At 45.0% G+C, this 57,671-nt stretch carries 47 protein-coding genes and 1 riboswitch (1 of these 48 running past the window's edge); of the genes, 20 read left to right on the forward strand and 27 right to left on the reverse strand.

Annotation, left to right across the window (positions count from 1 at the left end):
- Positions 1-387: 387 nt before the first annotated feature.
- The gene (locus AAEU32_RS14580; protein WP_421971263.1) at positions 388-711 is read right to left on the reverse strand and encodes a hypothetical protein; all 324 of its coding nucleotides are present in this window, start codon (positions 709-711) and stop codon (positions 388-390) included.
- A 794-nt stretch (positions 712-1,505) separates the two neighbouring features.
- Between AAEU32_RS14580 and AAEU32_RS14585 the strand changes: the two genes are divergently transcribed.
- The 4 genes from AAEU32_RS14585 (at position 1,506) to AAEU32_RS14600 (ending at position 6,026) form a co-directional block, all read left to right on the forward strand.
- Complete coding sequence (locus tag AAEU32_RS14585; RefSeq protein ID WP_421971264.1) at positions 1,506-2,699, forward strand: multidrug effflux MFS transporter; 1,194 nt, start codon at positions 1,506-1,508, stop codon at positions 2,697-2,699.
- Positions 2,700-2,934: 235 nt separating this feature from the next.
- Positions 2,935-4,764: a S8 family serine peptidase gene (locus AAEU32_RS14590; protein ID WP_421971265.1), complete on the forward strand. Its 1,830-nt coding sequence runs from the start codon at positions 2,935-2,937 to the stop codon at positions 4,762-4,764.
- 130 nt (positions 4,765-4,894) lie between these two features.
- Entirely contained in the window at positions 4,895-5,530 is a 636-nt protein-coding gene (locus AAEU32_RS14595; protein WP_421971266.1) for a LysE family translocator, read from the forward strand.
- 31 nt (positions 5,531-5,561) lie between these two features.
- On the forward strand, positions 5,562-6,026 hold the full coding sequence (locus tag AAEU32_RS14600) for a methylglyoxal synthase (protein ID WP_421971267.1): 465 nt from the start codon (positions 5,562-5,564) through the stop codon (positions 6,024-6,026).
- On the opposite strand, the gene AAEU32_RS14605 is transcribed toward AAEU32_RS14600, so the two are convergent.
- The 5 genes from AAEU32_RS14605 to AAEU32_RS14625 form a co-directional block, all read right to left on the reverse strand.
- The gene (locus tag AAEU32_RS14605; protein ID WP_421971268.1) at positions 6,016-6,858 is read right to left on the reverse strand and encodes a DNA ligase; all 843 of its coding nucleotides are present in this window, start codon (positions 6,856-6,858) and stop codon (positions 6,016-6,018) included. The two genes, AAEU32_RS14600 and AAEU32_RS14605, sit on opposite strands and share 11 nt — an antisense overlap.
- 75 nt (positions 6,859-6,933) lie before the next feature.
- Positions 6,934-7,584, reverse strand: coding sequence for an HAD family hydrolase (locus tag AAEU32_RS14610; protein WP_421971269.1), 651 nt, complete (start codon positions 7,582-7,584; stop codon positions 6,934-6,936).
- A 53-nt stretch (positions 7,585-7,637) separates the two neighbouring features.
- Complete coding sequence (locus AAEU32_RS14615; protein ID WP_421971270.1) at positions 7,638-7,928, reverse strand: hypothetical protein; 291 nt, start codon at positions 7,926-7,928, stop codon at positions 7,638-7,640.
- A gap of 105 nt (positions 7,929-8,033) precedes the next feature.
- Positions 8,034-10,316 (reverse strand): TonB-dependent receptor, encoded by a 2,283-nt coding sequence (locus AAEU32_RS14620; protein WP_421971271.1) that lies wholly within the window; start codon positions 10,314-10,316, stop codon positions 8,034-8,036.
- Between the two features lie 460 nt (positions 10,317-10,776).
- Positions 10,777-12,378 carry a mechanosensitive ion channel family protein gene (locus AAEU32_RS14625; protein ID WP_421971272.1) on the reverse strand — a complete coding sequence of 534 codons (1,602 nt, stop codon included), beginning with the start codon at positions 12,376-12,378 and terminating at the stop codon, positions 10,777-10,779.
- Between the two features lie 142 nt (positions 12,379-12,520).
- Here AAEU32_RS14625 and AAEU32_RS14630 point away from each other — a divergent pair, with 142 nt between their 5' ends.
- Both AAEU32_RS14630 and AAEU32_RS14635 read left to right on the forward strand, forming a co-directional pair.
- Positions 12,521-13,798: a Xaa-Pro dipeptidase gene (locus AAEU32_RS14630; protein WP_421971273.1), complete on the forward strand. Its 1,278-nt coding sequence runs from the start codon at positions 12,521-12,523 to the stop codon at positions 13,796-13,798.
- Positions 13,799-13,809: 11 nt separating this feature from the next.
- Positions 13,810-14,367, forward strand: coding sequence for an HdeD family acid-resistance protein (locus tag AAEU32_RS14635; RefSeq protein ID WP_421971274.1), 558 nt, complete (start codon positions 13,810-13,812; stop codon positions 14,365-14,367).
- Between the two features lie 59 nt (positions 14,368-14,426).
- On the opposite strand, the gene AAEU32_RS14640 is transcribed toward AAEU32_RS14635, so the two are convergent.
- From AAEU32_RS14640 to AAEU32_RS14650, 3 genes are all read right to left on the reverse strand, one after another.
- A complete protein-coding gene (locus AAEU32_RS14640; protein WP_421971275.1) occupies positions 14,427-14,999 on the reverse strand; it encodes a MiaE family protein in 573 nt (190 codons plus the stop codon).
- Positions 15,000-15,054: 55 nt separating this feature from the next.
- Complete coding sequence (locus AAEU32_RS14645; protein ID WP_421971276.1) at positions 15,055-15,696, reverse strand: sulfotransferase family protein; 642 nt, start codon at positions 15,694-15,696, stop codon at positions 15,055-15,057.
- Between the two features lie 186 nt (positions 15,697-15,882).
- Positions 15,883-16,578, reverse strand: coding sequence for a LiaF domain-containing protein (locus AAEU32_RS14650; RefSeq protein WP_421971277.1), 696 nt, complete (start codon positions 16,576-16,578; stop codon positions 15,883-15,885).
- Between the two features lie 380 nt (positions 16,579-16,958).
- On the opposite strand from AAEU32_RS14650, the gene AAEU32_RS14655 reads away from it, so the two are divergent.
- Both AAEU32_RS14655 and AAEU32_RS14660 read left to right on the forward strand, forming a co-directional pair.
- Entirely contained in the window at positions 16,959-17,969 is a 1,011-nt protein-coding gene (locus tag AAEU32_RS14655) for a GGDEF domain-containing protein (protein ID WP_421971278.1), read from the forward strand.
- Positions 17,970-18,155: 186 nt separating this feature from the next.
- A complete protein-coding gene (locus AAEU32_RS14660; protein WP_421971279.1) occupies positions 18,156-18,587 on the forward strand; it encodes a CBS domain-containing protein in 432 nt (143 codons plus the stop codon).
- On the opposite strand, the gene AAEU32_RS14665 is transcribed toward AAEU32_RS14660, so the two are convergent.
- Positions 18,577-19,161: a dienelactone hydrolase family protein gene (locus AAEU32_RS14665; RefSeq protein WP_421971280.1), complete on the reverse strand. Its 585-nt coding sequence runs from the start codon at positions 19,159-19,161 to the stop codon at positions 18,577-18,579. The genes AAEU32_RS14660 and AAEU32_RS14665 overlap by 11 nt on opposite strands.
- Before the next feature lie 162 nt (positions 19,162-19,323).
- Between AAEU32_RS14665 and AAEU32_RS14670 the strand changes: the two genes are divergently transcribed.
- The gene (locus AAEU32_RS14670; protein WP_421971281.1) at positions 19,324-21,360 is read left to right on the forward strand and encodes a S9 family peptidase; all 2,037 of its coding nucleotides are present in this window, start codon (positions 19,324-19,326) and stop codon (positions 21,358-21,360) included.
- Between the two features lie 129 nt (positions 21,361-21,489).
- Positions 21,490-23,364, forward strand: a complete 1,875-nt coding sequence (locus tag AAEU32_RS14675) for a propionyl-CoA synthetase (RefSeq protein WP_421971282.1) — start codon at positions 21,490-21,492, stop codon at positions 23,362-23,364.
- A gap of 55 nt (positions 23,365-23,419) precedes the next feature.
- Here AAEU32_RS14675 and AAEU32_RS14680 read toward each other — a convergent pair whose 3' ends face one another.
- The 3 genes from AAEU32_RS14680 to AAEU32_RS14690 all read right to left on the reverse strand — a co-directional run bounded on the left by AAEU32_RS14680 (position 23,420) and on the right by AAEU32_RS14690 (position 26,658).
- Positions 23,420-24,490, reverse strand: a complete 1,071-nt coding sequence (locus AAEU32_RS14680) for a GGDEF domain-containing protein (protein WP_421971283.1) — start codon at positions 24,488-24,490, stop codon at positions 23,420-23,422.
- A 210-nt stretch (positions 24,491-24,700) separates the two neighbouring features.
- Positions 24,701-25,567, reverse strand: coding sequence for an N-acetylmuramidase domain-containing protein (locus AAEU32_RS14685; RefSeq protein WP_421971284.1), 867 nt, complete (start codon positions 25,565-25,567; stop codon positions 24,701-24,703).
- A 146-nt stretch (positions 25,568-25,713) separates the two neighbouring features.
- A complete protein-coding gene (locus tag AAEU32_RS14690; RefSeq protein WP_421971285.1) occupies positions 25,714-26,658 on the reverse strand; it encodes a LysR family transcriptional regulator in 945 nt (314 codons plus the stop codon).
- A 112-nt stretch (positions 26,659-26,770) separates the two neighbouring features.
- On the opposite strand from AAEU32_RS14690, the gene AAEU32_RS14695 reads away from it, so the two are divergent.
- Positions 26,771-26,989 carry a hypothetical protein gene (locus AAEU32_RS14695; RefSeq protein ID WP_421971286.1) on the forward strand — a complete coding sequence of 73 codons (219 nt, stop codon included), beginning with the start codon at positions 26,771-26,773 and terminating at the stop codon, positions 26,987-26,989.
- A 2-nt stretch (positions 26,990-26,991) separates the two neighbouring features.
- Entirely contained in the window at positions 26,992-27,924 is a 933-nt protein-coding gene (locus tag AAEU32_RS14700; RefSeq protein WP_421971287.1) for a sodium-dependent bicarbonate transport family permease, read from the forward strand.
- Between the two features lie 46 nt (positions 27,925-27,970).
- On the opposite strand, the gene AAEU32_RS14705 is transcribed toward AAEU32_RS14700, so the two are convergent.
- From AAEU32_RS14705 to AAEU32_RS14720, 4 genes are read right to left on the reverse strand one after another with little or no spacing between them, the layout of a single operon-like run.
- Positions 27,971-28,402 carry a group I truncated hemoglobin gene (locus AAEU32_RS14705; protein WP_421971288.1) on the reverse strand — a complete coding sequence of 144 codons (432 nt, stop codon included), beginning with the start codon at positions 28,400-28,402 and terminating at the stop codon, positions 27,971-27,973.
- On the reverse strand, positions 28,403-29,227 hold the full coding sequence (locus tag AAEU32_RS14710) for a DUF3034 family protein (protein ID WP_421971289.1): 825 nt from the start codon (positions 29,225-29,227) through the stop codon (positions 28,403-28,405).
- On the reverse strand, positions 29,211-31,472 hold the full coding sequence (locus AAEU32_RS14715; RefSeq protein ID WP_421971290.1) for a putative bifunctional diguanylate cyclase/phosphodiesterase: 2,262 nt from the start codon (positions 31,470-31,472) through the stop codon (positions 29,211-29,213). The genes AAEU32_RS14710 and AAEU32_RS14715 overlap by 17 nt, the downstream gene beginning before the upstream one ends.
- Positions 31,473-31,521: 49 nt before the next feature.
- Positions 31,522-32,172 (reverse strand): methylamine utilization protein, encoded by a 651-nt coding sequence (locus tag AAEU32_RS14720; protein ID WP_421971291.1) that lies wholly within the window; start codon positions 32,170-32,172, stop codon positions 31,522-31,524.
- A 321-nt stretch (positions 32,173-32,493) separates the two neighbouring features.
- On the opposite strand from AAEU32_RS14720, the gene dbpA reads away from it, so the two are divergent.
- Positions 32,494-33,894, forward strand: coding sequence for an ATP-dependent RNA helicase DbpA (dbpA, locus tag AAEU32_RS14725; RefSeq protein WP_421971292.1), 1,401 nt, complete (start codon positions 32,494-32,496; stop codon positions 33,892-33,894).
- Between the two features lie 53 nt (positions 33,895-33,947).
- Here the strand turns inward: dbpA and AAEU32_RS14730 are convergent, their stop codons facing one another.
- A complete protein-coding gene (locus AAEU32_RS14730; protein ID WP_421971293.1) occupies positions 33,948-35,159 on the reverse strand; it encodes an EAL domain-containing response regulator in 1,212 nt (403 codons plus the stop codon).
- 385 nt (positions 35,160-35,544) lie between these two features.
- Between AAEU32_RS14730 and AAEU32_RS14735 the strand changes: the two genes are divergently transcribed.
- From AAEU32_RS14735 to AAEU32_RS14750, 4 genes are all read left to right on the forward strand, one after another.
- A complete protein-coding gene (locus AAEU32_RS14735; RefSeq protein ID WP_421971294.1) occupies positions 35,545-37,872 on the forward strand; it encodes a hybrid sensor histidine kinase/response regulator in 2,328 nt (775 codons plus the stop codon).
- A 133-nt stretch (positions 37,873-38,005) separates the two neighbouring features.
- On the forward strand, positions 38,006-38,917 hold the full coding sequence (locus tag AAEU32_RS14740) for a pirin family protein (protein ID WP_421971295.1): 912 nt from the start codon (positions 38,006-38,008) through the stop codon (positions 38,915-38,917).
- Positions 38,918-39,272: 355 nt separating this feature from the next.
- A complete protein-coding gene (locus AAEU32_RS14745; protein WP_421971296.1) occupies positions 39,273-40,037 on the forward strand; it encodes an EAL domain-containing protein in 765 nt (254 codons plus the stop codon).
- Between the two features lie 240 nt (positions 40,038-40,277).
- A complete protein-coding gene (locus tag AAEU32_RS14750; RefSeq protein ID WP_498049598.1) occupies positions 40,278-41,693 on the forward strand; it encodes an alanine/glycine:cation symporter family protein in 1,416 nt (471 codons plus the stop codon).
- 220 nt (positions 41,694-41,913) lie between these two features.
- Here the strand turns inward: AAEU32_RS14750 and AAEU32_RS14755 are convergent, their stop codons facing one another.
- From AAEU32_RS14755 to AAEU32_RS14770, 4 genes are all read right to left on the reverse strand, one after another.
- A complete protein-coding gene (locus tag AAEU32_RS14755) occupies positions 41,914-42,408 on the reverse strand; it encodes an arsinothricin resistance N-acetyltransferase ArsN1 family B (protein ID WP_421971297.1) in 495 nt (164 codons plus the stop codon).
- A 211-nt stretch (positions 42,409-42,619) separates the two neighbouring features.
- The gene (locus AAEU32_RS14760) at positions 42,620-43,801 is read right to left on the reverse strand and encodes a S8 family peptidase (protein WP_421971298.1); all 1,182 of its coding nucleotides are present in this window, start codon (positions 43,799-43,801) and stop codon (positions 42,620-42,622) included.
- Positions 43,802-43,812: 11 nt separating this feature from the next.
- Positions 43,813-44,358 carry a hypothetical protein gene (locus AAEU32_RS14765; protein WP_421971299.1) on the reverse strand — a complete coding sequence of 182 codons (546 nt, stop codon included), beginning with the start codon at positions 44,356-44,358 and terminating at the stop codon, positions 43,813-43,815.
- Positions 44,359-44,617: 259 nt separating this feature from the next.
- Complete coding sequence (locus AAEU32_RS14770; protein WP_421971300.1) at positions 44,618-45,241, reverse strand: response regulator; 624 nt, start codon at positions 45,239-45,241, stop codon at positions 44,618-44,620.
- A 393-nt stretch (positions 45,242-45,634) separates the two neighbouring features.
- Positions 45,635-45,720, forward strand: a riboswitch (cyclic di-GMP riboswitch).
- Positions 45,721-45,796: 76 nt separating this feature from the next.
- On the opposite strand from AAEU32_RS14770, the gene AAEU32_RS14775 reads away from it, so the two are divergent.
- On the forward strand, positions 45,797-47,890 hold the full coding sequence (locus AAEU32_RS14775; RefSeq protein WP_421971301.1) for a M12 family metallo-peptidase: 2,094 nt from the start codon (positions 45,797-45,799) through the stop codon (positions 47,888-47,890).
- Positions 47,891-48,040: 150 nt separating this feature from the next.
- Here the strand turns inward: AAEU32_RS14775 and AAEU32_RS14780 are convergent, their stop codons facing one another.
- Both AAEU32_RS14780 and AAEU32_RS14785 read right to left on the reverse strand, forming a co-directional pair.
- Complete coding sequence (locus AAEU32_RS14780) at positions 48,041-48,772, reverse strand: oxygen-binding di-iron domain-containing protein (protein WP_421971302.1); 732 nt, start codon at positions 48,770-48,772, stop codon at positions 48,041-48,043.
- The gene (locus AAEU32_RS14785) at positions 48,769-49,377 is read right to left on the reverse strand and encodes a chemotaxis protein (RefSeq protein ID WP_421971303.1); all 609 of its coding nucleotides are present in this window, start codon (positions 49,375-49,377) and stop codon (positions 48,769-48,771) included. The genes AAEU32_RS14780 and AAEU32_RS14785 overlap by 4 nt, the downstream gene beginning before the upstream one ends.
- Before the next feature lie 487 nt (positions 49,378-49,864).
- On the opposite strand from AAEU32_RS14785, the gene AAEU32_RS14790 reads away from it, so the two are divergent.
- Entirely contained in the window at positions 49,865-52,540 is a 2,676-nt protein-coding gene (locus AAEU32_RS14790) for a TonB-dependent receptor (protein WP_421971304.1), read from the forward strand.
- Between the two features lie 101 nt (positions 52,541-52,641).
- Positions 52,642-53,346, forward strand: coding sequence for a histidine utilization transcriptional repressor HutC (hutC, locus tag AAEU32_RS14795; RefSeq protein ID WP_421971305.1), 705 nt, complete (start codon positions 52,642-52,644; stop codon positions 53,344-53,346).
- Positions 53,347-53,370: 24 nt separating this feature from the next.
- Here the strand turns inward: hutC and AAEU32_RS14800 are convergent, their stop codons facing one another.
- The 3 genes from AAEU32_RS14800 to AAEU32_RS14810 all read right to left on the reverse strand — a co-directional run.
- On the reverse strand, positions 53,371-54,462 hold the full coding sequence (locus tag AAEU32_RS14800) for a hypothetical protein (RefSeq protein ID WP_421971306.1): 1,092 nt from the start codon (positions 54,460-54,462) through the stop codon (positions 53,371-53,373).
- Positions 54,463-54,638: 176 nt separating this feature from the next.
- Positions 54,639-56,462, reverse strand: coding sequence for a 2Fe-2S iron-sulfur cluster-binding protein (locus AAEU32_RS14805; protein ID WP_421971307.1), 1,824 nt, complete (start codon positions 56,460-56,462; stop codon positions 54,639-54,641).
- On the reverse strand, positions 56,462-57,671 hold the final stretch of the coding sequence (locus AAEU32_RS14810; RefSeq protein WP_421971308.1) for a CusA/CzcA family heavy metal efflux RND transporter. It continues 2,684 nt past the right edge of the window; 1,210 of the gene's 3,894 nt are visible here — the last part of the coding sequence; its start codon lies off the right edge, out of view — the gene reads right to left on this strand; it ends in the stop codon at positions 56,462-56,464. Before AAEU32_RS14810 ends, AAEU32_RS14805 begins: the two co-directional genes overlap by 1 nt.

A 57,671-nucleotide genomic window follows, 5' to 3' on the forward strand; every position in this document is an offset into this window, starting at 1 on the left:
TGATATTGCAGGTAAATATAGTCGCTGTATAAGCTACTTGCGCTTGATTAGACACCCCATTGGTGCGCATTAAGAATGAGCAAAATTGTTTACACCTTAGTTGAGCCTGAAACTAACTGGAGCCACGAGCCAACTGACTTGAATAGCGCCTTCTTAAGGTTAACCGATAAATGTCTAGTGCCCCTAACCACCATAAGGAATGGCAGAGTTAGGCAGTGATGAGATCACAATAAGAGAGCCTCTATATGTGTTTGCCGTAAGCAATTTATTTAACGGCCACAATGACAGAGCGAAGTAGATTATTTTGCTGATTGAAAAACAGTTAGCTGCCTATCGGCAGCTAAAAAAGATTCTATTGTTTATTTGACGGAAGAAGGTTCATATGTGTTAGGGGTACTGTGACACTTGATAACCCATTAATTTTATCGTTTGTATTGTGTTATAAACCACTTTGTTTTTAGCTGATTTGTCAGCTTGAATGATAACAGTAACAGAATCACAAGATTGTTTAACCAATTGATACTTTGAACGAAGCAAACTCTCTGAAAATTGTGAACTGCCAATTGTTACTTGATTATCGTTTGAGATAGAAACCCAAATACTTCCCTCGGAAACAGCACCAGAACAAGTGATAATATCAGTTGGCTTTTCACTGCAACCAAGAGTTACAAAAATTAGTAAAGATAAAAAAATGAATTGGAGTTTTTGCACTTACTTTCCCTGTAACCCTAACATGTTTATAGCGAGCGAATCGCGCGTTTTTCTACTACGCTACCGCTCACTTTTCTGAATGATATATTTTTAACAGACTAGTTAACTTATTGCCAATATTATTAAAAATAGCTATTGCTCGTTTTTATCTTGCGACAAAAGCACGCGATTGGGTCGTTTTCCTGACTATGTGAGCGATTACGCTAAAACTGTCTTAATATACAGTGTTTGCATATTTTCAAAGGAATGAAAATGAAAACTCGCTCGCCTTATTTAAATTACATCGCAGACTACATGTTGTTCGCCTCACAGGAGCAATAATGGCAAACAGTCTTTGTGTCTCAGTTGAATTTGAGATACACCCTATGCTGTGAACGGATTACCAGTCAAAATTGCCGCCATCAAAGCCATATTTTTTGGCCGCTTCATCTATTTATGTGCGCTACAAACCACTTGCCCATAACCGGCGACATAAGTAGCATACAAGTTCAATAATCGAGTACAACACCGACACTCAGCTCCGTAACGGCAGTTGATTAGTGTTTTATAAGTCTCATTTTGAACGCCAATTTTATAAGGGATCTCAAATTGAGTGGCAATTTCTTATTTTCTCGAATCTTCAACTTTTTGAATCAATACAATAGTGGCTGCCTGAGATTCTCAAATTAAGTGGCACTCGCTATTGATTCCAAGGCACAAGTGACGAGCACGCATTTAAAAGCGTTGCTTTTGCTGGCATCTAACCCGTTAGCTCCTTACAATACGCCTTTGCATTCCACCTTGTAGTAATAGCCGTGACACACACACCCGCACCTCAAACAAGTCAAAGTAAAACCCTTCTCGCCATGCTGATGCTGTTAGTGGTGTTTTGCCCACTTGCCATTGATATATATTTACCCGCTTTTGTAGTCATGGCCCAAGAGTTCAACGTGTCACAGCAGCATCTACAACAAACGGTGGCGGTGTTTATGCTAAGCGTTGGCTTAGGGCAACTGATAGCAGGCCCCCTTGCTGATAAAATTGGCCGCAAACCTGTGGCACTGTTTGGTATCAGCATCTACGCCCTCGCGGCTATCGCCTGTGCATTTGCAACCAGCCTCCCTTGGCTTTTAGCAGCACGTGCACTGCAAGGGTTAGGCGCATGTGCCACATTTGTTGCAGCGTTTGCCATAGTGCGAGATGTATTCGGCCCTAAGCGCAGTGGTCAAATGCTCACTTATTTAAATGGCATAGTCTGCTTTATACCTGCATTAGCGCCTATTTTAGGGGCGTGGTTAACGCTCACATTCAACTGGCAAAGCAACTTTGTATTCATGGTTCTATGGGCTGTAATAGGGGCTATTGTAACTTTTTTCTTCTACCGTGAAACACGCCCGCAAGACAGTCATTATCAAGGGCACTTATTCGATTTACGACGCTTCGTACCCATACTGCGCAATCCGACTTTCGTCTTCAATGCCAGCATTGCTATGCTCACCATGAGTTCAATTTTAATGTTCGTTACCACCGCGCCGGGATGGATTATTGAACACCTAAACCGAGGAATTGAATCCTTTACCGTGTGGTTTGCAATTAATGGGGCTATTAGCGTGATTGCATGCTTTGTAGCTCCTCAGCTGATCAAACGCTCGTCACGCGTTGCTCTGTTATTTGGTCTGACATTACTTATTGGTAGCGCAGTCGCTTTAGTCTTGGGTAAAGACAGCCAAGATCCAGGGGCACTAATGTACCCGATGTTTGTCTGCGCCCTTGGCTACGCACTTATCTTAGGCAGTGCAGCAGGCGCTGCACTTGCTCCGTTTGCGAAACAAGCAGGAACAGCATCAGCATTGATTGGCGTAATGCAAATGAGTGGTGCGGGTGCGTTAGTACTGATCACTCAAAACTTACCATTTGCTACACCTGTGTTAATTGCGTTACATATAGCCATGCTCATTCCATTATGGTTATTGCTATTAACACCCAAAGGCCAAACCCTGCATAACTAACCCGGAAAAATGCACACAAAGTCGATATTTGTGCATTTTTTATGCACATCAAGAGCAACACCTTAGATAGATAGACACCCGCTTATAACTAAAGTACAGGACGCATAGACTTAATATTCTAAGTTTTTAAATAAAAAACCCAAAATAGGGATTGCGCTTTGTCACAAAAGTGGTAAGAATGTTAATCAATGTTAAACATGAGTTAACAATTTCCACTGTTACATCTGAGGTTTCTATGAAAAAAACAATAATTCGCAGCGCTGTTGCACTCGCTCTTTTAGGTGGCGCAACGCAGTCATTTGCTGCAGATGACCGCTATATCATCCAAGTTGACAACGATAAAAAAGGCGTAGTGAAAGCACTCGCTAAAAAACTTGGCGGTGATGTAAACATGGACGGTAACGGTTTCTTCGCTGCGACTTTCGCGGGTAAAGACCTAGCTACAGTAAAAGGATTACTGAACAACCCTCACGTTAAACTTGTCGAAGCTGATGAGCGTCGTTACGCAATGGGCGTATACAATGACGATCTAGGCGATCCAATGACACAGCAACTTACACCTTATGCTGTATACCAATCGCAAGCGGACCAAGTTGTTTTCAACGCGAACGCGGGCATGAAGGTATGTGTGATCGACTCAGGTCTTGACGCATCTAACCCTGACTTTAACTGGGGCGCTATCACAGGTGATAATGACTCAGGTACGGGTAACTGGTTCGACAATGGTGGCCCTCACGGTACACACGTAGCCGGTACCATTGGTGCAGCTGACAACAACATTGGTGTAATTGGTATGGCACCGGGTGTTGATATGCACATCATCAAAGTATTTAACGCAGAAGGCTGGGGCTACTCTTCAGACCTAGCTCACGCTGCAAATCTATGTTCACAAGCTGGCGCGAACATCATCAACATGAGTCTTGGTGGCGGTGGTTCGAACAGCACTGAATCAAACGCATTCGCTAACTTTAATGCAGCAGGCGGTCTTGTCGTAGCAGCAGCAGGTAACGATGGCAACAGCGTTCGTTCTTACCCTGCAGGTTACCCTTCAGTAATGATGATTGGTGCAAACGATGCTGACAACAACATCGCGAGCTTCTCACAGTTCCCAAGCTGTACATCAGGCCGTGGTAAAAACGTTACAGAAGACGAAACTATCTGTGTTGAAGTTACAGCAGGTGGTGTTGATACACTTTCTACTTACCCGGCGGGTATGGCAGCATTCGCTTCAGCATCAGCTGATGGCGTAGGCATCGAAGTATCGGCTATGGAGAACACAGGTTCTGCGTCTGGCGACCTTTACTTCATGGGTACAGCTGAAGCGACAGATGGCGGTGCAGCTGGCAAAGTATGTTTAATCGACCGTGGTGTTATCTCTTTCCACGACAAAGTTGCAAATTGTGAAGCCTCTGGTGGTGTTGGTGCTATCATCGTAAACAACGAACCAGGCATGCTTTACGGTACACTAGGTGACACTAACTCAACGTCTATCCCAGCAGTAGGTACTGCACAAGAAGACCGTGCAGCGCTTATGGCTTCGACAAGTGCTACTATCACTATCTCTGGTAGCGACTACGGCTACATGAGCGGTACATCAATGGCAACTCCAGCGGTAGCAGGTCTTGCGGCTCTAGTATGGTCAAATCACCCAGAGTGTACAGGTCAAGAAATTCGTGCAGCACTTAAAGCGACTGCATCAGATGCAGGTGCAGCGGGTAAAGACGTGTACTTCGGTTACGGTATCGTTAAAGCTGCTGACGCTGACGCTTACCTAACAGCAAATGGCTGTGGTGGTGACGGCGGTAACGGTGGCGGCACAGGTGGTGCTGACGTATCACTTGACGCAACAGGTTATAAGTCACGCGGCAATGCATTCGTAGACTTAAACTGGTCTGGTGCTTCAACATCAAACGTTGATATTTTCCGTAACGGTGCAAAAGTCGCAACGGTTGCTAACAACAATGCATACACTGACAGCCTAGGTAAAACATCTGGCAGCTTCGGGTACCAAGTATGTGAAGAGAACGGCACAGTATGCTCTGCAACTGTTACTGTTAACTTCTAATATACGGTGAGTTGACTAATAAAGCGGGCATTTGCCCGCTTTATTGCTTTTACTAACCGTTGCAGCTCTTTATTGTTCTATACCAAGGTGCTACCCTGTGCCCCTTTAGCCACAGCAACACACAACCTTCATGCTCAACCCTGAATTATTGCTTTCCTTCCTTGGTGCTAGCTTTCTCATTGCCGTCGGTCCTGGTCCGTCAAATGCCTTTTTAATGGCGCAAACATTTGCTAATGGCCGCAAAGCGGGTATGCACTGTGCTATTGGATTTGCATTGGGTGGCGTCGTGCACACATTGTTTGCAGTTGTTGGTCTTTCCGCACTGTTAAAAACGTCGCAAACGGCCTACACCATAGTGCAATACTTGGGCGCTTGTTACCTTGGCTATTTGGGTGTTATAACGCTTTGGCAAACATGGCAAAATAGTTCAAGCCAAGAGTGTGAAGACAAACCACATGTGCAAGTAAATAAGCAAAGCCCATTATTTCAAGCGCTAATGACCGAGGTACTCAACCCTAAAGTCGCGCTGTTTTTCATTGCCTTCATCCCCCAGTTTGTAGACCCCACATTATCGACTTCAACAACAATGCAATTGGCAATATTTGGCTTGCTCTACCCTATTCTTGCCTTTCCCATTGATTGCACATACATCTACTTTGGCGACAAAATCGCACAATACTTCAAACGGCATCCTAGCGCACAATTGTGGATTGACCGCCTCACAGGCGCTATTTTTATTGCGCTGGCTATCAACCTATTGTTATAAATGTTCAAAATCGCCAACTAGAAACGTATTTATGGATCACAAAGCCCAACCTTTACCAGCACAAAAAACCATTGCGCTGGTTGCTCATGATGGCAAGAAGAACGCCTTAATAAAATGGTGTCAACGTCATAAACAAGAACTCAGTTCACACACTCTTTACGGTACAGGCACTACTGGGCTACTGATAGAAAAAGAAGCGGGATTAGTGGTGAATAAACTACTCAGTGGTCCTATGGGTGGCGACCAGCAGCTGGGTGCAAAAATAGCCGAGCACGATATTCATATGCTGGTATTTTTCTGGGATCCGTTGTCATCACAACCTCACGACCCGGATGTAAAAGCGTTGCTGCGCCTAGCAGCAGTTTGGAACATCCCCGTTGCCTGTAATGAGGCGACCGCTGATATGCTGCTCGCTTCTCGTTTTATGCAAACACCATTACCGCGAGATTTACCCGATTACGAAAAATACCTCGCCGAGCGCACTCTTACTCTTTAGGCGCCAGCGTGCTGAGATCACGAATACGCTCAAAAGCTGCAAAACGGGGCAATCCATTTTTGGTAAGCCCCTGATAGGTGTAAGTGATAGTTGCTCCCACTGGCGGAGGTGTCGCACGCTGTGCATCGCTAAAGCCAGTGCCAATTTTAAAACGCTGGCCTGAGCTATTTTGAACGATTAGCGCGCCCATCATCCCTTGGTACTTGCCTTTACCCTCTTGATAACCGACTACCACGGCTTCTGCATCATGTTTTACTTTGATTTTAATAAGATGCTCACGACTTCCTGCGCTAAACGGTGCGTCAGCACGATGTAGCATTAATCCTTCGCCCCCTTTTGCAATAATGTCACTGAGCCACGCATCTAACTCGCCCTGGCTGCTGAGTTGGCGCTGCTCAATTGCTTCTAGGTATTCTGAATCACAATCGTCAATCTGTGCTAGATAATGTTGATAACGCTCACGAAACGGCTCAGAGGAAGGGGCATCAAATACCATAAAGCGGATTTTGCGCCATTGTGCATCATTGGCAACATCATCCAACACCGTATTAGCAACAAGATTGAACTGTCCACGCCCTGCAAACAATTCACCATCTAGGCGTTGATGTGGCCAATGCAGTGTAAACCAATTGGGTACTGTTAGTATTTTCCCGCCGCGGGTAACGAGCTTACCCTGCATCCATGTCGCTCGAATACCATCTAGCTTCTCTGATGCTAGATAGGCACTAAGCTCGACATCCCCATCCAATGGCTTTGCTGATTCTATGTCAGGTGCGGTGGCAATCACCGAAGTGCATTGCAACCATAACCATAGCAATAATAGTAAGCGCATAAACACATCCTTATGTTTTCGGCAAGTGCGACTGCACGCTCGCCGAGGGCCCTTACTGGTAGTTTAGTTCCTTTTTTAGGGTTTTGTCAGTGTTGCATACATTTTCTTTAAATCTGAAAACACCCCATCAACATGAGTAAAGTCTTGCTCCTGGGTGTACTTGTTAGGGACCACATAAACACTCAAAGCTGCATCTTTTGCAGAGCGCGAGCCTGTATATGTGTCTTCAATTGCCAGCGCATTATAAGGTTGCACTCCTAAACGCGATAGCGCTAAGCGGTAGGGCTCGGGGTGTGGTTTAGGATTGTGGACATCATCTTTGGTCACAATCGTCTTAAATAGATGGGTAAAACCATAGCCTTCCAATATAGGCGTTACTTCGTCACGGGTGCTACCTGTGACTAAAGCAAGCGTGAAACCATCGTTATGTGCTTGCGAAAGTACCTGCTCAACATGGGGTAACAGTGGCGGTAAAACGTGTACCGCAATCTGGGTAAACAACGCATTTTTTTGAGCCGCGAGATCCTTCCCGTCAGCATCTAAGGCATATTTTTGCACCATGTCAAAAGCGCTAGCCAGTGTAGGTCGGCCCGAATATTGGCGGCAAAAGCTCTCTTCTTCTAGTTCAATAGCAAATGGCGCGAGTACCTGAGCCCAACATTGGAAATGCAACACTTCTGAATCAACGAGCGTGCCGTCAAAATCAAATAACAAGGTATTTATCATGTTCTTCCCCGCATTATGAAGACACAAAAAAAGCGCTCAAAAGCGCTTTTAAATTAACTTGCTGTTGGCGGCTCTGCCGTTGCCGGCTCACCGCTTTCAATCTCAACTAGTTCATAGCCTCGCGCTTGACGCTCAACTTTAAGAATAGGTTTGTCGAATGCACTTTTTAAACGCTCTGCATCGGCTTGTAACTCTTCTAGAGTACGACCAAAAGGTGCTGCACCTGTTTCTGACCAGTTGCTTACGCGGCCGTTTGCTGTGTATTCAACTTCATGAATTTGATAAAGCGGCTCTTTGCCCTGCTCTTCCGCTAAAATTACGCGGTAATTCCAAAATCCTGACATGCTTGTGCTCTCGCAAAATAACAAAGTGGTACTTTATCAGCTCGACACGCTGATATAAATGAAAAAACCCGCCATCAAGGCGGGTTTTTAGTATCATCGTTCGACTTAGAAGAAGTTCACTTTGAACTCTGCGCCGAAGAAACGAGGTTCGTTTACGATTGCAGTATTGTTACTGAAATCTACACCACCGATGAATACACGCTCATCCGTGATGTTACGAGCGAAAGCAGCAACTTCGAACTCATTGCCGTCTTGGTACCATTTATAACCAGTACGTAGACCGCCTTCGAATAACGCTTCACCTTCAAACTCAACTGACTCGTACAAGAAGAAGTCAATTTCGCTACGGTATGACCAATCAGTGTAAGCGTAGAACTCACCGTCACCTAGCTCTGCTGTGTAACGTAGTGTGAAGTTAGCAATCCACTCTGGTGCGTGTGGAAGGCTGTTACCGTCTAGGCTGTAACCTTGGTCAGTAAGAGGATCTGTCACTGTACATGCGAAACAACCTGGTGAGAACAAGTCATTGTCTTGTAGCTCTGTGTTGTTGTAGCTGAAGTTGAACATCGCATCGATGTTATCAGTTAGTACCCACTCAGTATCTACTTCTAAACCGTAACCTACTGTTTTGTCAGCATTAAGAAGACGTGCGAAGTTACCTGAGTCACCACCTACAGCAGTAAGCTGTTGATCGTCCATTTGATAGTAGAATACGGTTGCGTTAATACGACCACGGCCATCAAGAACGTCTGATTTAATACCCGCTTCGATTGAGTTGATAGTTTCTGAATCAGCAACTGTTACCTCATCACCGAATAGAATACGACCTTGAACACTTGGAGCACGGAAACCGTTTGCTGCACGAGCAAACAAGTTAATGTCGTCGCTGTATTTATACGCAAGCGCTAAGTCCCAAGAAACGTGGCTATCATCTGGAGATACAGACTTAGTCAAGTTAGCTACCGTGTCGCCTTTGTTGGCAAAACGAGATGCTGTGAAATCACGCTCATCGTTTGAGTAACGAAGACCAGCAGAAAGCTCAAGCTTATCAGTTACTTGATATTCACCTGATGCGAACACAGCCCATGCTGTTGTATCTTGATCTTGGCGAACATAACCGATAGGGAATTCAAAACCTAGACCATCCCAACCGTATGTTTCAATTACTTGCTCTTCGCTGTAATAGAAAGCACCAACTTGGTAGTTGAAGTCGCTAGCAAAGTTACTTGCTAAACGGATTTCTTGAGTGATTTGGTCATGCTCTGGCAGTGCATCTGCAGTTTCAGACGCCAAGAAGATAAAGCCAGGGCCCATTTCTTCAGTAGGGCAACCAGGAACAAAGTTGTTACCACAACCGAAACCACCGTCTACGTCTGCACGAGAGAAGATCTCAGCGCTTTCCCAGCCTGTGATTGAAGTCAAAGTGTGGTTCTCAAGGTCAAACTCAAGTGTCAAGCTTGCACCTTGGCTCTCTACATTTTGAGTAGAGAATTGAATTGTGTCGTGGTAAGTCACTTCAGGATCAAAACCCGGACGAGGGTTGTTAGTGCCTGACTCAATCGCATTTGCATGGAATACGATTGGCTTACCATTTAGGTCACGTGTGTGGTAGTTGAATAATGCGCTGAATGCGTCTTGCTCATATAAGAACTGAACACGTGCTGCAGTTTCTTGATAACCACCTGTGGCGTCATCGATGAAGTTGTTTGGTGCGCGGTTATCAATGTAGTTATCGCGTTGTTGGCGAAGTACAGAAACACGTGCAGATAGGTTGTCCGTAAGACCTGTGCTTAGTGCACCTTCAAAATCGATTGAGTTAAATGAACCGTATGAAGCAGCTGCGTAGCCCTCTAGCTCTTGAGTAGGACGAGCTGAGTCAATTTTTACCAAACCAGCTGGTGTGTTACGACCGAATAACGTGCCTTGTGGGCCACGTAATACTTCGATGCGAGCAACGTCAAATACAGGGAAGCCTTTAAGAATCGGGCTCTCTTGTACAACGTCGTCTACTACTAATGAAACAGGCTGTGACGCGTTCAAATCGAAATCGGCGTTACCTAGGCCACGTACATAAAAACGTGGGAAAGTACGACCAAATGAAGACTCAACAGTCAAGCTTGGAATTTTCGCGTTTAAGAAACGGATGTCCATACCAGCTGAGCTGTATGCTTCTAGGTTGTCGCCCTGTACAGCAGAAGCAGCAACAGGAACTTCCTGTGCGTTTTCAACACGTTTACGAGCAGTGATTTGAATTACTTCAAGAGAGTTGTCTTTCGCGGCTGGACCTTGTTGTTCAGCAGCGGTAGATGTGAATGCAGTACCTGCAGCAGCAGAGAACAGCGTTGCTTTAATTAAGTTAGCAATCGCAGTACGTTTCATCGCTTTCATGTCGGATTTAACCCTTAAATTGTACTCTTTTGTTCAACGGTAGATATGTAGCGCCCTATCACCTGGCAGAATGCTCAATTTTTCGCGTATCCACGCGGACCTTAAATTTGAGAGTACAAGCACAAATAAAAGGCTGAGCATTACGGTGGCGAAGTATAGCATTTAAAACGGCATTTTCTTCATTTTTATGTCATTTTTTTGCAACATTTCACTTCATTTAACAGCATGATTGAGAAATATTATGCATTTTAAGCGCAACTAAGGACATTTGTCCTTTGGTATAAAAACAACCACTTTTTTTTCTATACCATTTTGAAATATAGACCTAACTAAAGAAAATAACACTCTCAATTTTAGGAACTTTAAATATTTTTTGCTTGTTTTTTAAACATTAGATGAGAACGTGTTGACCTTTTAGATATGAATTTTGTTCAAATCAAACCATAAATAACAACATGCCCTAATAATGTTCTGGGGCAGCTAACTTTATCCCTAGTTTTTCTATCAGTGCCAACATCGCCAAATTGAGTTCATCGTTGCGAGCCACATAAGTGTTAAAGTCCGTCGTTTCGAGATAGCCAAGTACATCAATATGTAAGCCTCGAGGCACAAAACCAACAAAGCGCACACGACAAGGCGAGTCACTAAAGTCATCTTGGCTTTGCAACAAAGATTTGAACTGGGTTTGGAACTGTGCAACTTGCTGTGATGTGGTATTGGAGTCAAATACACATTCAGGTCGATAGGCAATACGTTCTCTCTCAGAAATATTTTCCAACTCCATATCAACGAAACGCGCATTAGGAACATGAATCACAGAGCGATTAAGTGTACGAATACGCGTTGCCCGCAAACCAATCTCTTCTACCGTACCAAGCTGGTCGCCAAAACGGCATAACTGCCCTATTTTCACCGGTGCTGACGAGTACAAAGTAATAGCACCAATAATGTTTTCAACTGACTTTTGCGCTGCCAGAGCAACCGCTAAACCACCAATACCTAGGCCCGCAAGTAGGGTTGTAACGCTAAAGCCAAGATTTTCCAGCCACATGAACGAAGCAAAAATAACCACACTGATTTTTACTACATTTGCCAAGGGGCGAAGGAGATAAACAGCTTGATCATTACCGCGCTTTTGCAGCGCAATACCATAACGATAACGCACCACATCAACAAAGCGTACGGCAAACCATGTCCAGGCAATAATCAAGAGTGTTGCGCCCTCAAACAAGGCTTTGCTTGCCAGTGTCGAGTTGGCGTCCGAGGCAAAATAACGCGCTAAAATCACCCCTAGCAGCAAACATGCGGGGCCGCCTATCAAGGTTTTGAATTCTTGACTTAGGTCCGGTTTAAATTGTGAAAAGATACGTACAGCCAGTTGTGTAATGATAAAGGCGACAAACACAAACAACACAAAATTGGCGCTGTAATATACCCATTGCCACAGCTTAACACCAAGCAAGCTGCCATCAGGTAGGTGTTTATACAACCATTTCCCTGCCTGAGAGTATTCGTATTCATCGCGCAGCAACAGCAGATTATTAACAGTGGCGTTGGATATCTTCCAGATATAATTGTTGGCTTTATCACCGGGCACACGTTGCAATAAAATTTGCACCGGCCCTTGGGATGTTTTTATTTCCCCAACCAAATCACGATAGCTAGGCAAAAACTCCTCATTTTTACCTTTGGGGTGCGCACTTAATTGCTCTAAGTCCACCCATAGAGTGCGGTTGAGCACTAAAAACAGAATCTCAGCAAGCTGCTCTTCGCCGACCTCTCGCACTGCGTCGTTTACGTTGCGATAATCAAGGTAGTTACTGGCCAATGCAAAATCTTGCACCCTTGCTGCGTTGAGATAAGACTGCATGGTGCTGCGCGGCGTGCCTCGATTAAATTCATCGATGGGCATAGCATCATCTATTGTACTACTATCGGCAACTTGCTTGGTTTGAGTCTGTTGCTCTTCCTCACTATTGAGCAGATCCTTAACGGTTACTTGAGCTGTAGCGAAAGCAGAACCTGCAAAGATAAGGCATAAGATCCACACGGTGACGCGCATGTTTGGTTTCCATTTGTTGTTTTTAGGGACACTACCTAGCATAGCTAGTTAGCTTAAAAAGAGCACTCTTTATCGCGTAAAATTGCCACTAAAGCAGACACTTGCTAGATTGAATGCTCAACTTATTTAATCAAGGAACGTTATGTTCAAGCCTGCCTATTCTGTTATTAGTTGCGCACTGCTCGCGCTCTGTACACCGGCAATGAGTGCCACCTATGTCAAAGCCCAACAGATGCTCGATGTGAAAACGGGAAACATCGTCAAGGATGTTGTTGTTACTGTCGATAATGGCGTGATCACCGCATTAGATAAGCAATTGCCTACCAGTATCTCAGCACAAGATGTAGTCATTGATTTAGGGAGCAAAACATTACTACCAGGGCTGATGGATATGCACGTGCATCTCACTTCTGACCCCACAGTGCCACGCTCGGAGCGCTTCACACACTCAGCGCCACGCAAAGCGATTAAAGCAGCCTATTTTGCCCATAAAACCTTGTTAGCAGGCTTCACGACATTACGTAATGTTGGCGCAACAGGCTACAGCGTTATCGCACTTAGAGATGGTATTAATGCGGGGGATGTGCCTGGCCCACGTATTTGGGCTGCTGGCCCATCGCTGGGTGTTACTGGCGGGCACTGCGATAATAACCGCGTACCACCAGAGCTTAATTATCGCGCAGAGGGCGTAGCCGATGGTCCATGGGCTGTGCGTGCGAAGGTGCGTGAAAATATCAAATATGGTGCCAATGTAATCAAGTTCTGTGCAACTGGAGGGGTATTTTCCAAAGGCACTAAAGTGGGCATACAACAATATTCGCAAGAAGAGATGAATGCCCTGGTCGAAGAAGCGCATATGCGCGGCTTAACTGTGGCCGCTCATGCTCACGGCACCAGCGGCATCAAAGCGGCTATCTTAGCGGGAGTAGATAGTGTTGAGCATGTGTCATTTATTGATGATGAAGGCATCAAGATGGCAAAGAAATATGGCACTTGGCTCTCTATGGATATCTACAACACGGAGTACACCCTGACCTTTGGCGAACAAAATGGCGTGGCGCAAGAAAACCTCGATAAAGAGCGACAAGTATCAAAGCGCCAGCGCGACAGTTTTAGTCGTGCTGTAAAAGCAGGCGCGAACATGGTCTTTGGTACTGATGCTGCAATTTATCCTCATGGCGACAATGCAAAACAGTTCTCACGCATGGTTGAATTTGGCATGACGCCATTGCAAGCGCTGCAAAGCGCGACCATCAATTCAGCAAAATTATTGCGCGTTGAAGATTCATTAGGCCAGATAAAGCAAGGTTTTGCGGCTGACTTAATTGCCGTTGAAGGTAACCCACTTGAGGACATCACTGTGCTCGAAAGTGTTGACTTTGTCATGAAAGAGGGACAAGTTTATAAAAACACCCTGTAGAGATTAAAAACATGACACCCAACACCCATTTACCCCTTTATTGGCCGGTATTTATGATGCAAGGAGTTGCAGCGCTGATATTTAGCGCTGTGACATGGTTACTACCGCAAGCAACTCTTGGCGCTTTAATCGCTATTTTCGCTGCCTTTTTTATGTTCGATGGCGTATCGCGAGTCTGGTTGGCATTAAAGCAAAAGGATAGCTCACCCTATTGGTATCTGACCTTGATTGCGGGTGCTTTGGGTATCATTGCGGCCATTGTTACCGTTGCCATGCCACAACTGACTGCTATGGTAATGCTCTATTTAATTGCCTTTTGGGCAGTCGCCATTGGCGTTATGGAAATTGTTGCGGCCATCAAGCTGTCAAAGTACCTTGATGGCACCATGCTAGTGTTAATCAGCGGGATAATTTCTGTTGTCTTTGGCGGCTATTTGATGTTTAACCCCGGTCAAGGGATCCTCGCGGTACTGTGGCTAGTTGCCATTTATGCCTTTATCTTTGGCATTATCTTGTGTTGGTTAGGCTTTAAGATGCGCAGTCTACAAAAGCAAGGTGAGTCAGGTTAGATGAATATAAAAGGCTGGATATTCCAGCCTTTTTTGTGTGTGAGTTAAATCCTCAGTAATTAGTGCAACGCCGCTCTATTTGGCAACGAGGCACAAATTTGCGCCTCTCGTTTAATGACTTCTGCTAAGCGCGCATCCACTTCGGCTTTGTCGAAATATTCATATGCAAGTTCAACAAATAGATTCTTATGCTTTTCTTCTGACTTTGCGATAGCCGTGTAAAACTCTTTGTCTTTACCCGCTGGTAGCGCCTCGGCTATTAATGCAAAACGCTCATGTCCGCGTGCCTCAATCACTGCCGCAACTAACAATCTATCGAGCATGAACACTTCTTTACCGTGGCGAAACATACCGCGTAACTGGTTCACATACGCGTCTTTTTTGTCGTCGCCAAGATTCACGTCACGCTCTGTTAATAACTTAACCACTTGTTTGAAATGAATCATTTCTTCTAAGGCTAAATCAGTCATCGCCTTAACCAGTTTACGTTTATCTGGATAATGCGACAGCATAGATAACGCCATACCAGAGGCTTTTTTTTCAGCTGCGGCATGGTCTTGTAAAAAGGTATTAAAGTCAGCGAGGACTGCCTCGGTCCACTCTTTTGGAGTTTGAAATGCTAATTCGAACATAAGAATCACTTGATACTGAAATTGCCGCCATTGTACTTACACACAGTCGCAGATGCTAGTTTTGCCACCAGCTATCGAGATTATCCACTTTACCATTGCGTGTTGATTGCACCTTTAATGGGTGTTGAACGTCCTTCCACGCCATGACCTTATTCCCTTTGTTCAGATGAGCAAAGCCCTGCCCTGAGTTTTCAATACCAAGGAATTCGCAAAAGCGGTGATAATCTTCAGCACAACTTACATCAATTGCCAGCAAGCGCTGGGGCTGATCTGAAAACAAAGCCATAACCTCGTCATAATGACGCTGATAACACATCAATAAATGCGCTTCATCAGCAATGCTATGTTCATTTAAAGGAGCAAAAACCCGCTGATAACTTTGCTTTAATAAAGGGCTAAAACCACCTTGCTCACACAACAGGTTCTTGTGCATACGCGCCAACAAGCGTGTGATAGAGCCAAGCCACGCTTGTTCATCTCGACGCAGTAAAACAAATTTACTCTTAGGATAGCGCTTCGCTAAATAGTGGTAATGACTAAAACATGGGGTGTCGGCAATAAATTGTGCTTGCTCAAAGCACGCTTGAGTGTAAGCCGTATGAGCCGTTTTATATCCGCCCTCGAGCGCTGCAACACAGACACTCGTAGTGCCTGTTCGTGGTAAGCCGATAACAAAAATTTTCTCAAGGGCGCTCATTCGCAGCAACATCTTTAATTAAAAATGCCATTGTAACCTACTGTTGCCATGAAGTGAGCATATTACCCGTGGACAATAAAAAACGGCGATGAGCATAATACCACATCGCCATTTTTACCTACTGAATACTTAAAACACGTTAACCTTTGACGTATGAATTGTGTCAAAAGCAAAGATGAACACGCCCTAGTAATACTTGTTGTGGTCGTGGTCGTGTGAGCCATCGTCAAACAACGCTCGCATACTCTGCGCAAACGTTTTGAGTTTTTCTTTCATTGTGCGCTTCACACTTATCTCAAGGCTACCTAAAACCACACGACCGTGGATGATAATCTTCGGGCGTTGTGTGTCTGTTGTACGTGGACCAAGCGACACACGTTTGTTGGTTACTGAGCCTATGATATTTGTTGTCTGTGTGAGCACATCCACATTGTGTGGAACAAATATCTCATTACTGCCCAAAAGACAATTTAAGTGCACATGCACTTCCGGGTGAGTGAAGATAGCATTGCTAAAGTCCAACTCCGCGCTTCCAAGTACGTTTTTAAGATGAATGACTTGTGGCACAACCCAATCCCCACTACGATGATCTGAACTCAGTACCGTGGTAATACTCAAATCTTTGTCATCTTGCGAACTTTGCGTGTACTGCGGGCGCAATCGTGCTGCTTTTTCACTTTGGTAACGCGGGTCCGATTGCAGTGGTAAATCGGCCACCAGCGCGACTAACTGCTGCTGGTCATCACATTCATAAGCGCTGTCCAAACGGCGCTCAAATGCATCACTTGATAGCTCACCGTGACTGTAATTTAATATTAGTTGGTCTATTACTTCTTCTTTTACAACTTCTAACGGTCGGTCCTTTGCTGCCACAGCCATCATCTTTCTCCTCTATTTGGTCGATATAAACATAGCAACATCCACACCAACATTAAATACACTTTATAATCAGACAGTTAATTAAAAATAGAACGAATGCAAATTAGATAAACCACTACATTTACGCAATTATGACCACTTTTTAACAATTATCGCGATTGCCTATAAGATTGCAGTTCGTAGCCCCTCAACTACAATGAAGTCAACGTGATAAAGGCCATTACTACATGATTCATTTGCCTACCGTAATAGGGGTATCCACACTCTTAAATTGCTTTATAGGGTGTTTTTTGTTGTCGATATACTCCCAGCGACGACAACGCAGCTTTTTGTATTGGGGGTTATCTTGTTTAGTCTTTTCGCTGGCCGAGGTTACCGCCAGCATGCGCGTATTCATTGATTGGCCTCTATTGACCTATAGCTTTGCTGATCTGTTGATCATTAGCGCTCCCACGCTTGCCTTGTATGGTGTACTTTGGCACATTCGCCCAGAACAGCACGCAAGTTCACTCAAAGGTTTTGTATTGACATGTGCATTTGCCTTGGTGCTGTTGTCGCCTTACCTTGAACTCTCGCAAATTTTCACCAGTTTAGTAGTCACTTCGGTGTTTGCCGTTACTTCCTATCAGTTGCATAAAGCACGCGCTAACTCAAACATATACATTCTCATTTTAGGGGCGCTTTTTGCTCTGCACAGTGTATTAATGCTTATGCAAACTAGCTATTTAATCAGTATGTATGACCAAGGCACTACTGTTCAATCCAGTTATGTATTACACATTATTTTAACGATTCACTTGGTGCTAAGCACCTGCACTGCAATGGTTTTCCCCATGCTTTACTTTGTACGCTCAGAAGAAACCTTGATAAACCTCGCTAATTTTGATGCGCTGACCAATTTATACAATCGACGTGCCTTTTTTACTTTTGGAGAGCAGCGCATCAATGAATGTATCGAGAAGCAACACCCTATTGCAGTGATGATGATTGATGTTGATTTCTTCAAACTAGTAAATGACCAATATGGCCATGATGCTGGTGATGCTGCGCTCAAATGGGTCAGTAAAAATATTGCGCAACAAGTACGCAGTTCCGACATCGCGGCCCGTATCGGCGGTGAAGAATTTGCGGTACTGCTTGCCAATACCGACCACGAAACCGCCATACGAGTCGGACAACGTCTTCGCACGAGTATTTGTGACAATACCTTTCATTGGCGAGGCGACACAATCGCGTTGAGCATCAGCATTGGCGTGAATTGCCAGCCTTTTGCCAAAGGCGACATCAAACATATGTTGATGCAGGCTGATAAAGGCTTGTACATTGCCAAGCAAAATGGTCGTAACCGGCTGGTTGAATCGAGTGATGCGCAAACCCGCGTTGCGTTAAGCTAATTGAGAGTGTTGTTGGTACTTCACAGCCTCTCACTTGCGATTATCAAACACATACTCTTTGTGTTTCACCATTTTGATTGCGGCATGTATTTACCACTGCATTGTTGTATGAAGCTGGCAATTTCCCATATATGACTTATAACTCTATGTAGTTACTCCATATTTATTGATACACGACGAGATAACATGAAGCTGAGTGACATCATGAGCTCCCCGGTCGTTACTTGCGGCCCAGACGACACGTTACGTGTGGTTAGCGATATTTTTAAACGCACCCAGTTCCACCATATTTTAGTGACTGAGCAAAATGTACTTACCGGCGTGGTATCAGACAGAGACTTTCTCAAGGCTATAAGCCCCAACGTAGGTAAAGCATCCGCAACGCCAGCAGATAGGGCAACGCTCAATAAACGCGTCAGCCAAGTGATGAGCCACTCCCCTATCTCACTTACCACCCAAGCTAAGCTAATTGACGTGGTAACCCTATTCAATCAACACCGCATCTCCTGTGTGCCAATTATCGATGAGCAGCGCGCGCCAGTGGGTATCATCACGTGGCGTGATGTAATGCGCATCATGTTAGAAAAATACCAGCTAAAACAAAAACCTACCAGCTAAACAACGATAAGCACGCATTACTTGGTATCGCCTTTAACCCATGCATCACAGTATCATAAACCTGCTTATCAAAATTATCTGAGTGTGGATTCATAAACCCATGTAGCGCCTGTACACTGTGCACCTCGGTCTGCTTTTTTGTATCGAGTGTGGCCATCACCTCACTGACGTTAAAATGACGCTCTGTGTGAGCAAATATGATATTGGTAGTGACCTGAGGTTGCTTATCAAGTAGGTATCTGATTTGACCTGGATAAAAAAGCAAAGCTCCCGAAATCATTGGCAGGTCTGTGTGCGGCATATCACACACATACTGCCAAATTGCACTCGCCCCCGCACTGAATCCCAACAGCGAGACGGGCTGCTGAACCGCCATTAAGCTCTGTGCAATCTTTTCACTGTAACGTTGAATGCTCATGTGTTCACTGAAACACTGATAGGCACATTGCTCATTGGCAAAGTGCTGACATTTACCATCATAGGGATCAATAATGAGTTGCGCATCGAGTCCATCAGCCAATTGTTGTAATGCGTCTGTATATCCAAAAATGTCGCTGACTATTACCCGTTTCATTGTTTTACCTCACACTCCCTTAGTCGGCACAGAAGCTGTCTATTAAGCAAACAGCTCAAGTAATCGCTTTGGTCTGCGAAATCGTGCACTTGGTCGACTCTCGCTTGAAAGCGCGAACACTCCTTTCTAGGATGAGTTTTTACCCAAAAAGAAGAATAGCTTATGTCCAAACTTCGTATTTCTTTGGCACTCGCAGCACTGTGTAGTGCTACAGCCATCAATGCTAACACACAAGCCAAATTCATGTCCGAGGACATTTTTTCATTGGAATATGTCAATGACCCACAAATCAGCCCTGACGGCTCCAAGGTCATATACCTGCGCGCTAGTTACGACATTATGAGCGATAAGAGCAAACGTTCGCTGTGGTTATATGATGTAAAAAAAGATGCGCATGTTCCCTTATTTGCCGATGAACACAGCTATTCTTCTGCTCGCTGGTCTAATGATGGCAGTCGCATCGCCTTTGTCAGTGACCGCAGTGGCTCTAGCCAGCTCCATATGTTATGGCTTGAGCAAAATAAATCAGCATTGCTGACACAGTTACCCAAATCGATTAGTAACCTCACTTGGTCACCCGATGGCACGCAATTGGCTTTTACAATGAATGTCCCCGAGGGAAAATCTGATTATGTGAAGTCAGTGAAAATGCCCAGCAAGCCCAAGGGAGCAACCTGGTCTGAGCCGGTTAAAGTAATCGAAAAAGCGCGATATCAAGCAGATGGTCGAGGGTTCTTAGAGCCTAGTTTTTCTCACATCTTTGTGGTTCCAGCAGATGGCGGTGCAGCCAGAGCACTCACTCACGGTGAATATCAGCACACTGGACCATTATCATGGAGCCCAGATTCTCAAGCGGTGGTGTTCTCTAGCGATCAACATCCACAGTGGGAATACCGCACCACTGAGGCGGACTTATTTACCGTTAACCTAAAAACAGGTGAACAAACACAACTTACTCAATTACCCGGACGCGAATACAAAGCAACGTTCTCCAAAGATGGGGAGTCCTTGGCATTTATCTCTCGCGGCAATGAACCAGTGCCTTACGTCAATTCACAGTTAACGCTACTAGATTTGAACTCGGGTAACACCAAGGTGATCGGTGCTAACTTAGATCGCTCCATTAGCGATTATGCATGGACAGGAAAAGGCGATTTCGTGGTGCAATACGATGACTTCGGAAGGCGAAAGCTGGCTACCATGACCCACAAAGGCAAAGTATCTGAGCTGAGCGATGCGCTATCAGGCACCACATTGGGTCGCCCATACATCAGCGGTCAATTTACTATGGCTAAAAGTGGCGCCATTGCATACACCCACGGTTCAAGTGAACGCCCTGCTGAGCTTGCTATGCTCAACAAAGGTAAATCCCGCGTAGTCAGTGCCATTAACGAAGACATTCTTGGCCATAAAACCCTTGGTGAGGTGCATGAGTTCACAGTGAAGTCACAGTTTGACGGCCAGTCAATCCAAGGCTGGTACATCACTCCACCGGATTTTGATGACAATAAGAAGTACCCGCTTATCGTTGAAATCCATGGTGGGCCTCATTTAGCCTATGGACCTCATTTTACTGCCGAGCTGCAACGTTACGCGGCACAAGGCTATGTGGTGATGTACATGAACTACCGAGGCTCGACAAGCTATGGTACAGACTTCGCGCTACTGCTTGATGGCAAGTACTCGTCCGAGGAAGATTTTGCCGACCATAACTCAGGAGTCGATGCACTCATTGAAAAAGGCTTTATAGATAGTAACAACCTCTTTATCGCCGGTGGCTCTGCAGGCGGTATTGCTACTGCCTATGCCATTGGCCTAACCGATCGCTTTAATGCCGCGGCCATTACTAAACCTGTTATCAACTGGCTGAGTAAAGTACTCACTGCTGACAGCTACCTCGGACAAATCCGTAACCAGTTTCCGGGTAAACCGTGGGAGCATTTAGATCATTACTGGAAGCGCTCACCGTTATCGTTAGTGGGGAATGTCACCACGCCAGCCATGATCATGACCGGTGAGCAAGACCGCAGAACGCCCATTTCAGAGTCTGAGCAATTTTACCAAGCCCTTAAATTACAACAGGTTGATACGGTGCTGATCCGCGTTCCGGGTTCACCTCATGGTATAGCGGGAAGGCCTTCAAGAATGATCGCAAAAATAGAGCACACCCTCGCATGGTTCGAACGCTATAAAAAGTAGAATCAATTAATTTTTTGGGGCCATCAGGCCCCTTATTCTTTTGTCTATTATCGACCAAGGTCTCATAGTTAGCTCCCATTTATTCACTTACTTTTTATAAGATCTCTCACATTTTTCTTAGGAGCTGAAATGTCAGGCCTGTACCAACAACACTATGATGCTTTTGCTCATGACCCCGCGCAATTTTGGATGCAACAAGCCAAACGCATTGCCTGGTTTAATTCACCGCAAAATGCATATCATCAAGACCAACACGGGCTCTACCACTGGTTTGCCGATGCCGAGCTTAATACTAGCTACCTAGCGCTAGACCAGCATGTTGACAGTGGCTATGGTGAACAGCTTGCTCTTATCTATGACTCACCAGTTACACAGACTAAGCAAACCTTTACCTACCACCAGCTATTAGATGAGGTGTCAAAGTTTGCTGGCGTGTTGCAGGGGTTGGGCGTTGATAAAGGTGATCGTGTTGTTATTTATATGCCAATGATCCCACAGGCGGTGATTGGTATGCTCGCCTGCGCACGCTTAGGCGCGATACATTCAGTGGTGTTCGGTGGTTTTGCAGCCCATGAACTGGCAGTGCGAATAGATGATGCCACTCCCAAAGTGGTGCTCAGTGCTTCGTGCGGACTAGAAATAGACCGAGTAATACATTACAAGCCCTTACTTGATGAAGCGCTAGAGCAGGCTGCGCACAAGGTAGAGCACTGTGTTATTTATCAACGAGAGCAAGCCCATGCGCCAATGACGCAACAGCGTGATTTAGACTGGCAGCAAGCGCTCCAAAGCGCCCAAGCAGTCGGACCTACTGCAGTGAAGGGGGACGACCCGCTTTATATCCTTTACACATCTGGCACCACGGGCACACCCAAAGGCGTGTTACGCGAAAACGCGGGTCACGCTGTGGCCATGCATTACTCGATGGACACCGTATATGGCATGAAACCCGGCGAGGTGTTTTGGGCCGCCTCAGATATCGGCTGGGTCGTTGGCCATTCCTATATCGTGTATGCTCCGCTCATGTATCGCTGCACCACTATATTATTTGAAGGCAAACCCGTTCGAACCCCTGATGCAAGCGCATTTTGGCGTGTGGTAGAAGAATATAAAGTGACCGCCTTGTTCAGTGCCCCCACTGCTTTTCGAGCAATCAAGAAAGAAGACCCCCATGGTGCTGGGTTCAAACAGTTTGATACCAGCAGCCTCAAGCGCCTTTTCTTGGCTGGAGAGCGACTCGATCCGCCAACCTATGAGTGGTTAAAAGAGAAAACACAATTACCCGTGTTAGATCATTGGTGGCAAACAGAAACAGGCTGGGCCATTGCATGTAATCCTATAGGTATTGAGCACCTGCCGAGTAAAGCTGGAAGCGCAACCGTGCCAACGCCGGGGTTTGACGTACGTGTTTTAGATGTTCACGGCGAGCCATGTCAGGCTAATGAACAAGGCGCAGTAGTCATTAAGTTACCACTTCCGCCTGGTTGTTTACCTACTATTTGGAATAACGAACAACGCTTCAAATCGGGCTATCTAAGCCAGTACCCTGGTTATTACCTCAGCGGCGACGGTGGCTATATTGATGAAGACGGTTACCTCTTTATTATGGGCCGCACTGATGACGTGATAAATGTTGCGGGTCACCGCCTTTCCACCGGTGAAATGGAGGAAATCGTGGCTGCGCACCACGCGGTGGCTGAGTGTGCTGTATTTGCTATAAATGACGCGCTCAAAGGCCAAGTACCTATGGCTATGGTGGTCCTAAAAGACGATTATCACGGTGAGTGTGAGGCAGTGACTACTGAGCTCAAAGCCGATGTACGCGCAAAAATAGGCGCCATTGCTTGCATGAAAGAAGTTGTCTGTGTGCCAAGGCTACCAAAAACACGTTCGGGTAAAATTTTGCGTAAAAACCTACGCCAGCTCATTGATGGTGAACCTTTGCAGATCCCATCAACGATTGATGATGCAGGTATCTTTGACGAAATTAAAGAATATATTTAACGCCGATGAGTGACCAAACCCGCTTATGTCTTACATAAAAGGCATAAGCGCGGCGTTAAACACAAATTTTTGAACCCTCGTACTTCTTCGCCTCATACATTTTCTTGTCTGCTTCTTTTATGAGGTTATCAATGTCGGCCCCAGAATCTTTGTTGGCTTCAACGATACCAACACTCAATGATAAGTCTTTGTACATATTGGTGAATTTGCCGATAATACGCTCGCAGATGCGGTAGGCATTTTGAGTATCACAATCAGGTAAGATGATACAAAATTCATCCCCCCCGTAACGGCATGGAACATCAACTTCGCGCAGCGACGAGAGCATAATTTGCGATAGATGCTTCAACACCTCATCGCCTTTGATATGACCTTGACGGTCATTGACGTCTTTAAAATTATCAACATCGAAATAGATTAACGACAGCGCATTATCATGGCGTTTCAACATCGCTATTTCTCGTTTTAAGACATCACGCATAGCCCTTTGATTGTAAAGCCCAGTAATGGGGTCTTGCTTTGCAAGTTCTTCCAACTGCTTGGTACGCTCTGCAACTTTTTGTTCCAAACTCTCGGCATACGCTTCTGTTTTTCTTTTTGCCGTTTCAATTTCACCGACCAAGCTACTGATATAGGTATCAAAAACCAAGGTGGTGTCAAAATAAAACAAGTTATCTAGGGCTAGTAAGGTATCTGTAAGCACGTTTTCTTGCGCTATGTTCTCGCGCAGTACTTCGGTGACGAGTTGCTTTAGTGAGCGAACAGCAGAGAGGTAAAGTTTAGGCTCTACACCAATGCGCTTGTGCACCATACCGATACGCAAACGGTTATTTACGTACTCACTGTCGTACGTGCCCGCGAACAAATCGATAACATATTTTTTTTGTGCATTACGAAGGCGTGTGAGCGTGTCCGCATCACCGATAAGCAAAGAGATTTCATCAATTTCGGTTTGTCTAACATAGAATTCGTCAACTACATCGTCGACTTTTTCTTCTATTAAAAAACGCTGATTACCAAGCAGCTTAAAACATTCGTCAGTGAGTCCCAACAACTCCTTACGACTTGCAATATCAACATCGCTGATCTGCATTTGTTCCAATAACGTGGTGTCGGTTCTTCTCATAAATGCCCTTTGCCAAAATGCTACTACCCTGTAGGCGTAACGCCTTGATACAGCAAAAAAAGCGAGCCTGTTTATTAAATTTAGGCCAAATGCAGGTTTGTGCAATGCTAAAAGCAATAGATTTATATCTAATATCAAGGACTCTGATGGCTTTTGCTGCCACTACAATTGTGAGATGAGAAACGAGTGGTATCAAAACCCGTACATGGATTAGGTAAATTGTTTGTATGCGTTTGCTAGTTTTTCATCGTACTTATTTTGCGCATAACTGGGGCCGTTATATCCTGCGGCAAACGCGCGCCAATCCTTAGCTTGAAGCAGAGTATCGAGGTGCTGGGATTGTAAAAATGCCGCAAATGCCTGCAAGTGAGCGAGTTGAGAGGCAAACATTGCTGCTACAAATGCACGCACATGTGGATAACCACATGCCAGATAGTTAAAGCCCATTATTTGAAACATTCCCCAAGATGCAGAGCTCAGCGCGGCATCCGCATCTAACGTCATCGCCAAATTAAGACGTTGATACTCTCCCTCGCCCCCGACATACAATTGCTTATTCCACGTAGCACACGAAATACTTGGATGGCTGTGGTCAAATGCATGTTGAGTGTGCTTAGAAAAAATATGGGCCTCAAACAGAATTTTAGGGCGACCATCGGGCAAAAATGCGCCTGATGCACTCTCCACTTTTGCGACGGCTTTAATTGTTGCCACCTCACAGCCTAATAAGGTTGCGATGTGAATAAAATCAGCATCGTTTATGGGTTGTGCGTGCTGCACAGGGGGGAGCGTATACATGGGCGATGGCACGCTTTCTTGCATTTTCTCATTGATGCATTTGTGCGTGCGACCATTCACATCTATTCGCCCATCAGGAGTGCGCATTGCAACAACTGCACGTTGAAAATGCTTTATTGCAGCAACAGTGTTCGATAACTCCGGATGCGAGCCTAAAGAGCCATCCACATCCGACTGAGGACTACTACCTAATGCATTGAGCGCACGTTGCACAGACTTTACGTCTATTGGCGTGTTCACGCCATTTATACCCACAGACTGACTGATTGTAAGCATCATCTGTGACTCCTTGTTCACAGACACCTTCAACACCATATGGGTCATTTAAAATAGTGTTGATACAGTGGCGACAAAACGTAAGCATTGACCCTGATATGGAAAAAATCAACGCCTTGGGTACTACAGATGATTACACCAACACACCATCAATTGGGTTGCATCGTATGCAAAGCCTGCTTCATCATTTGCCGGCCTTCTGTTTCTACATATTCCAAAAACTCTTGCGCCAAAGGTGACAACGCTTTCCCCTGAAGCCAAGAGAATGACCATTTGGTTTGAATTGGTAGTGCGTCCACATTGATCACTTTCACACCGTAAATCTCACCAAATGCAAGGGTGTGCGCAGACAAAATAGAAACACCTAAGCGAGATAACACACAATGAATAATTGCCTCGTTACTGGCGATCGTCATTTTTACATTTGGCGTGATCCCCTTTTCTTGGAAAAATGCTTCAGTGGCAAAACGCGTGCCCGACCCCTTTTCACGAATTAAGAAATCGTGTTGGCAAAACTCCTCTAAACTGACGCTGTGTTGCTGAGTTAACGGGTGATCGGCATGAGCGATAGCAACCAAATCATTAGACAAAAACTCAATAACCTCTAAACCAAGCCCTTGTGGCAAATGACTGAACACATAGAAGTCATCCAAACCTTGTTCCATACGCTCTATCACTTGCTGGCGGTTAGCTACTGTAAACTGAATATCAATCCCCGGATAACGCTCGCAAAATGGTCCGAGTAAATGCGGAATAAAGTACTTTGCAGTCGTTGCACAAGCCAAGCGCAATGTCCCTGACTTTAACCCACGTAAGTTTGACAAATGCATGTCTAACTCCTCGCAACTATTCAATATTTGTCGCGCTGTTTTGATGGTCGCCAGACCCGCGTCGGTAAAATGCAGGCGTCGCCCCACCTGTTGATATAAGGGCAACCCAATCGCCTCACTGAGTTTTTTAAGCTGCATCGACACCGTTGGCTGGGTCAAAAACAATGCCTCTGATGCCGCTTTCACACTGCCGCCATCATACACAGCAAGCAGAATTTCTAGCTGTCTAAAGGTACCTATATGGGCGTGTAAACGTGATGCCATTATTTCACCTAAATCAATAATTAGATTTTTATCTAACTTAAAAAACAATTATATCTATTTTTATCTATAAACAAATAAATGTAAACTGGGTGAAAATCTTGAGGAGATATTCATGATCAACCGCGATTTGGTATTTTGTGCAATCACCTGCACGGCGCTACTGATAATGACTGCAATTGGTCACATGATTGGTTACCACTCATATGCCTTTGCTATGATTGCGGCGGGCCTAAGTACGGTGAGTTTCACGCAAGTAGTGAAAAACAAACTAGCCCTACGTGCCGAGCATAAGGCAACCATGACAATTAACTACTCTGTAGGAGATAAATAATCATGGTCCTAGATGCGGTTGTTGCGTTTTTTATTCTAGGTGTTGTAGCGCAATTACTCGGGGCTAAAATCTCCTTCCCCGACGGTCTGTATAAATCACTGAGCATGTTTTTGATGATAGCTATCGGCCTTAAAGGGGGAATAGCGTTGCAAAAACACATCGACCCAGCGCTATTGGGCATGTCTGTCGCTGTTATCGCATTTGGCCTTGTACTGCCACTTATCGCCTTTCCCCTCCTTCGTTTTTTTGGTCGTCTAGATAGAATTAACTCTGGCGCAATCGCTGCTCATTACGGCTCTGTGAGCGTTGCCACATACGCGGTCGCTGTGGCTTTACTTGAAGCAAGCGATATTAGTTATGAAGCCTACTTCCCATTATTCGTGGTCTTACTTGAGATGCCGGCCATCGTCGTAGGCTTAGTGCTTGCCCGTGGCAGCTTCAAACAAATTAATGGTCATTTCATCAAAAAAGAACTGATTGCCAATCAAAGCATTTTGTTGATGTTAGGCAGTTTGGTTATTGGTTACTTTGGCGGTGCAAGTGTACAAAAGCTATCACCTCTGTTCATTGAGCTATTCTCTGGCATCCTCGCGCTGTTCTTACTAAAAATGGGACTGGTTGCAGGTGAGCAACTGTCGACGCTTAAGAAAAACAGCATGTTCCTTATCAGCTTCGGCATTCTAATGCCTATGATTGGCGGATTGGCAGGTACGGGCCTCGCACTGCTACTAGGTTTAAGTGCTGGTGGCATTGCTTTGATGGCGGTATTGGGTGCAAGTTGCTCTTATATCGCAGTGCCAGCAGCGATGAAAGAAAGTTTACCCGAAGCCAACGCTGGCATGTCTATCACCGCCTCGCTGGGGATTACATTCCCCTTCAACGTATTGTTTGCGGTGCCTTTTTTCATCGCTCTAGGGCAGTATCTGGCTAAATAATCTATCCCCTATAACGATTTAGAAACGCCCCATGTTTGGGGCTTTTTTATATCTTAATCACGTCAGAGCGCATCGGCGCCAATAACTTCAGCAATCGGTTTTGGGTTGGGTAATCAATACCGTTATCTTCTAGTGCCATAATCAACAGCTCAACAACGCGGTTAAAATCTGCCTCATTGATCTTCATACCCGTGTGAATATCCTCCATGGTATCGCCGGTGTATTCGCATGGGCCGCCGCTGATGTCACATATGTGCGTTTGAAACCCTTGGCGAAAGTGACTGACACTTGATTTAGCAAAATAAGGAAAAATGGCCTCATCTTTGGCGATATGCTTTATAAAAGAGTCGGTGATACTCGCGACCCCTTGCTGAGCGCCTAAAGCATCATACAGGGTGTCGTTGGGTGCGCTCGATGCACAACCGCATAGTGTTAACATCCAAGCGCCGGTATACAGTTTTCGAAGACTCATCATCATTTAGTAATACCCCGTAATTGATAAGTACCAACCGTCTTGATCAGCCACTGTGGCAATCGAGCCAAGTTGTACGTATGCAGCTGTAACACTGATGTGTTTATTGGGAAACCACGCGACAAACACATCGCGCCAATCATCTTCCCCCAAGCCAAGGTTATCTGGCTTTTGCCGGTATTCCATCCCCACTGCAAGGTGCTGGTTGAACAGCACAGCAGCAGAGAGTTCAGCGTGCAAAGCTCCATTTCCTTGCGCCCCACCAAAACCCAACAGCCCCATTTCGTTGGCTTGGGTGTATCTCACTGTGGCATTCCACAAAAAGTTGTAACCATTGATAAGGCCCAGGTGTAACTTACTCGCTGCCAGATATACATCTGTGCCAGAGTCCTCTTTTGCACCCACAGCAAAAGCGATATCCGCACTATCTAAACGCTTATGTTGCATCCCTAAAGACACTTGTGGCCAGGCGCTGTAGACTAAATCACCATATAAACGCACTTTCGCGCCAATAATAGACTGTTCCAAGGTTAACGCTAGAGGGTCAACGTCGAAGCGTTGCTCAGCGTATGACACTTCTAAGCGGTCGAAAAAGTTTGCCTGCACACCGCAGGTATCGAGTTCAAAGTCATCAACACTGGCTCTGGTGCAATAGCCAGATAATGCCATTTCATCTTCGCTCGCATACCCTGCCAGTTGCGCCCACGGCACCAGACCACCACCAGCAGAGCCCTCAAGTTGAGAACCCCCGGGAGTTGCCAACAGTTTGCCGTTCGCAGCACTTATGCAAGGCCAACACAGCAACAGTGCAATGCTAATTATCTTTTTCATAATCTTGATACCACACAATGAGTTGATCTGCTTTTAATGGTCTTGAGAGGTAATAACCTTGTGCGTAATCGCAGCCAAATTGTTTCAGTAAAGCCATGCTTTGTTCATTCTCAACGCCTTCGGCAACCACTCTGAGGCCTAATTTATGCCCAAGCTCGATGGTTGATGAGACAATATCTTGGTCTTGTTGTGACTGGTCCAAAGATAAAATGAAGCATTTATCAATTTTTAACTCGTCAACTGGAAGTGACTTGAGCTTCGCCAATGATGACTGGCCTATACCGTAATCATCTACTGACACTTCAAAGCCCAGCGATTTAAGATGCGTCAATCGTGATACAACGAGCGCTTCGTTGTCAGCCAAATCCCGCTCTGTTAACTCCAGAATGATTTGCGTTGCAGAGACATTAAATTCACCTATGGTATCTAATAAAAAGCCCACAAAACCTTTGGCTTGGATATCTTGCGCCGACAAATTAATGGATACGTTAAACTGCATCCCCTGCTCATTCCATGTGGCAACTTGGGTGATCACTCGTCGAATAACCCATTGAGTTAACGCAACAATCAAGCTGGATTTCTCTGCTAAACCAACGAATAGTTCCGGGTTTACAAACTCACCTTCTTTGTTCACCCAGCGTATTAATGCCTCGAGCTTATCTACAGCGCCCGTTTGCAGATTCACTTTGGGCTGATAATTCATAAACAACGGGCTATCATGCGCCTCAAGTGCTTGTTTTAATTCTTCAATTAAACGTAACTTAAATAGATAAGCTTCATCTTCTCCTTGCTGATAGTGGCGGATCAACAGTTGCTCTTGCACCCCTAAAGAAGCGGCCATAGACACACGACGCACGAGTTTCTCGGCATCTTTGCCATCCTCTTTTGAATTGGCGATACCGTAATAAAAATTAAGAAGTAGGTTAAGTTCTTCCAACCAAAACGGCCGCTCTAGCTCAGCGCGTAACAAGGATATCAATGACGATAGCTCATCGAGCGAGCTAACAGGTAAAGCGATAAGAAAGTCATCTGCGGAGGTGCGCGATGTGAGTACGGCTCTTTGTGCGTCACATTTTTTGCAAAACGCACTAAGTCGCTCGGCGATTTCGATCAGTAGTTTGTCGCCATTTGCCACACCTATGGTGTCATTAAGCCTCTTAAATCCTTTTACATTGACATTGATTAACGCGATCGACGCATGACTTAGTAACTGCTCTTGTAGCTTTTCTAAAAACCGTTCTCTGTTGAACAAACCAGTGAGCAAGTCATGCTCAGCTTGATATTTAATTTTGGTCTCACGGGTGGCAATCGCGCTCCCCATTAATACGAAACCTTGATACAACTCATTAAGTTCAAGGGGCAAATCACCTTTAGCTGCTGGTACGTTAAAATTACCGCCACCGATGTCCTTTGTAAGTTGTTGTAATCGGCGCAAAGGCATTGTGATTCTGCGTGACAGCCAACCAGACAAAGCCAGCGCAATAATCAATACCATCAGTGCCCCCAATAGGGTAGCCACAACGAGCTGCTTAAAATCACGATGTATCTCATCTAAAGGCGACGACAAGATAGCCCAAATCTCATTTGAGCCAGCAAAAGGGATACGCTGGTGATAATAGTCAGAGTCAGACAGTACAAGATTAAGCGTTGTCAGCGGTGCGATTGCACCACTGCCTAAGCTGCTTTTTGGGTTTTCAAAACTCGATTGCACAATGTGCTCGTCGCGCATCAAGGTTACATCCAATGAGGACACATCTTTGAGCTGTACCAAAGCATTGCGGTCAAACAAGAAGCCGATGTAGGCATAAGCTATAATACGCGGCGCTTTCACGGGCACTACGATCACCTGATACACATCAGACTCGATATTCAATACTTGAGCGTGACCCGCACGAAGTGGAAGCGCAGATACATAAGGAGAAAGGTCTTGTGGTAGCTGACGATTATTAGTACTGATAGAGACTGATTCCCCCTCCAAGTCCATCAATACAACCAAGTCAGCATTGATTCGTTTGCCATGATTATACAAAGCGCTCTCAATCGTCTTTTTGTCCCCCGTCGCTACCGCTTGCTTGAAGCCAAAATCTGCCGCAAGCACATTGGCGGCGGTGGTTAATACTTGCTCCTGTTGCGCAATGGTTTGCTGCAGCACGTTGCGCGCCACTTGCATTTGCGTTTGCACCTGTTGCTCTATGTATTTAGCGGTCTTGAAAAAGTAATTCGCTGTGAGAACGGCAATGGTCAATATAATTAACCCTGTTGCAAGCCAGGTAATTTGAGTTTTAAAACTAAATTTATTGAGCATTAGAAAATACGTCTTCGAAACTATCTCGCGGTTGCTCTTCGGTTACCTCTAGGACTACCTTATAAGCTCCATTAACAGGTTCTAGTAGTGATAAATCTAAAGCCATGCGCTGCTCCAGTGCCAGGGTTTGGCGCGGATGCCACAGCCACATCTGAGTGTTGTCGTTAATATCTATAGGAAGCTCAACTTGGCCATCGGCATTTGTTTTATTCGCATATTGCCCCTCATATACGTAAACGTAACCGACCATCGCATCATGAATGTTACAACCAAGCACCACCACACCGGACTGTTCAAAGCGCAAGGGTTGTTTCGGCTGACCTGAATATAACTTAAGTTCAAAGGGTTTCGCTTTAGAAAAGGAGTACACATGATGACGAATATCATCACTGTTTGGAAAGCTCACATAAGACTCTTTTGGTACCACCAGTACATGCGGGGCGAATGCTTTATTCACTTGGTCCATGATTGCAGGTTGTGCCAATGTGTGCGCTGTGTGAGCCCCCGACGCCCGTATTTCAATGACGGCATCATTAACTGGCTTACCGTGTTGATCAACAACCTTAATCACTGTCGATGCAAAGGCAAAAAGAGGCGTATTAAAGACCAACGAGAACATCAATATTGTTATTCTTTTCATTACCTTAATCTAACTTGGCTCACGTAATGGGAGGACGCTTTAATCATAGTTCGACTTCAAAGCGCTGTCTAATCAACACGTTCAATCGTTAATAATGACAATGTGTAATATGAAGAGATGGCATGACACGCCACCTTGGGATGCATTGAGTATGTCCAGCTCTCGCCTAACACTGAACCATCCGCATGCACTAGGGCGCATCGTTGCAGGCACTTATTGAGCCATCAATAAATGACACAGTAACAAAAATAGTGCTGTTAACCTTGTGTGCCATGCCGCGCGGTGAGTTAGCGTGTTATAATCCCTTTTTCGCTTAACAAGATGATTGCAACTGTGACCTTACCTGCCTTTTCTACCACCCCTTTATCACCGTCATTGCTCGATAACCTTGAGTCTTTGGGTTACCACACTATGACTGAAATTCAGGCACACACCTTGCCACTTATTTTACAGGGTAAAGATGTTATCGGTCAGGGTAAAACAGGCTCTGGTAAGACGGCCGCCTTCTCTTTAGGCTTGTTGCATAATCTCAACGTTAAGCGTTTTCGCGTTCAAGCTTTAGTAGTGTGTCCAACGCGAGAATTAGCAGATCAGGTGGCCGTAGAGATTCGTAAGCTTGCCCGTGCCATTCATAACATTAAAGTTCTCACTTTATGTGGTGGTGCGCCAATGGGGCCACAAATTGGTTCTCTTGAGCACGGTGCACACATTGTCGTAGGTACGCCGGGTCGCATCGAAGAGCATTTACGCAAAGGTCGATTATCGTTAGAGGAAGTGAATACCTTCGTACTTGATGAAGCGGACCGTATGTTAGAAATGGGTTTTGAAGAACCATTGCAATACATTATCGACCACTGCCCAGCACAACGACAAAACCTATTGTTCAGTGCCACTTACCCACCCAAAATTGAACAACTGGCAACGCACGTAATGCATCAACCACATAAAGTTGTGGTCGAGTCGCAGCATGACGATAGCTCAATTGAGCAGTACTTTTATGAAGTCGATGATAACGATATGCGCTTGCACGGCACACAAAAGCTACTTTTACACTTTCGTCCAGAATCGGCGGTTATCTTCTGTAATACCAAAGCCCAATGCCAAGAAGTCTGTGATGCGCTATCGCAAAGCGGGTTTGATGCGGCGGCGCTGCACGGCGATTTAGAGCAAAAAGACCGTGACCGAACGTTAGTACGCTTTGCCAACCAGAGTCTTAGTGTACTCGTGGCCACCGACGTTGCGGCGCGAGGCATCGACGTTGATCATGTCGAAATGGTCATTAACTATCACATCGCACATGATCCTGAAGTGCATGTTCACCGCATTGGTCGTACTGGTCGCGCTGGTAAAAAAGGCATAGCGTGCTCATTGATGAGTTACAAAGAATCGCACAAGGTCAACGCGCTAGAAGATTACCTTGATATGCGCATTGAACCGACCAATTTACCCAATGACACTGTGTTTGCCAATCCGATCACTCGGGCCCCAATGGTAACCATTCATATCGATGGCGGTAAAAAAGCTAAGTTACGTCCGGGCGATATTCTTGGCGCACTAACTGCGAATAAAACACTCAAAGGTGAGCAAATTGGCAAGATCAAAGTCACGGCGATCAGCTCATACGTGGCTGTGCAAAGAAAGATTGCCAACACAGCATTAAAAATGATCACAGAAGGGAAAATGAAGGGCCGCAGTTTCCGCGCCCGAAAGTTAACTCGCTAGTGCAGATTTATGCCGTGTTCATACCTATATTGAGCACGGCAGCCCCCTGAGTTCTACTTCACTGTGCGCAAGATATTGACTGTATTATCAACAGGTAAATGCTCTTTTATCCATTCAAATAGCGCATGCTCGGGCATGGGCTTAGCAAAATAATAACCTTGACCAACATCACAGCCTAACGTCACTAACTTTTTGACTGTTTGTTCATCTTCGATCCCCTCAGCGACCACTGACATACCTAATTTGTGAGCGAGAAAAATACACGCTTCAACGATAACCTGTGATTCACTATCGAGCATTAGATTGGATACAAATGAGCGGTCTATTTTAAGCTCAGTGAAAGGAATACGATGCAATTGCTGCAACGAAGAAAAGCCTGTCCCGAAGTCATCAATGGAGAGATTGAAGCCCTTTAGCCGCATGCGCGTCAGCGTATCCAGCGCTGGCACAAGTTCAGTCATTAGCTCAGACTCCGTAACTTCTAGACAAAAGCGCGAAGGGGTAATGGCGGCATCAGAGATAAGATTTTCAAGTTTCTCAGGCAATGATAAGTTAATCACGCTGCTGGCACTGATATTAATTGATGCACAAATATCAATGCCTTCTTTGTTTAGCTTGGTTTCGGTTTTAATAGTCTCTTCAATGACGAAGTCCGTTAGTTCATCCAACAGATCATAGGACTTCATTTGCTCTAAAAATCTATCGGGTGCAAGCATTCCCAATTGAGGGTGTTGCCAACGGATTAACGCTTCCATGCCACAAATATGCAATGACTGTAAGTCAATTTGAGGCTGGTAGAACAATACAAATTCATTATTTTTTAGTGCGCTGCAAAGGTCATGCTTGGAAAAGCCTTCTGCATCGTCTTGATAATGAGTATGTTGTGGCGATTGCTTAATTTTGGCACTGGCCTGCGCCACCACTTTTAGCAACTGCTCTAGTTTGAAAGGCTTGGAAAACGTCGCTATTACATTAAAACCCAGCGCACTGGCTAACATAGAGGTCGAATTTAGAACTGCGCCCTCCATACCACTGATAAGTATGAGGTTGATATCGCGTGAGCGGGTTGATAAATTGCGGATGATTTCTACACCATCCATTTGCGGCATTTGTAAGTCAAGAATAACAATGTCGTCACTTTCAAGAGATGCGGTATCGAGAAACAACGTAGAGTCGTTAAACGCAATCAGAGATTGGAATATTGGACTGGGCAGTTCCTTGAGTAAGGATGTAAATTCTAATTCATCATCTACTACATATAGCATACACATACCCTAGGACGTTGTTACTCAAAGTATAGTTCATCTCTTACCTGTCTTTTGGAAATAACTTACGCAGATTATTTTCTTAATTCCCTTAAATACTTAGCCCTGATCTGCAAAGATGCAAACTAATAGCCACCACTAAATGAAAATGAAGGCGTGTTTATCTTAATTTGGAGTGTTTTGGCATGGCCAAACATGCATCGCAAGTGAGTCTATGGAGGTCATGTGATCACACAAAAATAATCCCCCAAAGGTTTATACGTCCTAGTAACTCCCCACTACCTCTACTATATTTCTTACAAGTACCAGTTATTCATCTCGATTATTTCAGTGGATTGCACCTCAATGCCTATGAGTAAACTAGGCGACTCACAACAGGTTCATCATGCTCAGTCATGTTAACGGTCTTGACCTTGGCAAAATATTAGCCAAGTCATCTTCGCTAATGATCTGGCTCGCTGATGTCAATGCCGATCACGTTTTCTTTAACGAGGCGTGGTTGCTCTTTAGTGGCACAAGCGCAGAACAGCAGTATGGCAAACAATGGCGCCAAGGCATTCATCCCGACGACCTTAAAAAATATGAAAACGGCATTAGCCGAGCCTATGAGAGAAAAGAGGCTTTTTCTCTTACCTATCGGTTGCGCAATGAGCACAATGAATACCGCTGGCTCAAAGACGACGGCTCACCCTATTTTGATGAGAATAACGTTTTTAAGGGCTATATTGGCTCCTGCTGTGATATCACAGACATCATTGATGCGCATCAAGAACTGAGTAAGGACCATGACATCATTAAAAGCATGGAAGCAGCAGAAACCGCAGCAACGAATGCGAAAAACAAGTACCAGCGCCTAGAACAATTACTGCGCGATGTGGGTGACATCGCAGCGATTGGCCATTGGGAACTTAACTTCAAAACAAAAGATCTGTCTTGGTCAGATGAAGTGTACGCCATTCATGGGGTAGACAGAGATACATACACACCTGCGCTTGAAACCGCCATAGAATTTTATCACCCAAAAGATCGTGCCGTGGTTACACAAGAAATTGAAAAAGCGCTCGAAAATGGCGATGGTTGGCAATTTCAGCTGCGTATTATTCGCCCTGATGGCGAAATCAGAGATGTGATCAGCAAAGCATCGTTGTTCAGAGACGGATCAGGTGATGTGATAAGCGCCATGGGGATGTTACAAGATATCACCGACATCAAAAAAGTGAGCGATGAAAAAAGCCTGCTATCAAAAGCCGTAGAATACACCTCCACAGGTATTATTATCTCTGATCAAGATAGAAACGTGGTGTGGGCCAATAAGGCTTTTACCACGTTATCGGGCTATACCCTTGATGAAGTGAAAGGACATAGAGTCAGTAAGTTTGTACAAGGCCCAGATACCGATCCAAAAACCATACAAGCGATCAGAAAAAACTTAGCTGCCGGTGCCAATGTAAATGTTGAGATCCTCAATTATCACAAAAACGGTACCAGCTATTGGAATAACCTTTTTATCACACCTGTTTATAATCACGGTGAAATAACTCACTTTATCGGCTTACAGAACGACATTACTGATTTTAAAAATCAAAAAGAGCAGCTTGCACGACTACAACGCGTGGAGGTCATTAACGAACTCGCCGCTGGCATTGCACACGACATCAATAATATTCTCGGGGTCATAGAAGGCAACAGAGAACTCATTTCCTTGCTGTTAGGCGATAGTCCAGTGACTAAATACCTTGATGCCATTAGCAGGGCTGTGGATAGAGCCCAACAAACCACATCGAAAATCCTCCGCTCATCGAAACAAATTAATAGTGTAAGAGAAACCTTTGATGTCAGTGACGTGTTTACGGAAATTAGTAAAACGCTCAAAGAGATTATTCCCAACAATATAGAGCTCAACATTAGCTGCACAGAGCAGTTTTTTGTCAACTTAAGTCGTAATGATCTTGAAGACGCACTGACTAACATCATCGCCAATGCCAGTAATGCAATATCACACCATGGCCATATTCAGGTGAGTGCCCAAGCGTGTGATCTTTTTACACCAACCAGTTCAGCCTTTGTTTTTTGCGAGCCCAAGCAAGCGTCGCATTATGTTCTTATTAGTATCAAAGATAACGGTTTGGGTATTACCAAGGATGACATTGAACGCATTTTCAATCCCTTTGTGAGTCTTAGTAGCAAAGGCTCTGGACTAGGGCTATCTGTGGTCGCAGGGTTTGCTATGCGCGAAAAAATAGGCCTGAGCATTGAATCCGAAGACCAACGTGGCACCAACATGCAATTATGGATACCACTTGTCGATGTTGCTCCCGAACCCCGCCCCGCAAGTAGCGTAAATCAAATGGCTAGCCAAAATGATACCCACTACAATCTGGTGCTAATTGATGATGAAAGCGAAATAATCTGGGCTACAGAGCAGTTACTTAGTATGCGAGGGCACACTGTCACGATTTTTGACGATGCTCAAAGCGCCTGTAATTATATCGAACAAAACCGAGATAGCATTGACGTAATTGTCAGTGATGAAGTAATGCCAGGACCAACACAGGGCCATGATATTTATGAAAAATTCAACAGTAGCATTCCTGTGATCATCACTAGCGGCTTTATTAAGAATATGCCGCACAACATCCCCTCTCATTGCCACCTAACAAAGCCTTACAAAGTGAATGAATTGGAAGCACTCATCAAGCGTTTGGCGAAATGAACAATGCACTTTGCAACATTTAAACGCGATTTGTACCCATAAACGATTTATGTTATTCACTATAACAATAACGCGTTGTCAGCAACTATAGTCATATACACCCCGCCCAATGGACTTTTACGGAGAGCAAAGAATGAGTAACACGCAACAACATGTGCACAGTGATGATTGTGACTGTCATGAAGTCTGTGATTCTATCAAGATGATCTTGGCGCCCAAAGACAAAGACCTTGGCGGCTTTACGGTACGACGTTTACTACCCACCCATAAGATGAAAACAGTTGGCCCTTGGATTTTCTTTGATCACATGGGCCCTGCGCAGTTTGCTCCCGGCGAAGGGATTAATGTAAAACCACACCCTCATATTGGTCTCGCTACGGTGACCTACCTATTTGACGGTGAGATGCTGCATCGTGACTCATTGGGCAGTGTTCAAGTGATCCGCCCAGGCGATATCAACCTTATGGTTGCTGGTAAGGGTATTGTCCACAGTGAACGAGAGCAGACGCACAGGGTGGAGCAGCACAGAAGCATTAATGGCTTGCAACTATGGATTGCCCTGCCCTCAGAGCACGAACAACGCCCTCCTGCGTTTTATCATTATCCCACCCAAGACATTCCTGCGACTGAAATTGACGGAGTCAGCATCAGAGTGATGATGGGAGATGCTTACAATCTCCATTCCCCGGTAATGACTTTTTCAAAAACCTTGTATGTAGAGGCCCATTTACAGCCTGGCCAAACATTGGCATTACCACAAGTACAAGAGCTTGGTGTGTATGTTGTACAAGGCTCACTGCAGTGCAAAGTAAGTACCTTGTCACAACACTCAATGGCTATTTTTGATGAACCTAGCGATATGTTCGTTAGCGCTAATGAACCAGCTCACATTGTTATGATCGGCGGTCATACTATGGCGAAGCGCTATATAGAATGGAATTTTGTATCGAGCACCAAGGAACTCATAGAGCACGCAAAAACAGATTGGAAATCAGGCCATTTCCCTAAAGTTCCAGGTGATGACGAATTTATCCCCTTGCCATAGTAGTCATTACAGTCTTTACACTCCCAAAGCACGGGTGGACATGAATTGATAGTACCTTTGAGCCCAGCAGCCTCGGCCATGTATTCACGGGGCCGCAACTGTTCAATGGGGAGCAATATTTCATCCGTGTGAATCTGCGAAGCGCTGCATCAGATATACATGAATATAAATTGGTCATCACGGATTAACCTGCAAAGATTCCTTAAGACAATGACATTTATGATCTTTTACCGTGAACCATAGACCCTGAGTGATTCGTACAATCTAGTAGCAAGCAAGAAACGATAACTTATTGGATTTGCTTAACATCTATACAGTAACTAAGCTCTATAGGTAACCAGCAGAGGAAAAAAACGTGAATGACGAAATCCAAGAGTGTGAAAGACTCGGATGTAAACATTGTGAAGATTTAAGCAACCTAGGTTTCGACTTTACAATGGCATTTCAGCCAATTATCAATGCCGCACACGCATCAGTATTTGGCTACGAAGCACTCGTTCGCGGCCCTAATAATGAATCCGCCTTTTCAATTATTTCTCAAGTACACGAAGGTAATCGCTATGTGTTCGACCAACTGTGTCGGGTCAAAGCAATTGCGCTCGCGGCCAAATTAGGCATAAAAGAAATGCTCAGCATCAACTTTTTGCCTAAGGCTATTTATAGCCCCGAACGCTGTATTCGCACTACGTTAGAGGCTGCAAAAAAGTATAACTTTCCAGCCGAAAACATCATGTTTGAGTTTACCGAAGTGGAAAAAATAGAAGATACAGAGCATGTTGAGCGGGTTGTTAACTACTACAAATCTTTGGGTTTTAAAACCGCAATCGATGACTTCGGCTCAGGCTATGCAGGGCTTAACCTGCTGGCCGATTTTCAAACGAATATCGTTAAATTCGATATGGAGCTAGTTCGTAACATTAACAATGATAAAGTTCGCCAAGCCATTTTTAGAAATTGTTTAATCATGATGAAAGAAATTGGCATCACACCATTGGCTGAGGGTATTGAGACCCAAGGCGAATATGAGTGGTTGCGTGAACAAGGAGTCGAACTTATGCAAGGATATTTATTTGCAAAACCCGGGTTCGAATGCCTTCCTGTTGTCAACTTTGAGCCTTAAACAAGTTAACACGATGCTCATTGACTCACTTTCACAATGGTCTCCCACAGAGACTGCTAAATGACTAGGGCATGTTGACCTTTGTCATCCGCCTTTGGACCTCAAAAACCCACAAACCCTAGACAGAGCTGACCCTTTGCTGACATTATCGAATAACGGACATAATAATTACTGGCAAAGAGGCTGGCTGTTTTGATTCAAACTATCTCGCAAACGATAAGTTCATGGTTCAATTTGCTACTGGACTTAGATTTCTACCAAGCCTTTGTGCTTCCTATCAATGCCCTATTCTGGAACTACTATTTCCTCCTGACGCTATTGAGCGTGTGTGGCATTTGGTTCACCTGGAAGCTTAACTTTATCCAATTGCGTTACTTCACTCATATGTTCTCGGTGATGCGAGGCAGCACGCACGGTAATAAATCTGGGATCAGCTCATTCGGTGCCCTGTGTACTAGCCTGTCAGCCAGAGTTGGCACAGGTAATCTTGCGGGTGTCGCCATCGCAATCACTATGGGTGGTCCAGGAGCGGTATTTTGGATGTGGGTCATCGCCTTTGTGGGTATGGCCATCGGCTTTGCCGAAAGTGCACTCGGTCAGCTTTATAAAGTACGCGATGACCATGGCGAGTTTCGCGGAGGGCCCGCATATTACATTCAACAAGGACTCAATAAACGTTGGCTAGCGATAGCCTTTTCTATGGCCTTATTCTTTGGTTATGGTTTCATCTTTAACTCAGTGCAAGCTAACTCGATTACCGATGCGCTCAATCACGCCTATGGATTTGAACCACTGTATATTGGCATTGTGATTTGTATCTTGGCCGCGATGATTGTGGTTGGTGGGCTGCGCAGCATCGCCCAATTTTCGCAAATGGTGGTGCCCTTTATGGCTTTGTCCTATGTGCTCATCGCGTTGGGCATAACCATTTGGAACATCGAGCTTGTCCCAAGCATGCTGTATCACATTATTAGCTCAGCGTTTGGCTTTGATCAGGTCGCGGGCGGGACGTTTGCAGCAGCGATACAGCATGGTATTAACCGCGGTTTGTATTCCAACGAAGCGGGGGCAGGCAGCGTACCTCATGCTGCCGCCAGTGCTGCTCCAGTTCCCAATCACCCTGCGACACAAGGCTTTGTGCAAATGCTTGGAGTCTTTGTCGATACCATCATCTTGTGTACCTGTACGGCGATTATCGTGTTACTTGCTGGAGGTGAGCAAACAGGAGAAATGGAAGGTATTCGTTTAACTCAAGATGCCATGACGTTTCACCTAGGTGCCGGCGGCGAAGATTTTGTGGCCGCAGCCATAGCGCTGTTTTCATTCACCTCAGTGGTAGCCAATTATGCCTATGGTGAATCGAACCTGCATATGTTTAAGCTTGATAATAAACTCGGTAGAACCATCTACACCTGCGGCTACTTAGCGGTCATTATTTGGGGTTCAGTCGCTGCGTTACCTAAAGTATGGGCCATGGCTGATATGGCATTGGGACTGATGACCGTTATCAACGTAATTGCGATTCTGTGGATGACTCCGACGGTTGTAAGTATCACCAAAGACTATATAGAACAACGCAAAGCCAACAAAGAGCCGCTGTACAAAACCGGGAATTGCGCCATTCAAGGCAAGTCTGAAGCGGGAATTTGGGATTAGGGCGTGTTAATGTTTGCTGTTTGTTTTTGCGCCAGTTATTGGGGTGTTTTAACTCGGCAGAGTCTACGTCGCTTAGTCATTCTATGTAAGTCAGGTGATAACGCAGAGAAAATACCCCAATGGCACTGCCCTAAGGGCTCAACCAAAGGCGTGCTCTGCGTTGTCAAAGGCCAATAGCATAGTTCACTAAACAACATGCCCTCAATGACAGAGTGTTTGGCTAATCGGTATGCAAATTAATCTGCCAATAGCCAACGTCTAACCATTGACCAAACTTATAGCCAACTTGTTTGAAGTGCGCGGCTTGGGCCATACCCAATTTCTCATGCAAGGCCACACTGGGTTCATTTGGTAAGGTGATCACCCCTAATACAGCGTTGACATCTCGAGCTTGGAGTTTGCTAAAAAGAGCCTGATACAAGCGCGTACCCAGTCCCTTAGCGTGAACTTCATTGCTGACATAAACCGTTGATTCAACTGAAAACCGATAAGCACTGCGCGCTTTCCAAGGTGTTGCATATGCATAGCCTACAACCTTAGAGTCAATTTCAGCCACTACCCAAGGTAAATCTTGCTGATGCACTTTATCGATACGCCTAACCATGTCCGATTCACTTACCGTCTGTTCTTCAAAGGTTATGGTCGTATTGCTAATGTAGTAATTATAAATATCCGCTATCGCTTTAGCATCGCTAGGATGTACATCACGGATCATGGCGCATTCCTATGTGAGTGGATTATCAAATTGCAGCAACGATACCAAATACACACCGTGCAATAAAACTAACGGCATAAAAAAGCCCCTAGAAGGGGCTAAAAAAACAGAGTATCAAGTGCTGCGGCTAACAAACCTGATACCTCTGTAACTGTTTTCCCGTGCAAGAACAGATTTATATCTGCTCACACCCAGGGCGATTACGCTAGTGTTATTTCACTCCCTTGCCATCACAACCTGTCGCCAATAAATGGTCATATGCAGCTTTCGCTTGCACCAACCCATTACCATACTTGTAATCGTAACCGGAATCGCCAAGATCCATCGCTGATGCACTCAGTGCGTTACGGATCTCATAATTATTGCACTCTGGGAAATGACTCCATACCAATGCGGCTACCCCTGCAACATGCGGACTGGCCATAGAGGTGCCTGACGCATTTGCGTAATATCCACCTGGATAGGTTGATATTACGTTAACACCTGGCCCAGCCAATTCAACTTGTGATGTACGTTGCGAGAAACTAGCATGGTCCATATTCGAGTCAATAGCAGCTACAGATACAACTGAGTCATACGATGCTGGATAGCTAAATGTGGCATTGCCATCATTACCTGCAGCGGCAACCGACAACACGCCAGCCCTTTGAATACGAGCAAATGCACGCTCTTCAACCTTGGTAGAAAAAGCGCCGCCAAGACTCATATTAATCACCTTTGAGCCCGCATCCGCACAGTCATGTACCGCTCCAGCAAGGTCAGATGCATAAACAAAACCACCCGCACTGTTAAACACACGCACGATATGTAACTCAGGCATTCCCGAACCGAGCACTCCAGTCAATCCACCGTTTCCATCTAACGCAGCAATTGTACCTGCGACATGCGTCCCATGGCCATGCCCATCTTGATACCAAGGGCCTGCACCTTCATCATCGCCAGTAACGGTCGATTGTGGTAATTCAGGGTGACCGAGATCATATCCTGTATCAACCACACACACCTTTATGCCCCCCATATAATTGAGTTGATCAGCCTGAACCATGCTTACGCCATAGGGTACAAAGTCAGTAAAGCCAACTTGAGTCATATTCGTGGGGATGTGGCTGCGCTTGGGGTCTATTTCAGTGGACTTAATTGTCTTTAGGTTCTTTAGTTGACTATATGCGTCAACATCAATCACAGCAGCGAGTGAGTTATCATGATCAAGCAGGCGCTTTACCTCGCCACCTGCCGCTTCAATTGCTGCGATTAACGCTTCTTTACCACCATTATGATATTCGAAAATAACGCGTGCGGCTTTACCGTCAACCATAGTCGCATCTTGTACCAGCTCAGCATTAGCAGAGAATGCACTGGCCACAAGAACTGGAAGAATAGCTTTATTAAACATGAGTGAGCTCCTTATTCGTCTGACGCTGGGCATGAATGCTGTTGAATGTTGCCGTTCACCGTGCCGTAGTTGATATATCCCGCGTAAGGACCATCGTTTATATAAAACGCGGTAATTGCGCCATGAAAGTTCCCTTTTCCTTCACCTGTATCAAAAAAACAAACAAAACCTGTCCCATCACCTTGAGCGCTGGGATTCTTGGACGAATAAGAAAATTGCGCTTCGTATTGGTTCTCGCAATTACACAAAGGCTCATTATTTAAAAAGCCATCAATATCTATGGTGCAGTAACCGAAGTTATCAACTTGTGCATTGAGACTCACACCACCAATATTTTCGAAATCAATAGCTGAATGGTCGATATAATTAACTCGCCCCTTCACATCTTCGCCATCACAATTTTCGACATTAAATGTAAATACAGCATTTTTGTCACCACCGGCAGAAGCCATGGTGCCACCACCTGTATATTTATGTTCACCAACTAACGTACATCCTGTTGACAATGCGCTGGCTAAAACAATAGCCGAGAGCATTTTGAGATTTGAATGGACCATTACGTCCTCCCTATTCTTAATTCAACTTACTTGCTGTAATGTTTGCCACACTCTCAAGCTCACTTCAGAGTCATGGCTTCTCTTGTCAAACAGTTGTAAGGGCCACACTGCAACACTTCATGACACATCATCCTTACTGGCTGCATAATTTGAGTGTAAGCCTTTATTTTATATTAATATATTGAACAAATTACCTATTACGGGTACTTTGTTGATGTACATCATTTGCATTACCCTATACAAACTTTCGCCGAGTGGACTAAATTACTTCAGGGGTGCGCTTTAGTTTCATCGCGGCTTCTGTGCGATTTTCAACACCCAATTGTTTAAAGATTCGACTGGCATGAACGCGAACGGTTTTTTCTGATATGCCCAACTCGCGAGCTATGGCTTTATTACGCAAACCCTTCGCGATGAGCAGTAGTACTTTTTGCTGACTTGGAGTCAGGGACTGAAGAGTATCATCAGCTGATGTTTTATTACTTTGATTTGCTCGTTTAGCGTTGTCTTTTCCAAGGTAGCGCGCTACAACATTAGTAATGACATCGGCCACTTCCGTTTTCGAAATAAACTCCTGAGCACCAGCATTTAAACATTTCGTACAACTCTCAAAATCGTCATGGCCACTTATCACCACAACGGGTATATCGGGGTAATTTGTACAGATATACTCCAAACCCTGAACGCCTTCACTTCCTGGCATAGACAAATCAAGGATCAGCAGTGCTAATTGCGACTTATGCTGCTCTATGAGGCGAAATAATTGGTGGTAACAGTGGGCTGACTCAATCTCTAAATTCTGCCAGGTGCGCATTAACGTCTGCTCTATGGCAAACACAATAAGCGGATGATCATCCGCAACAGCTATTCGTATATTGCTCATCGTTGAGTACCTCATTTAACGTCTATCCATGTTCGCCATTTCATCGCTGCTGCGCAGTATCAACATCATTGAAATGGTGAGCGTGTATTGAGCCGCTGACTGCGCAACACATGCAAGACACTCAATTAATGCGGTATTTGAATTATTATGAAATGTTGAGAGTCCTGTAGTGAACGGTGAAAGTTCACTGCTCGTTATTTAAACATATACCGTACCCTTAAAGGTTACAAGAAACAAAAGCGGTTGCAACGAACTTATTACCAATAACCCTCAATGACTGCTGCAAAAACAAACAGCAAAAGTCAACACACCCTAGCACTATGTTCCTATTTTAAATAATTCATGTTGGAATTTTTAATGACCCTTGCTAGGCTTGAGTAACGTTTTAGCAACACGCTAATTTGGCAAACTATCCGAAAGGGTAGGACGCAAAGTCACCGGTCTAAGGGGGAACACTCTATGACAGCGGGATTGCTAGCACTCAGCTTGGATTAATGTCGCTGGGTCTACCTTTGCGTTCCAAATGACTATGGATCTGTATTTGGAGCATCACACATGAAACCTAATAAACCATTGGCACTGTGCACTTTGGCGATGGCAACCAGCTTTGCATTAAGCACAAGCGCTGCGGCAAACTCTGCCAGCAACCAAGCAAACATTCCCTACCAAGCTGTGGAAAATTTGCCACACAGCCGCCTGAAAACAAGTTTGTCGAAGCTACCTGCCCCCGTTCAGCAGAAGGTATTAAACAAGCTCAGCTCCCTTGGTATCCCAGTTGTTGATACTGACTTTATCGAAGCTGATGACAACGGCGAAATCTATTATGTTGAGATGGGTTTGAGCGTAGCACCCTCTGCAACAGTGCAAGCTAGCACCCAAACCTTACCTGAAATTGATGTGTTCAATTTGCACAGCAAACCCGCGGCTGCAAACACCGTCTACCTAGATTTTGACGGCGGTGAGGTGAGTGGCCGTGCCTGGGGCGGCGGCACCAGCTATGCCACCCTTCCCTATGACTTAGATGGCGACCCTGCATCTTTTAATGATTCAGAGCGTGCTCGTATCCACGAGATTTGGACGCGTATGGCGGATGATTTTGCCGCGTTTGATATAAATGTGACGACACAAGCACCAGCGACTTTTGGCCCTAACACGGGTTGGGTATTATTTACCAAAGACACTGATGCCAATGGCATAGCGATGCCTTCGCAAGGGGCTGGAGGCGTTGCTTATGTGAATGTCTGGGGACGTAGCGATTATACCAAATATCAACCTGCGTTTGCCTATTACAACCGCCTTGCATCCGGTGCTGCGAACACCATGGCTGAAGCTGGCTCTCACGAGCTAGGCCATAACCTTGGTTTGAGTCATGATGGCACATCAACAACCTCCTATTTCAGTGGCTTAGGTGAAAACCTAGATGTGAATAGTTGGGCGCCAATAATGGGCAACTCTTATAGAAAAAATATTACCCAATGGAGTATTGGTGAATACCCCGATGCCAACCAGTTTCAAGATGATATCGCTATTATCACCTCTAAACTTGGTGCATCTAGCGACACCGAAGGCACACAAACGTCCCCCAATACACTCACTATGGATGAATTTGGCCAATTCAGTGCGACCAACCGCGAAGCCGATCCAAGCAACGCACAAATGGCAAACAAAGGCACCATACAACAAGGTGACAGCGACTGGTTCCAATTCAGTGCGGGCACAGGGGCAGCGCAATTCAACGCCAACCCGGCATGGGATGCTTTTACGCGTGAGTCTCGCCGCGGCGCCAACTTAGACATTGGCTTGCGTCTTTATAACGCACAGGGCGATGTGATTGCCGCAACAGATGGACAAAGTGACTCCAACGCGTCATTGTCATTGGACTTGGCTGAGGGGGTTTATACACTTGAAGTCTACGGCGCATCAGGCCCGTACGTGAGCAACTATGCAAGCCAAGGGCACTATTATCTATCAGGGTATGTGCCACCCACAGCACCCGATACAACAGCACCGGATCCAAACCCGATGACATTTGCAATCGCTCCAAATGCAATTAGTCATGACCAAATCACGATGCAAGCCACAACTGCAATTGACGATAATGGCGCTGTGGTGAGCTACTTGTTCTCTTGCACTCAAGGCACAACAAATTGCACTGACAGCGCTTGGCAAAACAGTACTCAGTTTAGCGCTTCGAACTTATCAGCTCAGACGCAATATTGTTTCACAGTGCAAGCGAAGGATTTAGCAAACAACATGACCTTACCTTCAGCCTCGTTATGTGCAACGACACCTGCTGAACCACTGCCTCCTGCGACGCCTTCATCTTTAGTTGCAACAGATGGACAAAATGGCAGCGCATCGTTGCACTGGGGTGACAACAGTGACAATGAAACGGGCTTTGAGATCCAGCGTGAAAAGCAGCATAAAAACGGGCAATGGCGTGCAACCACGTTTATTACTGAAACTGGTGAAAATACAACAAGCTATGTAGACAGTAGTGATACTGGAGTATTTCGTTATCGCGTTCGCGCCATTAATACGGTGGGCGCATCACCTTGGAGTAACTGGGCGCAGGTTACAGTAACCAGCGACAGCTCTGGCGGTGGTGACGGCGAGAAACCGTGTAGAGGTAATAAGTGCACTAACTGATTACCTATGGTGAACCTTAACATTCACCATAGCATTACCACATTGTTGGCCCCCTGATGTTATAAGACCAAAGCAGCCAATTGGCTGCTTTTTTCATGGTATAGCACCCTAGTGACTGCTGCAAAAATAAACAGCAAAGATCAACACGCCCTAACAAGCTTGGCCAACACTGAGGTTTTCAAACCACTCTAAGAACTCATCGACCATTTCACCCTTAAAAATACGACCGTGTTGCGGCGCCAACATATCGATTTCCAGTTCGCGTACACGCGCTACCCAGTTGTTCTTTGCTGTATTAGAGGGCATCCATCGACGGTGAAAAAGTTCCATATGCTTCACATGCTGGCCAAAGTCTTCCACAAACATAGGCACATCCCCTTTTTCTAGAGCCGCACCAATATCTCCACTCATCAAAATGCGCGCATTGGCATCGTAGACGTTAAAGTTACCGGAAGAATGGAGGTAATGCGCCGGGATAAAACGCAGACTTATGGGGCCCAAATCAATACTTCCGCCCTCATCTTTAATTGACTCATAACGAATATTGTCCATGCCAAAGTGACGGATAAACCCTTCCCACAACCACGGAGCATAGAGCTTGGCATTGGGAATGGTTTTATCCCACAAGCCCAATGACGAGATAATGTCAGGGTCTTGGTGAGATGCAAATAATGTGGTCAATTGCTCAAGCTTTATATGCTGCAGCACACTGGCGAGCATAGGCGAAAATAATTCGATACCGCCGGGGTCCAACAGCATCGCTTGAGACGTTGTTTTTATCAAATATTGGTTAGTATCAATGATGCGCTCAGCTTTGGAGTCATCTCGTCCGAACACGACCCACTCGTGCTCCTTGCCTGAAAAAATGGTTGTAGATTTCAAATGGCATTCCTTTGAATTTTACTTATTTCTTTTAAATTACTGACCGTAGCTTGTTTAATCTTCAACGCAGCACCAACGATATAATCCGACACAGACTCTAATGAATGGCAAAACTCATTCGCTTGAGAAGCCTCGACTCTGGAACGAACCGCGATGTATTCTGCGCTGCGCATTTGCTTTTCTATCTCTTCAAAATAACTCTGAAGCGCAAATAGGGTATGAGAGAAGTGCTGCATCTGAGCCAAAAAATCCTGCTCGGCTTCATACACCCGCTTGGCCAACGCTTCGCAATCATGCTGCCCTGCTGCTTTGCGCAAGTGACTGGCGTACTGCTGGTTTCGCATTACCGCCAAAGCAAGCTTAAATAAGGTGTTTGATTGGGTTTCGATGTGATTAGAAATTTGAATTGTGGCTGTTGAGAATTCATCAATGTAATTAGTGATGGGGTCAAATCCTCGGGCTTCGTCACCAGCGCGAATAGCCACCACCCGCGCGTTCTTAGCTGTTAGCGAGAGACGTTTCGCTTCACCCACAATAATGCTCAGATTTGCAACGACTTTCGCCACAATCACAAAATTATCTATCGTACTTTTGTCAGCTTGCATGCACTTCAAGTGTTTAAGAATTGGCCTTTAATGAAGCTTAGATAATATCTTGCCAGTGTCTAGGGCACATGAAGCTTTACTATGTGTTTTTGCAGCATTTATTAGCATACTTTGGCAAATCAGAACCTGCGTCCAGTGAGATTTTGTGAAAGTCAGGTGATAACACGGTGAAGATACCCCAATGGCACTTTCTAGAAGGGTCATCAATAGAAAGCTTTTTTATGCATAAAGCATGTGCTGACACCCCCTCCTTTTACAGCTTAAACATAGATTTTGCGAATTATGCGGTATATACCGGAAAGCCAACCGAATGTTAAAGAATGAGTAAAAATGTGAAAAATAAGTAAAAAAGTATCATTGTATATACCACGTTCTTGTCCTATAACTTAATAGCGGTATATACAGCAGGGAATAAAATAGTAATGCCGAACGGAAAAAGAAAGATAGGATAATTTTTAATAAAATTAATTCAATAGGTTGGAGTAAAATGAAATTATCACCAATAACAAAAGTGCTATGCTTGACTCTCCTCGCATCCCACTCAGTACACGCACAAGATGAACAAATTGGCCAACAAAGCGAAGCCGATATTGAAAAGATTCAAATCACCGGTAGCCGCATTAAACGCACCGATATGGAAGCGGCTAGCCCGGTAAGCGTTATCACCTCAGATCAAATTCTCGCCACGGGTATTTCCAATGTTGAAAACCTTCTTCAAGAAATGTCTTTTTCTGCGGGTGTAGCTGGTAACCAAACTAACGCCTATTGGACTAGCGGCGGCTACGGTACTGCGCAAGTGAACCTGCGCGGTATGGGTATTAAAAGAACACTCGTTTTATTAAATGGTCGACGCGTTGTCTCTGGTGGTACGGGAGCAAACAGCTCTGTTGACTTAAACATGATACCAACCTCCATCATTCAACGTATTGAAGTGCTTAAAGATGGTGCATCGGCAGTATATGGCGCAGACGCTGTTGCTGGCGTGGTAAATATTATCACTAAGAATGATTTTGACGGTGCGGAGCTAGATGTTAAAGCTGGTATGGCTGATGATGGTGACGGCGAGAGTCAAGATATCAGCCTAAGCCTCGGTGGTGATTTTGATAAAGGCAACTTCTTTGTCAACGCGACATACAGTAATAGTGAAGCTGTACGCCAATCTGATCGTATCGACTGTCCAGTCTATGGCGATGAAAATGGCGACTTAATCTGCTTTGGCAGTGGCACTACCGAAGGTGGTAGAGCGCTTTTACCTGATGGTACTTCGGTACAATTTAACCAAAATCCTGATACTGCGACATATGGCGATGATTTTGGTCCGTACAACAGCGCACAACATGGCTTCGACTGGTTACCGTACCTTAATGCGGTTAGTCCACTTGAGCGTGTAAGCATCTCAAACTTTGCCAAGTACCGCCTAAATGATGACACGAGTTTGTTTTACGAGGCGATGTACACAAAACGCAAGGCTCAACAAATTGTCACCCCGCGTAATGGTTTCGGTGGCATAAGTGTTGATGCTGATTTTCGTTACAACCCAACAGGCCAAGACGTGGAGTTCCAACGCCGTCGTAACACCGAGCTAGGAGCGCCATACTTTTTCCAAGAAACAGATACCGTACGTATCGTACTAGGTCTTGATGGCGAGTGGAGCAATGGTTGGTACTGGGATATCGCCTATAACTATGGTCGCAATACAGGCAAAGATGGTTGGACGTTCGATATTGACCCATCAAAAGCACAACAAACACTTGATGATAGCATCTGTACATACGACAACAGCAACGGCATCCCTTGTGGCGATTGGTTCGGTGTTAACGAGCTGACAGATGAGGTCATCGACTATGTAAAATATCGCCGAGAAGGTACCGGCGGTAATGAAATGCGTACGTGGACTGCGAATATTTCAGGTGAATTATTAACACTTCCTTATGGTGCACTTGCAATGGCTGTGGGTGCAGAAAAACGCTGGGAAAGTGGCTGGCGCGATCCTGACTCAACCGTTCTTGCCAATGGTCTAGAAGACAAAATTGCCGGCGATTTCAGTGTAACAGAAGCCTACTTCGAACTCTCAGCCCCATTACTAGCAGACATGAAGTATGCACAAAAAGTAGATGCTGAATTTGCTATGCGTTATTCAGACTACGATACGCTTGACCCTGAAACGACATACAAACTTGGCCTTACGTGGAAAATCGATGACAGTTTGATGCTACGTACAGTGAAATCAACGGCCTTTAGAGCACCCGCCATTACTGAGCAATTTGGTGGCACTAATGGTGAAAATTTGCGTACCATCGACCCATGTGAGAATGCAACGGGCGCCATCGCGACAAACTGTTTGGCTGATAATGTGCCTGCTAACTTCGTGCAAGATGGCACAACGGTATTGACGAATGTAGGTGGCAACCCTAATATCGGTCCTGAAGAAGCTGACACGCTTACTGCCGGTATTGTTTGGCAACCTCAATTTGTTGAAAACCTATCGATGACACTCGATTACTTTGATATTGAGGTTGAAAGTGCAATTACTTCAGTAAACGGTTCTGACATGCTGAAGCTATGTTATGAAGACCCTATTGGCAACTCTGAATTCTGCGGTACATTTACTAGACACCCGCTAACTAGACAGGTTACTGAAATCAATCAACGACCAGTGAATGCCGCGACTGAGAATGTCTCGGGCCTAGACTTCAATATGGAATACTCGTTTGATTTATCAGGGCTAAATGCAAAAACTACGTTAGATGTAACACGTCTATTAAAGCATGAGAGTACACCATTTGCAGGTCAACCCACGATTGATAAGGTTGGTTACATCACTGAAGACCAAGGTAGCTACACAGAATGGCGCAGTAACTTCAACTTTATGGTCATGGCAGATGCGTGGTCTGCGGGTCTTTCAGTACGCTACATTGGTTCGGCAGATGACGTAAATGGCGGGGATTTCGATCCTCAGGGTAAATCGGTTGAATCATTAATGTACACCGATATCCAGGGTTCTTATCGCATCAACGATGATATCCAGCTATCCGCGGGTATCGATAACCTCTTTGATAAGAAAGCACCTTACCTGACATCGTGGAATGACGCTAACACTGATGTTATGACTTACGACTTAATTGGTCGCCGTGGTTTTGTAAGGTTAAATTATAAATTCTAACGGTATAAAAGTCTGAACTTCGTGTGGGCTGAGCAATACGTTGTAAGGCCTACACGACTTAAAGTGTAAACACCCCAGCCACAAGGATAATGTTGTACACAATGCAAGTTCCTAAATACAAAGAAATTAATAATTTTATAGTCGCGCAAATAAACAGCGGAACTTGGGCCGAGAATCACAAGCTTCCCTCAGAAAATGACCTTGCAGAACAGCTTGATACCAGTCGTATGACCGTAAGGAAATCTCTGGAGCAACTTGTCGCTGATGGCTTTTTGTATCGCCGTCCAAGCGTAGGTACATTTGTTTCACCGAAAAAAGTGCAAAGTTCCTTTTTAGAGATCAGGAATATAGCTGATGAAATCAGCGAACGCGGTCACAGCCATTCTAGTGTGGTGCTAAGCAAAGTCATGATGCGCCCGACTGACAAGTTACTAGAACTATTAAAGCTCGAACGCTATGTGGATGTAGTAAGGGTGGTTATTCTTCACCTAGAAAATGGGAAACCCTTTCAATTAGAAGAGCGCTACGTCAATGCCGAGCTTGTTCCAGACTTTTTCAATCAGGACTTTACGAGCACAACCAGCAGTGAATACCTCAGTGCACAGTTACCAATCACCAGCGCTGAAGTATCAGTTGAAGCCATCAACCCACAAAGAATATTGAAGCATCACCTCAACTTGAGCGAAGATGAGCCCTGTTTAAAACTGACGCGCATCACCACCTCGGGCAGTAATACAGTGAGCTTTGCGAACCTATATCACTCAGGTAATTCTTTTAAGCTGACGGGTAAATTGGTGTCACTGTAGGATAAGCAATATGGGGAAACCCCTTTATTGTATACTTAACAGCAATGTCTCATATGCTTGTTTATGCTTACCATCTTTGGCGAATACAGCGGCCAACTCTTTTCGTATATCTCTTACCTCAGCAATCATCTCATGATGACTCGCAGCAGCTATCGCATCCTCATAACTTTTATAGCATTCGCTGACTTGGTACTGACATGCAAATTCAGCAATGTGCCTAAGAACAAGCACCTGAGCTATAGACGAGTTGGTGTTCGAGGCACTCTTTAGGGCCATATCAAGAGATTGCTTTGCTTCGTCTATCAATCCCAATTGAGTTTGAAGCTGCGCCATACGAGATAAGGTGAACGCTTGATTCAGGTTATTATTGTCTTTTATTGCCCAGTTCAATGAAAGTTGCATTGCCACTAACGCGCGCCTCAGGTCTCCTCGCATGGCTTCAGCTTGGCCCAAGTGATAATAACTCACTGAGGTAAAATGCGCGCTTCCTTCTTGCTGGAAAATCATCAAGGTGTCGTTAATGACTTTTATAGCTTGATCGTATTTTTTAAGCCCCGTAAGAATTTTTGTATAACGCTGCAACAACACTGCTTTTTCAAAGTCATCAGGTAAGAAGGAGATAAACTTCTTCGCTAACTGCATATTTTGTGAAATTGCATCTTTTCGGCCAATCTCTATGTTGGCAAGAATAAGCTCGATTACCGCACTAGTTTCAAGCAGGGGATCATTAACTAGCTTGGCTTTTTCATACGCAACTTTGGCAGTTGCAAGGTATAGCTTCCCTTCTCGTTTTTGGTAATAACCACGCGCTTGGCTTACCATCGCCCTCGCAGACCAATAGTCATTGAGTACGCCAGAATTTTGCGCGCTATCAACATAGCTGAGAATGTACTCGGGCTGATCGATGTAATAAGCCATTTCCGAGAGAATGACCTGCAATCTCGCTTTTTTAATCGGTGATGTTTCAGTATTAACGCTCTGTTTGAGCTCGTAAAAATATTGCTCAGGCCGTTTTTTAATCTCGTCATTAATTTCTTTTAGATTAATGGCTGTCACCTGTGCGCTGACTGACCAGCTACACATCGCCATCAATATGACTACCAACATTCTCGCCATGAGTTTATTCACCTAATTTTAAGCACGATACCAAGCATTGAAATAAACAGCACACTCCCACGAGTACTTAAACGTTACGTTACTCCAAAAAGCGCATAAAAAAAAGCTAAGTTACTGATTCTTAATACCCAAATCAGAAACCTAGCTTTAGAATATGGTGTCTATTGTTATTAGCTTTAGCTAAAGCTATCGAAGTGAATTACGTCAGCGCTTACTCCCATTTCTACAAGCTTTTCAATAGTTTGATCCATCATCGCTTTAGGACCACACATATAGTAATGCGCACCTTTAAGCGTGTCTTTATCAACATTATCAAACAAGACTTGCTGTGCGTAACCCGTGGCCCCTAACCAATCAGCATTGGCTTGAGATAATACCGGCGTGAACCTGAAGTTTTCATATCGTTGGCTCAAATCAAAAAACTCCTCTTGATACAACAAGTCTTCTTCATGTCGTGCACCAAAGTAGAAGTGAATCACCTGCTTGGAATTTCGTATTAATAACAAGTCGTTGATAATAGCGCGTAATGGCGCCATTCCAGAACCTGCACCTATCACAATGATTGGCGCAAAACGCTCATCATCAACGTAGAACTCCTCGAATGGACCGAGCGCATCGACCGTATCACCTATACCGAGGTTGCACAGGTAACTTGAGCCAAAACCAACTGGCAAATGACCTGCAGGTGCTTGTTGGTATTTGATAGCAAACACCAACTCATCATCGCGCTCGCTCACTGACGTCAACGAGTAGTTTCGTGAACAGGCTGGACGCGGGAACTCTTGCTCCTGCGTATCATCCCAGTGCGCAAGATACTCAGCAGGTATGTCTGCTGGTCGCGCCTGTGCTTGACCCTGCGGAATAAAGAAGCGCATAAACGCTCCGGCCTTATAGGCCAACGGTGGACCTTGTACTTTAAAGCGCAACTCTTTTATATCAGGGCTAACAAATTCGCTACCAACTAATGTCAGTTCAACTTTTTTAGCTTCTGTTACATCAAAGATTGTCATATCTTCAACATCATCAGAAAAATGCTGACAAGCCAACCTAAACCCTTGATTTAGCTCAGACTCAGTGAAATGTTCTTGATCGGCTGATGTCACTTTAGGCGCGGGGTTGATCAACACCTTACAGCGTCCACATGTACCGCCACCACCGCATGTCGATGGTAACGCAATACGGTGTTCGGCTAAGCCATCGAGAAGATTGCTCGCCGTCGACAGTTCCACTTTATCGATTAGCTGTTGCTGATGATCAAAGAGCTTAATGGCGCTGCGTTTTGATAGCACAGCCACTTTATACTGTCCGCGTCGAATAAGATCCACGGTCCAAATTAACCCCGTCAACGATAGCCACAAGGTGACAAAGGCAAACACAATAATTTGAATATTGTTAAAACTTCCCTCATTGCCATAGTCCATGAAGTGCAACATGAAAAAGATGTCAGCAAAGCGTTTGTGCGCGTCACTGTGACCCACGACTCGACCGGTATAATCTTCGATATAAACACTGGTCTGAATATCGTCATCAAAGTTCACGCGCCACGTCGCATTTTTCTGCTTAGGGAAATCCTCCAAAGGGGGCTGCAGCAAAGTCACATCCATAACACTGCCTGGGCCATTGTATGATTGCTTGGCTAAGCGAGTCGCAAACGCCTTATCAATGCGCACCTCGTTTCCTGTGTACGCATCAAATAGGCTGTAGTCATTTTCAAAATAAGCGTACAAACCTAGCTTGTGAGTCAACAAGTAATAGGGGTTACCGAGTAACTCTATTTGTTTAAGTGACACACTGGCATTGGCATTGGCTAGTATCTCGCGAGGCTCAACTAATGCAGAGACATCAATGTTTGTTTCGTGATGGGCATGAGCACGGTAGGTGTGTCCGCCCACTTTATGGTGATCCATTACATTGAAGTAAATACCACTAATTAACCACAGCATAAATTGGATGCCGATCACCGCCGACGTCCATTTGTGTATTGTTCTAACCCACTGCATTAGACACTACCTCTTTGAATATTATTATTTTTATCTAGATCTTGGGTAAGTGAATGTTCTTGCTCGTTCTTTTTGATGACTCTGAAGTAAGCCAAAATCATACCCGCAAGGCCTGCAAAAATGCCAAACAGGGTAAACCAAAACAGCAACAGGTTATCAATCTCACTGTCTTGGTAATCCATAACATGGAATCTGAACATCCAATCGAATAGACGCCACCACTCATGTCGCTTCGCCAGCACTTCACCCGAACGCGCTGAGATATACAATGAAGGACTACCAAAGTTATCAAAGTTCACACGCCAAGCAGGCAACGCATTGTGCACACGGCGACTCAACTCAAATGGAGGATTGGAATCAATATACTCAACACTGCGCACATCCCCACTGCCTGTATACTCATGTTTGGCAACGGCAATTGCCTGCTTTTCACTCAGTGGTGACAATAAAACACCTGAGTTAGCATCCACGAGATAGTGTGTATCTTGCTGCACAAAGCGATAAACAGGCTTATCAACATGCACTCCCAGTGACAGATTTTCTAACTCTGGATATTGCGCTCGCAAAGAGCTCATTGGGTAATTGACTTGCTGATAAGCAACCTTTGTTTGATGATTTTTGACTAAGGTATCGCCGTGAATATAGTCAATATCAAAAAACACCATATAAGCACCAGTTACAGACCACACCACAAACTGAGAGCCTAAAAACAGCATTAACCACTTGTGGTACTTACGGCTGCTTTTTAGCAAGCTAAATGGGGGGGTATTGTCTGCGTCGATGGCCCGTGCTCGCCATATAAAGTACACCGCTGGCAATACTAATAAGGTAAGTACCACGGCACTGAGCATCCCGCCGACCATGGGCGCAGCAATTCGGCTCATCACTTCAGAGCCAGTACCTGAGCCATACAAAATTGGCATAAGACCAGTGATAATGGTGGCAACAGTCATCATCACAGGGCGAATTCGCATTCCCGCCCCCTCCATAATGGCCTCGGTCAATTGCGCTCGACCAAACGCGGTACCTTGCTCTTTGGCACGGATTTTCGCTTCCTTGAAGGATTGGTTTAAATAAACCAACATGATCACGCCAATTTCCACAGCGACCCCTGCTAGGGCTATGAAGCCAACGCCCACGGCAACAGAGAAGTTGAAGCCCTCGAGATACATTAACCACAAACCACCAATCATCGCCATCGGCAAAGTA

The sequence above is a fragment of the Pseudoalteromonas maris genome (assembly GCF_049257235.1).
Lineage (GTDB): Bacteria > Pseudomonadota > Gammaproteobacteria > Enterobacterales > Alteromonadaceae > Pseudoalteromonas.

What these genes read in the sequence shown, in the direction of transcription:
- AAEU32_RS14705 (WP_421971288.1), bottom strand. Translation starts at nt 28,402, where the DNA reads ATGATGATGAGTCTTCGAAAACTGTATACCGGCGCTTGGATGTTAACA.
- AAEU32_RS14730 (WP_421971293.1), bottom strand. Translation starts at nt 35,159, where the DNA reads ATGCTATATGTAGTAGATGATGAATTAGAATTTACATCCTTACTCAAG.
- AAEU32_RS14675 (WP_421971282.1), top strand. Translation starts at nt 21,490, where the DNA reads ATGTCAGGCCTGTACCAACAACACTATGATGCTTTTGCTCATGACCCC.
- AAEU32_RS14710 (WP_421971289.1), bottom strand. Translation starts at nt 29,227, where the DNA reads ATGAAAAAGATAATTAGCATTGCACTGTTGCTGTGTTGGCCTTGCATA.
- AAEU32_RS14700 (WP_421971287.1), top strand. Translation starts at nt 26,992, where the DNA reads ATGGTCCTAGATGCGGTTGTTGCGTTTTTTATTCTAGGTGTTGTAGCG.
- AAEU32_RS14805 (WP_421971307.1), bottom strand. Translation starts at nt 56,462, where the DNA reads ATGCAGTGGGTTAGAACAATACACAAATGGACGTCGGCGGTGATCGGC.
- AAEU32_RS14615 (WP_421971270.1), bottom strand. Translation starts at nt 7,928, where the DNA reads ATGTCAGGATTTTGGAATTACCGCGTAATTTTAGCGGAAGAGCAGGGC.
- AAEU32_RS14695 (WP_421971286.1), top strand. Translation starts at nt 26,771, where the DNA reads ATGATCAACCGCGATTTGGTATTTTGTGCAATCACCTGCACGGCGCTA.
- AAEU32_RS14600 (WP_421971267.1), top strand. Translation starts at nt 5,562, where the DNA reads ATGGATCACAAAGCCCAACCTTTACCAGCACAAAAAACCATTGCGCTG.
- AAEU32_RS14740 (WP_421971295.1), top strand. Translation starts at nt 38,006, where the DNA reads ATGAGTAACACGCAACAACATGTGCACAGTGATGATTGTGACTGTCAT.
- AAEU32_RS14590 (WP_421971265.1), top strand. Translation starts at nt 2,935, where the DNA reads ATGAAAAAAACAATAATTCGCAGCGCTGTTGCACTCGCTCTTTTAGGT.
- AAEU32_RS14625 (WP_421971272.1), bottom strand. Translation starts at nt 12,378, where the DNA reads ATGCGCGTCACCGTGTGGATCTTATGCCTTATCTTTGCAGGTTCTGCT.
- AAEU32_RS14690 (WP_421971285.1), bottom strand. Translation starts at nt 26,658, where the DNA reads ATGGCATCACGTTTACACGCCCATATAGGTACCTTTAGACAGCTAGAA.
- AAEU32_RS14680 (WP_421971283.1), bottom strand. Translation starts at nt 24,490, where the DNA reads ATGAGAAGAACCGACACCACGTTATTGGAACAAATGCAGATCAGCGAT.
- AAEU32_RS14610 (WP_421971269.1), bottom strand. Translation starts at nt 7,584, where the DNA reads ATGATAAATACCTTGTTATTTGATTTTGACGGCACGCTCGTTGATTCA.
- AAEU32_RS14720 (WP_421971291.1), bottom strand. Translation starts at nt 32,172, where the DNA reads ATGAAAAGAATAACAATATTGATGTTCTCGTTGGTCTTTAATACGCCT.
- AAEU32_RS14630 (WP_421971273.1), top strand. Translation starts at nt 12,521, where the DNA reads ATGTTCAAGCCTGCCTATTCTGTTATTAGTTGCGCACTGCTCGCGCTC.
- AAEU32_RS14670 (WP_421971281.1), top strand. Translation starts at nt 19,324, where the DNA reads ATGTCCAAACTTCGTATTTCTTTGGCACTCGCAGCACTGTGTAGTGCT.
- AAEU32_RS14800 (WP_421971306.1), bottom strand. Translation starts at nt 54,462, where the DNA reads ATGGCGAGAATGTTGGTAGTCATATTGATGGCGATGTGTAGCTGGTCA.
- AAEU32_RS14650 (WP_421971277.1), bottom strand. Translation starts at nt 16,578, where the DNA reads ATGATGGCTGTGGCAGCAAAGGACCGACCGTTAGAAGTTGTAAAAGAA.
- AAEU32_RS14605 (WP_421971268.1), bottom strand. Translation starts at nt 6,858, where the DNA reads ATGCGCTTACTATTATTGCTATGGTTATGGTTGCAATGCACTTCGGTG.
- AAEU32_RS14760 (WP_421971298.1), bottom strand. Translation starts at nt 43,801, where the DNA reads ATGTTTAATAAAGCTATTCTTCCAGTTCTTGTGGCCAGTGCATTCTCT.
- AAEU32_RS14785 (WP_421971303.1), bottom strand. Translation starts at nt 49,377, where the DNA reads ATGCAAGCTGACAAAAGTACGATAGATAATTTTGTGATTGTGGCGAAA.
- AAEU32_RS14640 (WP_421971275.1), bottom strand. Translation starts at nt 14,999, where the DNA reads ATGTTCGAATTAGCATTTCAAACTCCAAAAGAGTGGACCGAGGCAGTC.
- dbpA (WP_421971292.1), top strand. Translation starts at nt 32,494, where the DNA reads ATGATTGCAACTGTGACCTTACCTGCCTTTTCTACCACCCCTTTATCA.
- AAEU32_RS14735 (WP_421971294.1), top strand. Translation starts at nt 35,545, where the DNA reads ATGCTCAGTCATGTTAACGGTCTTGACCTTGGCAAAATATTAGCCAAG.
- AAEU32_RS14755 (WP_421971297.1), bottom strand. Translation starts at nt 42,408, where the DNA reads ATGATCCGTGATGTACATCCTAGCGATGCTAAAGCGATAGCGGATATT.
- AAEU32_RS14620 (WP_421971271.1), bottom strand. Translation starts at nt 10,316, where the DNA reads ATGAAAGCGATGAAACGTACTGCGATTGCTAACTTAATTAAAGCAACG.
- AAEU32_RS14685 (WP_421971284.1), bottom strand. Translation starts at nt 25,567, where the DNA reads ATGATGCTTACAATCAGTCAGTCTGTGGGTATAAATGGCGTGAACACG.
- AAEU32_RS14765 (WP_421971299.1), bottom strand. Translation starts at nt 44,358, where the DNA reads ATGGTCCATTCAAATCTCAAAATGCTCTCGGCTATTGTTTTAGCCAGC.
- AAEU32_RS14665 (WP_421971280.1), bottom strand. Translation starts at nt 19,161, where the DNA reads ATGAAACGGGTAATAGTCAGCGACATTTTTGGATATACAGACGCATTA.
- AAEU32_RS14660 (WP_421971279.1), top strand. Translation starts at nt 18,156, where the DNA reads ATGAAGCTGAGTGACATCATGAGCTCCCCGGTCGTTACTTGCGGCCCA.
- AAEU32_RS14655 (WP_421971278.1), top strand. Translation starts at nt 16,959, where the DNA reads ATGCGCGTATTCATTGATTGGCCTCTATTGACCTATAGCTTTGCTGAT.
- AAEU32_RS14635 (WP_421971274.1), top strand. Translation starts at nt 13,810, where the DNA reads ATGACACCCAACACCCATTTACCCCTTTATTGGCCGGTATTTATGATG.
- AAEU32_RS14775 (WP_421971301.1), top strand. Translation starts at nt 45,797, where the DNA reads ATGAAACCTAATAAACCATTGGCACTGTGCACTTTGGCGATGGCAACC.
- hutC (WP_421971305.1), top strand. Translation starts at nt 52,642, where the DNA reads ATGCAAGTTCCTAAATACAAAGAAATTAATAATTTTATAGTCGCGCAA.
- AAEU32_RS14790 (WP_421971304.1), top strand. Translation starts at nt 49,865, where the DNA reads ATGAAATTATCACCAATAACAAAAGTGCTATGCTTGACTCTCCTCGCA.
- AAEU32_RS14645 (WP_421971276.1), bottom strand. Translation starts at nt 15,696, where the DNA reads ATGAGCGCCCTTGAGAAAATTTTTGTTATCGGCTTACCACGAACAGGC.
- AAEU32_RS14770 (WP_421971300.1), bottom strand. Translation starts at nt 45,241, where the DNA reads ATGAGCAATATACGAATAGCTGTTGCGGATGATCATCCGCTTATTGTG.
- AAEU32_RS14595 (WP_421971266.1), top strand. Translation starts at nt 4,895, where the DNA reads ATGCTCAACCCTGAATTATTGCTTTCCTTCCTTGGTGCTAGCTTTCTC.